48 protein-coding genes, 1 tRNA gene and 1 pseudogene are annotated in these 49,023 nt (G+C 35.8%); 19 read left to right on the top strand and 31 right to left on the bottom strand.

What is annotated here, in order from left to right:
- The 14 genes and pseudogenes from U9Q18_00745 to U9Q18_00680 all read right to left on the bottom strand — a co-directional run.
- Positions 1-627 (bottom strand): hypothetical protein (locus U9Q18_00745; protein ID MEA3312886.1); only part of this gene is annotated, 627 nt, incomplete at its 3' end.
- Complete coding sequence (gene metK, locus U9Q18_00740) at positions 620-1,810, bottom strand: methionine adenosyltransferase (GenBank protein ID MEA3312885.1); 1,191 nt, start codon at positions 1,808-1,810, stop codon at positions 620-622. The genes metK and U9Q18_00745, both read right to left, overlap by 8 nt.
- Positions 1,803-3,008: a bifunctional phosphopantothenoylcysteine decarboxylase/phosphopantothenate--cysteine ligase CoaBC gene (gene coaBC, locus U9Q18_00735; GenBank protein MEA3312884.1), complete on the bottom strand. Its 1,206-nt coding sequence runs from the start codon at positions 3,006-3,008 to the stop codon at positions 1,803-1,805. Before coaBC ends, metK begins: the two co-directional genes overlap by 8 nt.
- Positions 2,992-3,189 carry a hypothetical protein gene (locus U9Q18_00730; protein ID MEA3312883.1) on the bottom strand — a complete coding sequence of 66 codons (198 nt, stop codon included), beginning with the start codon at positions 3,187-3,189 and terminating at the stop codon, positions 2,992-2,994. Before U9Q18_00730 ends, coaBC begins: the two co-directional genes overlap by 17 nt.
- Positions 3,190-3,246: 57 nt before the next feature.
- Positions 3,247-4,380 (bottom strand): peptidoglycan DD-metalloendopeptidase family protein, encoded by a 1,134-nt coding sequence (locus tag U9Q18_00725; GenBank protein MEA3312882.1) that lies wholly within the window; start codon positions 4,378-4,380, stop codon positions 3,247-3,249.
- Entirely contained in the window at positions 4,377-5,123 is a 747-nt protein-coding gene (locus tag U9Q18_00720; GenBank protein MEA3312881.1) for a permease-like cell division protein FtsX, read from the bottom strand. The genes U9Q18_00725 and U9Q18_00720 overlap by 4 nt, the downstream gene beginning before the upstream one ends.
- A gap of 115 nt (positions 5,124-5,238) precedes the next feature.
- Complete coding sequence (locus U9Q18_00715; protein MEA3312880.1) at positions 5,239-5,898, bottom strand: ATP-binding cassette domain-containing protein; 660 nt, start codon at positions 5,896-5,898, stop codon at positions 5,239-5,241.
- Positions 5,895-6,806: a YitT family protein gene (locus U9Q18_00710; GenBank protein MEA3312879.1), complete on the bottom strand. Its 912-nt coding sequence runs from the start codon at positions 6,804-6,806 to the stop codon at positions 5,895-5,897. The genes U9Q18_00715 and U9Q18_00710 overlap by 4 nt, the downstream gene beginning before the upstream one ends.
- A pseudogene (gene prfB / locus U9Q18_00705) lies at positions 6,754-7,860 on the bottom strand (peptide chain release factor 2). The gene U9Q18_00710 and the pseudogene prfB overlap by 53 nt, the downstream one beginning before the upstream one ends.
- 2 nt (positions 7,861-7,862) lie before the next feature.
- Positions 7,863-10,346, bottom strand: a complete 2,484-nt coding sequence (gene secA / locus U9Q18_00700; protein MEA3312878.1) for a preprotein translocase subunit SecA — start codon at positions 10,344-10,346, stop codon at positions 7,863-7,865.
- A gap of 2 nt (positions 10,347-10,348) precedes the next feature.
- A complete protein-coding gene (gene raiA / locus U9Q18_00695; protein ID MEA3312877.1) occupies positions 10,349-10,864 on the bottom strand; it encodes a ribosome-associated translation inhibitor RaiA in 516 nt (171 codons plus the stop codon).
- Positions 10,865-10,980: 116 nt separating this feature from the next.
- The gene (locus U9Q18_00690) at positions 10,981-11,400 is read right to left on the bottom strand and encodes a DUF2784 family protein (GenBank protein MEA3312876.1); all 420 of its coding nucleotides are present in this window, start codon (positions 11,398-11,400) and stop codon (positions 10,981-10,983) included.
- A 117-nt stretch (positions 11,401-11,517) separates the two neighbouring features.
- A tRNA-Ser gene (locus U9Q18_00685) sits at positions 11,518-11,608 on the bottom strand.
- A 50-nt stretch (positions 11,609-11,658) separates the two neighbouring features.
- Positions 11,659-12,867 carry a DUF401 family protein gene (locus U9Q18_00680; protein ID MEA3312875.1) on the bottom strand — a complete coding sequence of 403 codons (1,209 nt, stop codon included), beginning with the start codon at positions 12,865-12,867 and terminating at the stop codon, positions 11,659-11,661.
- Between the two features lie 146 nt (positions 12,868-13,013).
- Here U9Q18_00680 and U9Q18_00675 point away from each other — a divergent pair, with 146 nt between their 5' ends.
- Together U9Q18_00675 and thiI are read left to right on the top strand one after the other, a co-directional pair.
- Entirely contained in the window at positions 13,014-14,153 is a 1,140-nt protein-coding gene (locus U9Q18_00675) for a DNA double-strand break repair nuclease NurA (GenBank protein MEA3312874.1), read from the top strand.
- Positions 14,153-15,256 (top strand): tRNA uracil 4-sulfurtransferase ThiI, encoded by a 1,104-nt coding sequence (gene thiI, locus U9Q18_00670; GenBank protein ID MEA3312873.1) that lies wholly within the window; start codon positions 14,153-14,155, stop codon positions 15,254-15,256. The genes U9Q18_00675 and thiI overlap by 1 nt, the downstream gene beginning before the upstream one ends.
- Before the next feature lie 305 nt (positions 15,257-15,561).
- Here thiI and U9Q18_00665 read toward each other — a convergent pair whose 3' ends face one another.
- From U9Q18_00665 to U9Q18_00630, 8 genes are all read right to left on the bottom strand, one after another.
- On the bottom strand, positions 15,562-16,551 hold the full coding sequence (locus tag U9Q18_00665) for an ABC transporter ATP-binding protein (GenBank protein MEA3312872.1): 990 nt from the start codon (positions 16,549-16,551) through the stop codon (positions 15,562-15,564).
- Positions 16,551-17,552, bottom strand: a complete 1,002-nt coding sequence (locus U9Q18_00660; protein MEA3312871.1) for an ABC transporter ATP-binding protein — start codon at positions 17,550-17,552, stop codon at positions 16,551-16,553. The genes U9Q18_00665 and U9Q18_00660 overlap by 1 nt, the downstream gene beginning before the upstream one ends.
- Before the next feature lie 11 nt (positions 17,553-17,563).
- On the bottom strand, positions 17,564-18,475 hold the full coding sequence (locus U9Q18_00655; protein ID MEA3312870.1) for an ABC transporter permease: 912 nt from the start codon (positions 18,473-18,475) through the stop codon (positions 17,564-17,566).
- Between the two features lie 7 nt (positions 18,476-18,482).
- Positions 18,483-19,409: an ABC transporter permease gene (locus U9Q18_00650; GenBank protein MEA3312869.1), complete on the bottom strand. Its 927-nt coding sequence runs from the start codon at positions 19,407-19,409 to the stop codon at positions 18,483-18,485.
- Between the two features lie 63 nt (positions 19,410-19,472).
- The gene (locus tag U9Q18_00645) at positions 19,473-21,083 is read right to left on the bottom strand and encodes a peptide ABC transporter substrate-binding protein (GenBank protein ID MEA3312868.1); all 1,611 of its coding nucleotides are present in this window, start codon (positions 21,081-21,083) and stop codon (positions 19,473-19,475) included.
- Between the two features lie 136 nt (positions 21,084-21,219).
- A complete protein-coding gene (locus U9Q18_00640; GenBank protein MEA3312867.1) occupies positions 21,220-21,411 on the bottom strand; it encodes a hypothetical protein in 192 nt (63 codons plus the stop codon).
- 51 nt (positions 21,412-21,462) lie between these two features.
- Positions 21,463-22,476 (bottom strand): reductive dehalogenase, encoded by a 1,014-nt coding sequence (locus tag U9Q18_00635; GenBank protein MEA3312866.1) that lies wholly within the window; start codon positions 22,474-22,476, stop codon positions 21,463-21,465.
- Positions 22,477-22,638: 162 nt separating this feature from the next.
- On the bottom strand, positions 22,639-23,649 hold the full coding sequence (locus U9Q18_00630; protein ID MEA3312865.1) for a phospholipase D-like domain-containing protein: 1,011 nt from the start codon (positions 23,647-23,649) through the stop codon (positions 22,639-22,641).
- Positions 23,650-23,754: 105 nt separating this feature from the next.
- Here U9Q18_00630 and U9Q18_00625 point away from each other — a divergent pair, with 105 nt between their 5' ends.
- The 10 genes from U9Q18_00625 (at position 23,755) to U9Q18_00580 (ending at position 34,675) form a co-directional block, all read left to right on the top strand.
- On the top strand, positions 23,755-24,066 hold the full coding sequence (locus U9Q18_00625) for a TIGR04076 family protein (protein MEA3312864.1): 312 nt from the start codon (positions 23,755-23,757) through the stop codon (positions 24,064-24,066).
- An 8-nt stretch (positions 24,067-24,074) separates the two neighbouring features.
- Positions 24,075-25,778, top strand: a complete 1,704-nt coding sequence (locus U9Q18_00620) for an ABC transporter permease subunit (protein MEA3312863.1) — start codon at positions 24,075-24,077, stop codon at positions 25,776-25,778.
- Positions 25,778-26,545: an ABC transporter ATP-binding protein gene (locus U9Q18_00615; GenBank protein MEA3312862.1), complete on the top strand. Its 768-nt coding sequence runs from the start codon at positions 25,778-25,780 to the stop codon at positions 26,543-26,545. Before U9Q18_00620 ends, U9Q18_00615 begins: the two co-directional genes overlap by 1 nt.
- 38 nt (positions 26,546-26,583) lie before the next feature.
- Positions 26,584-27,075: an AAA-associated domain-containing protein gene (locus U9Q18_00610; GenBank protein MEA3312861.1), complete on the top strand. Its 492-nt coding sequence runs from the start codon at positions 26,584-26,586 to the stop codon at positions 27,073-27,075.
- Positions 27,075-27,473, top strand: a complete 399-nt coding sequence (locus U9Q18_00605) for a nucleoside-diphosphate kinase (protein MEA3312860.1) — start codon at positions 27,075-27,077, stop codon at positions 27,471-27,473. The genes U9Q18_00610 and U9Q18_00605 overlap by 1 nt, the downstream gene beginning before the upstream one ends.
- 434 nt (positions 27,474-27,907) lie before the next feature.
- Positions 27,908-28,948 (top strand): hypothetical protein, encoded by a 1,041-nt coding sequence (locus U9Q18_00600; protein ID MEA3312859.1) that lies wholly within the window; start codon positions 27,908-27,910, stop codon positions 28,946-28,948.
- Positions 28,935-29,951, top strand: a complete 1,017-nt coding sequence (locus U9Q18_00595; protein ID MEA3312858.1) for a M42 family metallopeptidase — start codon at positions 28,935-28,937, stop codon at positions 29,949-29,951. The genes U9Q18_00600 and U9Q18_00595 overlap by 14 nt, the downstream gene beginning before the upstream one ends.
- 11 nt (positions 29,952-29,962) lie before the next feature.
- A complete protein-coding gene (locus U9Q18_00590) occupies positions 29,963-30,955 on the top strand; it encodes a M20/M25/M40 family metallo-hydrolase (protein MEA3312857.1) in 993 nt (330 codons plus the stop codon).
- Between the two features lie 9 nt (positions 30,956-30,964).
- The gene (locus U9Q18_00585; GenBank protein MEA3312856.1) at positions 30,965-32,848 is read left to right on the top strand and encodes an aldehyde ferredoxin oxidoreductase family protein; all 1,884 of its coding nucleotides are present in this window, start codon (positions 30,965-30,967) and stop codon (positions 32,846-32,848) included.
- An 84-nt stretch (positions 32,849-32,932) separates the two neighbouring features.
- On the top strand, positions 32,933-34,675 hold the full coding sequence (locus U9Q18_00580) for a chloride channel protein (protein MEA3312855.1): 1,743 nt from the start codon (positions 32,933-32,935) through the stop codon (positions 34,673-34,675).
- 47 nt (positions 34,676-34,722) lie between these two features.
- On the opposite strand, the gene U9Q18_00575 is transcribed toward U9Q18_00580, so the two are convergent.
- Genes U9Q18_00575 through U9Q18_00540 form a run of 8 tightly spaced genes read right to left on the bottom strand, consistent with a single transcriptional unit; the run spans position 34,723 to position 41,479 of the window.
- Positions 34,723-35,850, bottom strand: coding sequence for a trypsin-like peptidase domain-containing protein (locus U9Q18_00575; protein MEA3312854.1), 1,128 nt, complete (start codon positions 35,848-35,850; stop codon positions 34,723-34,725).
- A 13-nt stretch (positions 35,851-35,863) separates the two neighbouring features.
- Positions 35,864-37,327 carry an MBL fold metallo-hydrolase gene (locus U9Q18_00570; protein MEA3312853.1) on the bottom strand — a complete coding sequence of 488 codons (1,464 nt, stop codon included), beginning with the start codon at positions 37,325-37,327 and terminating at the stop codon, positions 35,864-35,866.
- A gap of 39 nt (positions 37,328-37,366) precedes the next feature.
- Positions 37,367-38,092, bottom strand: a complete 726-nt coding sequence (locus U9Q18_00565; protein MEA3312852.1) for a DUF364 domain-containing protein — start codon at positions 38,090-38,092, stop codon at positions 37,367-37,369.
- Positions 38,079-39,083, bottom strand: a complete 1,005-nt coding sequence (locus U9Q18_00560; protein ID MEA3312851.1) for an ABC transporter ATP-binding protein — start codon at positions 39,081-39,083, stop codon at positions 38,079-38,081. Before U9Q18_00560 ends, U9Q18_00565 begins: the two co-directional genes overlap by 14 nt.
- A complete protein-coding gene (locus U9Q18_00555; protein ID MEA3312850.1) occupies positions 39,071-39,808 on the bottom strand; it encodes an ABC transporter permease in 738 nt (245 codons plus the stop codon). Before U9Q18_00555 ends, U9Q18_00560 begins: the two co-directional genes overlap by 13 nt.
- Positions 39,793-40,695: an ABC transporter substrate-binding protein gene (locus U9Q18_00550; protein MEA3312849.1), complete on the bottom strand. Its 903-nt coding sequence runs from the start codon at positions 40,693-40,695 to the stop codon at positions 39,793-39,795. The genes U9Q18_00555 and U9Q18_00550 overlap by 16 nt, the downstream gene beginning before the upstream one ends.
- Positions 40,692-41,285: an NTP transferase domain-containing protein gene (locus U9Q18_00545; GenBank protein ID MEA3312848.1), complete on the bottom strand. Its 594-nt coding sequence runs from the start codon at positions 41,283-41,285 to the stop codon at positions 40,692-40,694. Before U9Q18_00545 ends, U9Q18_00550 begins: the two co-directional genes overlap by 4 nt.
- Positions 41,270-41,479, bottom strand: coding sequence for a type II toxin-antitoxin system Phd/YefM family antitoxin (locus tag U9Q18_00540; protein MEA3312847.1), 210 nt, complete (start codon positions 41,477-41,479; stop codon positions 41,270-41,272). Before U9Q18_00540 ends, U9Q18_00545 begins: the two co-directional genes overlap by 16 nt.
- Positions 41,480-41,588: 109 nt before the next feature.
- On the opposite strand from U9Q18_00540, the gene U9Q18_00535 reads away from it, so the two are divergent.
- Complete coding sequence (locus U9Q18_00535; GenBank protein ID MEA3312846.1) at positions 41,589-42,428, top strand: tyrosine-type recombinase/integrase; 840 nt, start codon at positions 41,589-41,591, stop codon at positions 42,426-42,428.
- Positions 42,429-42,640: 212 nt separating this feature from the next.
- Positions 42,641-43,594: an ROK family protein gene (locus U9Q18_00530; protein MEA3312845.1), complete on the top strand. Its 954-nt coding sequence runs from the start codon at positions 42,641-42,643 to the stop codon at positions 43,592-43,594.
- Positions 43,595-43,696: 102 nt separating this feature from the next.
- On the opposite strand, the gene U9Q18_00525 is transcribed toward U9Q18_00530, so the two are convergent.
- On the bottom strand, positions 43,697-44,191 hold the full coding sequence (locus U9Q18_00525) for a MogA/MoaB family molybdenum cofactor biosynthesis protein (GenBank protein MEA3312844.1): 495 nt from the start codon (positions 44,189-44,191) through the stop codon (positions 43,697-43,699).
- Between the two features lie 344 nt (positions 44,192-44,535).
- Between U9Q18_00525 and U9Q18_00520 the strand changes: the two genes are divergently transcribed.
- The 5 genes from U9Q18_00520 to U9Q18_00500 all read left to right on the top strand — a co-directional run bounded on the left by U9Q18_00520 (position 44,536) and on the right by U9Q18_00500 (position 48,766).
- Positions 44,536-45,240, top strand: a complete 705-nt coding sequence (locus U9Q18_00520; protein MEA3312843.1) for a biotin--[acetyl-CoA-carboxylase] ligase — start codon at positions 44,536-44,538, stop codon at positions 45,238-45,240.
- 64 nt (positions 45,241-45,304) lie between these two features.
- The gene (locus U9Q18_00515; GenBank protein MEA3312842.1) at positions 45,305-46,852 is read left to right on the top strand and encodes a carboxyl transferase domain-containing protein; all 1,548 of its coding nucleotides are present in this window, start codon (positions 45,305-45,307) and stop codon (positions 46,850-46,852) included.
- A gap of 17 nt (positions 46,853-46,869) precedes the next feature.
- Positions 46,870-47,190, top strand: coding sequence for an OadG family protein (locus U9Q18_00510; GenBank protein MEA3312841.1), 321 nt, complete (start codon positions 46,870-46,872; stop codon positions 47,188-47,190).
- Positions 47,183-47,635, top strand: a complete 453-nt coding sequence (locus tag U9Q18_00505) for a biotin/lipoyl-containing protein (GenBank protein ID MEA3312840.1) — start codon at positions 47,183-47,185, stop codon at positions 47,633-47,635. Before U9Q18_00510 ends, U9Q18_00505 begins: the two co-directional genes overlap by 8 nt.
- A gap of 9 nt (positions 47,636-47,644) precedes the next feature.
- A complete protein-coding gene (locus U9Q18_00500) occupies positions 47,645-48,766 on the top strand; it encodes a sodium ion-translocating decarboxylase subunit beta (protein MEA3312839.1) in 1,122 nt (373 codons plus the stop codon).
- Positions 48,767-49,023: the final 257 nt, after the last annotated feature.

The following is a 49,023-nucleotide window of genomic DNA, read 5'->3' as shown; positions in this document are numbered from 1 at the left end:
TATACTGTCCAGCATTTTTTCTGTTTCTTTTTCGCTATGTGCAAGAACCAGATATTTAGTAGTTTTTCCTGTCTCTAACGTAATACGTTTAATAAGATCAATCTGTTCTAAATCTTTTATGAGCTGCAAGGCTGTACAGCCGAAATTTTTCTTAATGGACGATAAAGAACAAAGTTTATTTTCAGCAAGGTAATCAATAAGCTCTCTTTTAATGCCATTTTCTTCTTGTAAAGATTTGTTAAATTTTTTAAGATCCGGTGTGTACTGTATATATTTTTCTAACCGTTTTACTCCTATGGTTTTTATGTATTGATTGACAAGAAAATGCAATGGCAAAAGATATTGTGTTGCAGTAAATATAAAGAGGTCTCTTATGTTTTTCCCAAATAGCGGCTCTTCAATTATATCTGAAATTGCTTTTACTTTTCGAGTATCGTGAGGAGGAGTTTTCCGTATATCGAATACGAATCCTGAATGAAGTTCGTTTTTTCCGGTAAATGGCACTGCAACTCTGCTACCTATTTGAACGGTATTAACCAAAGAACGGGGAATTTTATAATAGAATAGATCCTTGTTCAGAACAAGTCCATCAATTACGATACCCCCGTACAATATGTTGTTATCCAAGTTTTTTTTGTAATAATTCTATAAGATCAGTTTTCTCCCAGGTAAATTCAGGCTCATTTCTTCCAAAATGCCCGTATGAAGCAGTTTTTTGGTAGATTGGTCTGAGAAGGTTAAGTTTTTTGATAATTCCTCTTGGCGAAAGATCGACAAACTTCATAACAGTTTTTTCAAGCAATTTATCGTTGACTTTTCCCGTACCAAATGTATCTACAGTGAATGAAACAGGTTGAACTTCTCCAATAATATAAGCAGCCTGGATAAGGCATTCCTGCGCTAGTCCAGCTGCAACAATGTTCTTTGCAAGATAACGCATCATATAGGTTGCTGATCTATCTACTTTTGTTGGATCTTTCCCCGAAAATGCACCACCCCCATGAGGAGCCATGCCGCCATATGTATCAACTTCAAGTTTTCGGCCAGTCATTCCAGTATCAGATTGAGGGCCACCTACGATAAATTTCCCCGTGGGATTAACATGGAAGTGTGTGTTGTCAGTGATGAGATAACTTGGTATAACAGGCATTGCTATTGCGTCTATGATTCTTTGGCGTGCCTCGAGTGACATTTGTAATGGATCTTTTTCGTCAAGCAGTTCCTCGGTATGTTGAGTGGATATAACAATATTTGTTGCCTCTATTGCTCTACCTTCCTCGTATCTTAAAGTAATCTGAGCTTTACCGTCAGGGCCAAGGAACGGTCCAATATTATTTATTGGACTACCTGTTCTTCTTACCCTTGCAAGCTGCTCAGTGAGTTTATGTGCGATAACAATTGGAAGCGGCATAAGTACATCGGTTTCATTGATTGCATAACCATACATAACCCCTTGATCTCCTGCTCCACCTTTATTTACACCTTGTGCGATGTCTGGAGATTGCCGTCCTACTGCATTAAGAACACCACAGGTGTGATAATCGAAACCGTATTTGGGGTCAATGTATCCTACATCTTTGATTGTGCTTCTTGCAATTCCAGCAATATCAGCCCACGCAGAAGTTGTAATTTCGCCGCCAACAATGATTAAACCATGTGTTACATATGTTTCGCAGGCCACTCTTGCCTTGTGATCCTTTCGGATAATTTCATCAAGTACTTTATCGGAAATTTGATCCGCAAGTTTATCCGGATGACCTTCTGTCACAGATTCTGTGGTAACAAATCTTTGTCTTCCATTTCTAACCATTTCCCCTCTCCTTTCCCAAAAACTCTTTTAAAAATATTAAAATTTCTCTTGCGATTTTTTGCTTTGTTTCATTCCGGACAACTTTTTTTCTACCTGTTTTATCGATAATTAAAACACTTCCATAATCTTGTCCTATGTTTAAATTGCTGTTTGCAATAGCTATATCCATTTTTTTATCGCACATCTTTTCCACTGCATTTTTTTCTATATCTTTAGTCTGCAGTGCGAAACCTACGATAATTTTATTATTTTTATGTTTCCCAATTTCTTTTATGATATCAATCGTTTTGAGAAATTTAACATTAAGCTGTGATATTTTTTTGATCTTGCCTGGTTGCACAATTTCTGGCTTAAAATCTGCAGGGGCAGCAGACATTATTAAAATATCACTGTCTTCCATAGCTTTTTTTGTCTTTTTAAACAGCTCTTCTGTCGTCGTAATTTTATCTATTTTATCCAATCCAATCGCATCAACACAAGAGGGGCCGCAAATTAAATGTACATATCCTCCCATTCGTTTTGCTTCTTTTGCAATTTCAGTTCCCATCTTTCCTGAAGAATCATTTGTAACAAATCTTATTGGGTCAAGATATTCTCTTGTAGGACCGGCAGTAACGACAAACCTCTTTCCTTTGAATAATTCAGTATCTTTATTCATAAATGAAACAACAAACTGTGCTATTTTTTCTGGATCGGTAAGTCGGCCTAACCCCACAGAAAAATCAGCAAGTTTTCCTTCTTCTGGTCCGATAAATATCACTCCGTGCTCTTTTAACGCATTGATATTTCTTTGTGTAATTGAATTTTCAAACATGTTTGTGTTCATACAGGGGGCAATAAATATCTGTTTTTTGGAGGCTAAAATTGTGGACAATACAAGATTATCTGCAATACCAGCCAGTATCTTAGCAATTGTATTTGCAGTAGCGGGTGCTATAAGAATACAATCAGCCCATCTTGATAATGAAATATGTGCAGATACACCTTCGTCATCGACCGAGAATTGATCCTGCTCTGTAAAAACCTTTTCTGCACCAGAAGAAGAGAAGGTTAGCGCGGAAATAAACTTTTCTGCTCCCTCAGTCAAGATAACCCTGACGTCTATATTTAAATCTCTTAAAGTCCTTAGTATCTCAACAGCCTTGTAAGCTCCAACACTGCCAGTCACGATTAGAAGGACTTTATTTTTCTTCATCATCGGTTGTTTTGTTTAATAAAACCTGCGAAATTTTTTGCAAACAATCTGCAGGGTAAAACGGTGTAAAATCAGAATTTAGTCTTGCAATCGTTTTACCTTCCTTAATAATTCGGTGAACCAGTTTGTATTTATTTTCTTCCTTTTCTTTTAAAAACTCTACATAAATTTTGCTTTCGGTCATTTGTATTCTCACCTCTTTTTATTTGAGTTATTTATTTTACAGAAAATAGAGATTTCGTCAAGGACGATAAAGGTATTTTAAGGGGTCAACTGCCTTAACACCAAGGTAGACCCCAAAATGTAGGTGAGGTCCAGTAGACCAACCTGTACTATCAGCATAACCTATAACTTGCCCTTGCGCTACCAAATCACCATTTTTAACTGCAAAACGCTTAAGATGCGCATAAAGTGTAGATATATTTGAGCCATGATAAAGGATAACAACATTTCCGTATCCTGTCATCCATCCTGCGTATGTTACGCTTCCGCTTGCAGCTGCCAATACTTTAGTATTAGTTGGCACTGCTATATCAATGCCCTCATGAAATTCCCTCACTCCCCATATAGGATGTATCCGCCAGCCAAAATAAGAAGTAATAGAGCCTTTTACTGGCCAGATAAGTCCTGTTTCGAGTACTCTACTAGCTTCGGCTGCCTCCCGTATAAGTTTTTCAATCAACGCTTTTTCCTTTTCAATTTCTTTTTCAATTTCACTTTTCTTCTGTGTGTAAGCAATTTTTCTGGCTTCCAATGTTCCAATAAGCTGGTTTTGCATTACTATTTCTTCTTTTAAAACTTCTTGCTGCTTCCATTTTTCAGAAAGGAACTGGTCTAAATATTCTCTATTTTTTATGAGATCTTCCTTCCTTTGTGCTAATAATTCTCTTTCCTCCTTTGTTTTGTCAAGTATCGTTTTACTGGAAAGAGATATGTATGAGAGGTATGCAATGCGTTGATTAATTATGTCGGGATCTTGCCCTGTTAACAATAGTTTTATAGGAGAAATTGCGGTAAGTTTATATGCTAAATTAATAGAAGCTTTAATCTGGTCTTCATTTCGCAGAATATCCTGGGTCTTTTGTTGAATCATATTTTCGGCTTCAGTTATTTCTTCATTAATGACATTTATTTTATTTTGTATCACGATGATGTTTGAAGTAATTTTGTCGGTTTCATTATAAATACTGTTAAGTAAAGTTTGAGCAGTTTTTTCATTAATATCTGTATCGTTTATTGCTTTCTTTATTTTTTCCAGCTCGATTTTGTATCTTTCAAGTTTTTTTTGCTCTTCATCTAAATCTGAATACGCGGTGTGCGGAAACAAGGCAAGGAGTGCAAAAAAGATAAGAAATATTACCAAGATCTTTTTCATTTTACTCTCCTAAGGGAAATGACGCTACCTATCAAGCTCATTGCAACCGAAAAAACGAGGAGCACACTGTAAATTTGTACAGTATTTACATCAGAAATTTTACCAGAGAAAGGTAACAAATTTTGAACGATACCACTGCTCCAGCCATTTATTTTTTGTAGCACAAAAATTGAAATAGACCAGGCTACAAATGCTGAAAAAAGCGATAAAAGGATAAATGGTATTTCTATGAATACATTGTCAGCTCCAACGAGTTTCATGACTTTTATATCCATTTTTCTTAAGTCAATCGTAAGTGAAGTAATGCTCTGGACAGTAAAGATAAATTCTAATGCTACCACCAGTAAAATTGAAATAAATAAAAACCATACGAGATTAATTAATTTATCAATTTTTTTTGCTAAATCTTCTGAAAAAATTACCATGTCTACAACAGGAAATGTAGAAATGATATCCACGATTTTTTTACCCATTGAAAGATCGTCTATCTCTACTTTTGCAGTTGAAGGAAGCGGATTTTCAGGGAGAGCGGCAATAACGTCCTTGTATTGTGGGAACAATCTTTCAAAATCTTCCTTTGCTTGTTCTTTTTGGATATATGTTACATTTTTTATGCCATCAATTTCTTTTATCACATTAAGACATTTATTTGTTTCTTCCTCAGTATTATCTAATTTAAAAAATACCGTGATGGATATTGTGTCTTTTAATGTAAGAGAGGTTCTAAAGAGTTTTCTGCCCACAATATAACTACTCCCTAATGTGATAAGTCCTACTAAAAGAAAGATTATCGAAATAAATATCGCTTTTTTACTCTCTTTTAGAATTAAAAAAAATTGTCTTAATATGTGTACAAGTCTATACATATTCTTTCTGCGCAAGCCTTCCACGGCGGAGCTTTATCATCTTTAGCGGGCGGCTGTCTACTTGAACAGCATGATGAGTCGCCATAATGATAGTAGTACCTTCTTCATTCATAGCCGTAATGTATTTAAATACAATTGCAGCAGTATCTTTATCGAGGTTGCCCAGCGGTTCATCCAGGAGCAGTATGTCTGGTTTTCCAATAAGTGCCCTTGCCATTGAAACTCGTTGTTTTTCGCCGCCGGAAAGTTCATTAACACGTTTATTTGTCTTGTCTTGCAACTGCAATGCGTGCAATACAGTTTTTACGCGAGAACTCATTTTGGAAAAATTTTCTCCTTGTATCTGGATTGGAAGCGTTATATTTTCAAAAACTGTTCTATTTTCCATTAACATATAATCCTGATAGGCAAATCCTACCTTTCTCCTCCAAAGATGCAAAGAAAATTGTGCAAGGATTGGAGCTCCATTATATAAAATCTTACCTGACGTAAGGAATTCATCGCAATGAATGAGTTTCAAAAGAGTTGTTTTTCCTGCACCAGATTCTCCGGTCATATATAGAAAATCACCTTCTTCAATACGAAGATTAATCTTTGAGAGAGCAGTTACACCATTCTCAAAGGTTTTTACTGCTTCTTTAATTTCTATCATATTCGCTCCTTTATCGATTTAAATCCGCTGCCTATCACTTCAGAGAGTTCTGCTACAATTACAAAACTTTCAGGATCTGCCTCTCTCACAACTTTTTTAATCTTGGATACCTGAGTATGTGGCACTACAATAAGGAGCATTTTTTTAATCTCTCCCGTGTATCCACCCATTGCTGTTATTTCTGTTACCCCTCTTTTTATTTCATTTAAAATTACTTCTTTAATTTTAACAGGTTTCTGCGTAATAATATATACTGCTTTTGAAAATGTCAGGCCACTTTGCACGATGTCAATTGTCTTATTGCTTACAAGTTCAGCAATAATTGAGTAAAGTGAAACATTGATGTTACGAAACACAACACCGGCAAGGATAATAATAACCACATCAATGAGCATCATTGCTTGTCCAAAAGGCAATCCTGTAAAATCGTATATAATTTGCCCAAGTAAGTCACTTCCTCCTGTTGAACCAAACGATCTGAAGATAATACCGATTCCCGCACCCATAAGGAATCCTCCGTATATTGCGGCAAGAATTGCATCTGTCTGAAGTTGTGGAAGATATGGTGCAAATAGATCAATAAACACAGATGAAAGCAGTGTACCTGCAATAGTTCCGAATAAAAAATTCCATCCGAGTCTCTTTAATCCAATGATTAAGAGAGGAACATTCATAATAATTATCATTGTTCCAATTTGTAGAAATGGGAAATAATAATGGAGAATCACGGCAATTCCAATAAATCCACCGGGTGCTATATGATTTGGCAAGATAAATATATTAAATCCTGCAGCAAATATTGCCGAACCTATTGTTATACCTGCTATGCTTAGCAGTCCTGCGACTATTGACTTTTTAGTCGGTTTTATATGCTTTTGAATGTGTAAGATATGTCCATATAAACGCATCTAAATCTCCTTCCAATACTTTTTCCACTTGCCCTGTTTCCTGATCAGTTCGATGGTCTTTGACCATTCTATACGGTTGCAGCACGTAGGAGCGTATTTCATTGCCCCATTCTGCGGATTTATGTTTTCCTTTTATTTTTTTTAACTCTGTTTTTCTTTCTTCTTCTTGTTTCATTAGAAGTCGAGATTTAAGCACTTTCATTGCCATTGCCTTGTTTTGTAGTTGAGAACGTTCATTCTGGCATTCTGCAGTGATTCCCGTTGGAATGTGAATGATGCGTACCGCAGTTGCCACTTTTTGCACGTTTTGTCCGCCATGTCCACTTGCGCAATAAATATCGATTCTGAGATCTTTACGATCTATTTCTATATCTTCAATATCTGCTAACTCAGGAGTAATTTCCACAAGCGCAAAAGATGTGTGTCTTCTCTTGTTAGAATCGAACGGGGATATACGAACAAGGCGATGTACTCCGGCTTCACCTCTTAACAACCCATAAGCAAAATCTCCTTTAATGTGGAGGAGAGCGCTTTTTAAACCTGCCTCATCTCCGGGCATTTCTTCCAGGAGTTCTGCTTTGAATTTTTTTCTTTCTGACCATCTAATATACATTCGCACTAACATTTCAGTCCAATCCTGCGCATCAGTACCGCCTGCTCCTGAGGAAAAAGACACAAATGCATTCAAACTATCATATGGGTTAGAAAGAAACTGCTCGACCTCCCATTCCTTAAGCAATTCTTCACCTTTTTTAACAAGAGGCTCCATTTCGTCGTCCATTATTTCATTTGTCTCGTTTGTAAGTTCTTCCATTGCTTTAATATCACATTGCAATTGTTCTAACTCTTTGAACTTTTTAATTTTTTTCTGCACAATGGAATATAGTTGTGCCTTTTCTTTAGCATCATTTCTGGCCCAGAATCCAGGAAGGGAATGTATGTTCTTTAGTGAAGTTTCTTCCTCTTCCTTTTTTTTCAGTCAGGAATAATCAAGTCCTTTTTCTATACGCTGCAAAAATAAATTGATTCTACGTTTCATCATAACAGAAAGCATAATTAGCCCTTCCTTCTTTTTTTTAACTTTTTCCTTAGAGCTCTTCGTTTTTGCCGTTCTTCTTTGGAGATGCTTGACTCCGATGTTTTGTTATGAAAAGTTTTCACGCTATTAGCTTCCTGTGTTTTCTGCGTCTCGTTTTTGCCTTTCAACTGTATTTTATAAAGAGTTTCAACCGTATCTAATTTGATTCGCTCCATCATACTATCAAAAAGGTCGTGCCCTTCTTTTTGATAGGCAAGTAATGGGTCTTGCTGTCCATATGCCCGCAACCCAATCCCCTCTTTTAGATCATCCATTCCGTAGAGATGTTCTTTCCAGTTAGAATCAATTGTTCTAAGAAAAACATATTTTTCAATTTGATTAGACAATTCAGGCCCCATTGAAGCAACTTTTTCTTCATAAACTTCTATCGCCAATTCCGTAATAGAGCGCAATATTGATTCTGCATTCATCGTCTGAAGCGTTGCAAGGTCAAAGTGCACGGGCCTATTTATTAGGTGCGTGAGAGTATGTTCGAGTTTTTTTACTTCCTCTTCGCTTATTTCAATATCTTCATCAATATTATAATGTGTAGTAAATATTGTATTAACGACATTTTCTATTATTTCTATAATTTCAGTGTGAACCGATTCACTTTTTAGGATTCGATCCCTTTCTTCATATATTACTTCTCTCTGTTTTTCCATTACATTATCGTAATCTAATAGATTTTTTCTGGCGCTGAAGTTATATGCTTCTACCTTTTTTTGTGCCCGCTCGATAGCACCTGTCAAGAATTTATTTTCGATAGGTTCGTTTTCGTCAACTTTTAATGTATTAAAAATTTTCTTAATTGTGTCTCCTCCGAAAATGCGTACAAGCTCGTCTTCAAGCGAAAGATAAAATTGCGACACACCCGGATCTCCCTGCCTACCAGACCTTCCCCGCAATTGATTATCGATACGTCTTGCTTCATGTCTTTCCGTCCCGAGAATAAACAGACCTCCAAGATCTGTAATTCCTTTTCCAAGCTTTATATCAACGCCTCTACCTGCCATGTTTGTTGCAATGGTGACTGCCTTGAATTGTCCTGCATCTTTTATAATCATGGCTTCTTTCTCGTGATACTTCGCGTTTAATACGTTATGTGGGATTCCTTCTTTTTTTAGCATAGCGGATAATCTTTCAGAAGTTTCAATAGAACGCGTGCCTACAAGCACGGGCTGGCCTTTTTTGTGTAGCTCTGCAACTTTTTGGATTATTGCTCTAAATTTTGCTCGCTCTGTTTTATAGATCACATCCTCTTTGTCATCGCGGATAACCGGCATGTTCGTGGGTATTAAGTAAACTGCCAGATTATATATTTCGCGAAATTCATCTCTCTCAGTGAATGCAGTACCAGTCATTCCTGATAATTTTTCATACATTCTAAAATAGTTTTGAAAGGTAATAGTTGCAAGCGTTTGACTTTCGCTTTTAACAACAAGTCCTTCTTTTGCTTCTATTGCCTGGTGCAGCCCATCACTGTATCTTCTACCAAACATTAGTCTACCGGTAAATTCATCCACTATGACAACTTCGCCTTCCTTGACAATATAATCGGTATCTTTTTTGAAGTACATCTTTGCACGCAATGCCTGGTTAATGTGCTTTACTATATCCACATGCTTTTCCTCGTACAGATTGTCAATGTGGAGTTTTGATTCAATTTTTTTCACACCTTCCGGTGTAAGTGAAACTGTTTTTAATTTATCATCGCCTTCAAAATCCTCGCCTTCAATAAGATTTTTCGCAAGCTTAGCACCAGTGTAGTACATATCAGTGGATGTTTCAGAAGGCCCAGATATAATAAGCGGCGTTCGTGCCTCATCAATTAAAATACTGTCCACTTCATCTACTATCGCATATTGAAGCGTTCCTTGAACTATTTGCTCGGGATTGATTGCCATATGGTCTCTGAGATAATCAAAACCAAACTCATTATTCGTACCGTATGTCACATCAGAAGCATATGCTTTTTTTCGTTCTTCGTAAGTAGAATCATGCTGTATTATTCCTGTGGTAAGTCCTAAAAATTTATAAATCGGCCCCATCCATTCACTGTCCCTTTTTGCTAAATAGTCATTAACAGTGACAAGATGCCCAGTCTTTCCTTGTAAAGCGTTAAGGTACAAGGGAAGAGTAGCAACCAGTGTTTTCCCCTCACCTGTTTTCATTTCGGCAATGTTTCCATTGTATAATACAATTCCTCCGACCAATTGCACATCAAAATGCCTCATGTTAATAGTACGCTTAGCTACTTCTCTTACAACGGCAAATGCCTCAGGCAAAATGGTTTGATCTGATTCTCCATTTGTCAGTCTCTCCTTAAAATCCACTCTTTTGTGTGCCAAATCTTCATTAGAGAGTTTGCTAATTTCAGGTTCATAACTGTTTATTATTTTTACAATCGCCTCGTACTTTTTAAGATTCTTTTTGACGGGGTCAAATATATCTAATAGCATATTTACTCTTTTGGCTCGATGAGTCCGTAATTACCATCCCTTCGTTTATAAATGACTTTTATTTGCTCTGTGTCTGCTTCCTTGAATACGAAGAAATCATGGTCAAGTAATTCCAACTGAAGTATTGCTTCATTAAGACTCATTGGTTTCATGGCAAAGCTTTTGAACTTTACAACACGCGGTTGTTCCTCAATCGTCGAAGTCATTTCTGGCATTTGCTTTTCTTTTTTCGGATTTGTAAGCCGCTCCTTGTATCTGCGAACTTGTCTTTCTAATTTTTCCGAGGCTTCAGCTAATGCTTTGTCTATCAAAGTACCTCTACCTTCCGCACGCAATATTTTGCCTGCTGCATGTAATGTTACTTCCATAATAAATTGACCACGTTGCTTAACAATTAAAACCTTTGCATCTTGAATGTTGTTAAAATATTTTTCTACCTTACCTATTTTTGCATTAATTCGTGCTTCTGTTTCTGGCAATAACTCTTCAATACCTTTTAAGGTAATATTTAAGTTCATAAGAAAATCCTCCTTTCTTTTTATTAAAGTATAAGATTTGCAATGTTTTTGTCAAAGAGAGACAGCTTAAATAAACGTAAAAAATAAGGGCTAGCGAATGGTCGTCTAATAAAAAATTAGAAAACACTTTTAACGCATTTGAATATTAATTTTATTTTTGCCGGTGGTTTTATAATAAAAATAATAATAGAAAAGATAGCAATAAAAGCGGTCGGAATAAGAATTAACAGTAGATTAACATCCGGGTAAACAAGTTTTTCAACGTAATAAACCATAAACGAGCCAGGATAAATCAGGTTAGGGTTATATTTTGCCCTTAAAGCATTTTCTAACAGGGTCAAAGGACAATTTTTTCTCATAATAGCTAAAAAACTGACATATACTATGCCAAAGAGATGTATTGTTCGAAATAGCCACATGTCCCAAAAATCTTTTCTAAAAAAGCCATATAAAGTGAATAAAAAACCAATTAACATAAAAAGAATCCAGGCAAAATGCATTGTAACAATTATATCAGCAAGTATTTTATATATCATTAATAGATCCTTTCCCTTAAAAAGCTTTTATCTCTTTTATTTTAACTCAAAAAACGAAAATATAAAAAATAGCAACTTTTATTATTAGCGCATTGAGATTTATTATTGGTATTTTTCTGGCGGAGAGAGTGGGATTTGAACCCACGGTGGACTTGTGACCCACACACGCTTTCCAGGCGTGCACCTTAAACCACTCGGTCATCTCTCCATCCTGTTTTGCGAGCCAATAATACCAAAACTACTCAAAAAATCAATAGTTTAACGAAAAACTGCTAAAAACCAAAATGTAGCACCCAGCATAAGAAATATTATATTCTTCAAAAGCAGTAGGTACATTTTCGATGGTACTGCATTAAAATACTCCATGCTCAGCGAAAGACATAAATGTGTCGGAGTAAGCATGAGCGCACTCCAGCCTCCGAGAAAAGCAATAAAAAGATTAGCATTGTTTAATTGTGGAGTTAGTAGCAAAGGAAGAAGTAATGGATAAGAAACCCCTACCGTAGCAACTGCTGCTCCCGTCATAAGGCTTACCACAAACGGCAAAGAAAATAAAATAAAAAAATAAGGAAAGTTTCGTTCGTTAAGAAAAAGATATATTCCATCAATAATACCTGTTTTTATAAAAGCGTGCTTTAGATAGAAAATCGAAAACAGAAGAATTGCTAATTTTAAAAGAAGTCTCCAACGAAAAGCTTTTAAAAGGTTTTTAGGCGTGAGTTTCCTTACTATAATTACATAAATTATTCCAACAACTCCAGAGAGAATAATCGATATATGGAAGATAAGTATCAGGCTTAATACAATGAATATTGGCATAATACTTAATATCAGCTCGTACACAGCACTTTTGCTAACTTTTCTTTTTGCACAATTAATACAGTTGATCTTAGGCACAAGAAAAATTAACCCGGAAATGATCATTAAAACTGAAAACGGCCATTGTACAAAGATAATGCGTAATATTGAAACACCCAAAATTGATGAAGCAAGCAACATATCCGGGTAAAGCGGTGACGTTGGCTGCCAGATATGTCTAAACCAAAAATTTATTACTGTTTTTTCTCCCGCTGTTGCACTTGACTGCTTCATTCCTTCATTAACTAAGGGAGCAGAGATTAGTGCTCCTCCAGGAATAGGTAATGTACCTATGATAAGCGCAAAGATTGGCACAAAAAATTTAGCGGAAAATATCTCTGAAAAACTTTTTACCATTCTATCGAGAAATTTAGCCTCTTTTAATAATTCTACAAAATATGTGATAATTACCACAATTAATGTCAATCGTACGGTATCCCAGGCAGTAGCCACTACATAGAATGCTTTGGCAATTTCAATCAAAGGAATCTGCTTAAAAATTGAAAGCAAAATACCAGATAGCAAGATTGTTATTCCGATATTTGTTTTAAGTCTTACAAGCACTCCCAAAAAGATTAATATCGAAAAGAGTGTTATCACATCTTTCATATAGCGATTATACTGTTATGAGCCAAAAAATCAATGTTATATTCTACTGTAGTTATGCTACCGGTTGGTTGCAAATTAATGTAAAGCTACTAAATAACTGATTTACTTCTTTTTTAAATTTTTCTATAATAGATAAGGAGAGTGAAATGTTAAAAATTGAAAAAATACTGCCGGAAATGAAAAATGCAGTAAAAGAGAGCAAAGATTTGCAAGTGATTAAAAAAGACCTTATCGAAAGAGCATTAGAAATACTAAAAGATGTTTCAGCAAGCGAAATTGAAATAAAACGAAATTTTATGCATGTTAATTTTCCTGTAGCTACACCTTTGAGTAACCCTCTTGACAAAATCCACGCTGATGTAGATATGCAGGATTACATTGTTGTTGCTACAGACGGATCAGAGATTCCTATTGACTTTGATTTTCCTCTTTATTACTATGTTGTTAATATAGGAGAAATTAGTATCAAATACGGTGATACTCCTTATTTCTTTGCAAACTCAGTACCCAAAATGTTTTATACGGAGAAAGATCTTTTTGTAGATATGGGTGGACAAAAAATGATGATTAAAGGTGAAGTATTAGATTCCAAAATGCTCTTAGAAGAGAGTATTTCGCTTTCTTCTCTTCTTGAAAAAACAAAAAATGAAAATATTCCAGTAATATCTCTTCTCGACGGAACATTAATCCAGTGGGAAGTAAAAGACCGAAATGAGCAGTTCAAACAAGAATTTATCAATAGATTCCAGCTGCTTTTTCAAAAAAGTCAGGAGTTAAATATTCCTACTGCAGGATATATAAGCGGATCTCGTTCCAAAGATGTCACTGGTATAGTAAAATTACAAATTACTAGCAGTGAAAAAAAGACAAGCAATGAAGACGTAAAACAATTTGATATACTCCAGGACACTGATATCTTCGGCAGATTGCTTAAAAGTGGCGAACGTTCAGCACTATTTAGGAGTAATGCGCCGATTTTGCGTTATTATACTGCTCCAATATTTTTCTTCTATTTTAACGTGGGAAGCGAAATAGCAAGAGTAGAAATTCCAGCATTTATAGCACATGACAAACAAAAAATTGATCTTTTACACAAACTTTTATTGAGTCAAACAGAAAAAGGAATGGGCTATCCTGTAGCACTCAAAGAAGCGCATGAACAGGCAGTGATACATGCCTATGAAAAATCAGCGCTTCGGCAAATTTTTAGCGAATTGCTTCAAAAAGATGGCATAAGTATTCAAGAAAATAATAAATCGTTTTTCAAAAAAATGAGAGGCATTTAATGGAACATACAATTATATGCAGATTTGGAGAAATCGGAACTAAGGGTCGGAAAGCACAAAACAGTATGAAACGCAGGTTAAAGGAACAAATTGAGAAACTGTTTAATGGCAGTAAAGTAGAGATTGTTGGCGGAAGACTTGTCGTATATACAAACTGGAGCAATGCGAAAAAAATGAGCTATCTTCCGGGGATTGTTTCATTCAGTCCGGCTATAAAAATTGGCCATAACTTAAATGAAATTAAAAGCAGTGCTGTTCAATTAGCGAAAGACAAGCAAGCTGAACAAGAGATTAAAAGTTTTGTAGTGCGCGTCAAGCGACTCTACTTAGAATATCCCGTCAAAAGTCCTGACATTGAGCGTATTGTAGGTGGCGCCATCAAAGATGCAACCAATCTAAATGTGGACTTAAAACATCCTGATCTTTTTATAGGCATTGAAATTTTACGCAACGGAACCTATCTTTATACTGATAAGTTGAGAGGAGTTGGTGGACTTCCTGTTGGTGAGCAAGGAAGTATTGTTGCTCTTCTTTCTGGTGGCATTGATTCGCCTGTCGCCGCTTTTCTTATGTTAAAAAGAGGTGCGCGAATTACATTTGTACATTTCACTATAGACAAAGGCGAAGAAGAGAAAGCACGAAAATTATATGAGTATTTTCTACTTTTTGATCGCAAAACAAAATTCATACTCGTTCCGCATAATGAATACCTGAATGATTTAAGAAAAATTCTCAAAAAATACGATAAAGAACGCTACATTTGTATTTTCTGTAAACGCAGAATTCTTAGCGTTGCAGCACACATTGCCGAAAAGATAAAGGCCGAAGGTGTTGTTACAGGTGATTCGTTAGGGCAGGTAGCAAGCCAGACGCTTAGGAATATCCATATCATTCAAAAAAATATAGATTTTCCCATTTATAGGCCTCTCATTGGATTGGATAAGCTCGAAATTGAAAAAATTGCCAGTTACATTGGCACATATGATATCTCTATTTCTACAAGTTATCAATGTCAGTTTCTACCTAAATATCCAATCATAAAAGGAAATAAAGAAGAAGTTGAAAAGATAAGTGCAATTATCGACGAAGAAATCGAAGCATAATATCTTATGTATATGTAATGTTTACGCGTTCCGCTTTAATCGACAATAACTCAACACTTTATCGATTCAAATATTTAAGCTCAAGATTATCTTCATCAGATTATTAAGCTTAAAACAGAAAAGCCCCGGGGGAGGGGCTTTATTTATTGTTTAATATTCCTTAAAAAGGAGGAAGAAAATGAAAGTTTTTACAAACTTTCAGCTTATTCTCATAAGCCAAACTATTATATGAATTTTATCATCCATGTCAATACTTTATACCTATTTTTTTTAAAAAATTTTTACATTATTAAAAATGCCGCTAATCAATAAAGATGACAGGCTACAAAATGATTTGTTTCTTTTTCTTCTAACTTAGGTTCTACCTCTTCGCATATTTTCTTTGCGTACTTACAGCGTGGCCTGAATCTACAGCCCTTAGGAAGATTTATGTTGCTTGAAATATCACCTTCCAGTATGATTCTAGCCCGCTTTTTTTCTGCTTGAGGATCCGGAATTGGTACTGCTGTCATCAAAGCCTGAGTATATGGATGAAGTGGGTGTTTATAAATTTCATTACTTAACGCAGTTTCCATAACTCGACCAAGGTACATCACAGCAATATCATCGCTGATATGTTTTACCATTGCAATATCATGTGAAATAAATAGATAAGTGAGTCCAAATTGTTCTTGTAGATCTTCAAAAGTATTAATTATTTGGGCCTGAATAGATACATCAAGAGCAGATACGGGCTCATCACAAATAATAAATTGTGGCTCAACTGCCAATGCTCTTGCAAGACCTATTCTTTGTCGTTGACCACCACTAAATTCATGGGGAAATCTATTCAAGTGCTCAGGATTAAGTCCAATAATATTCAGTAATTCTTTTGCTTTCTCTCTTCTCTTCTCAGGAGTGTAGAGGCTATGGATTTCCATTGGTTCTGTGACAATTTCTTCGACAGTAAGCCGCGGATCAAGAGAAGCGTATGGATCCTGAAAAATCATTTGAATTTTTTTTCGAATCTTTTGCATTTTATTTTCATTAACATTAGTTATATCCATTCCATTAAAAATAATTTGTCCGCTGGTAGGTTTATATAAGCGGATTATTGTTCTCCCTACAGTTGTCTTACCACTTCCAGTTTCTCCTACAAGGCCAAGAGTTTCCCCCTTTCTGACATTAAAACTTACATCATCAATCGCTTTTACAAAAACAGTTTCTTTCTTTAAGAAACCGCCTCTTTTTATCGGGAAGTATTTTTTTAAACGTTTAACTTGAAGGATTGGTTCGTCAATTGTTTTGACATTCATTACATGCTCCTTTTCACACGAGGTGCTCTTGAATCCATCAACCAGCATGCCACCTTATGTCCCTTTTTGGGTTCAAAAAAAGGTGGTTTTTTCTGGAAACATATCTGCATTGCGTAATCACACCTTAGTGCAAAAGGACATCCTTCAGGAGGAGATAGAAGATCTGGCGGTAAACCAGGTATTGTCATAAGTCTCTCTTTTTCTTCTTCATTAATTTTAGGCACAGCCTTCATTAACCCCCAGGTATACGGATGCATCGGGTCGTTATATATCTGCATGTCAGTTCCTTCTTCCATTATTAATCCTGCATACATCACAAGTACTCTACTACATAAGCCTGCTACCACAGCAAGATTATGTGTAATCAAGACTATCGACGAATTCAATTTGGTCTTTAAGTCGGTGAGGAGATTCAATATTTGAGCCTGAATTGTAACGTCAAGAGATGTAGTTGGTTCATCTGCAATGATTATTTTTGGATCACAGGAAATTGCAATTGCCGCCATCACTCTTTGTCTCATTCCTCCGCTTAATTGATGAGGGTATCGATTGATAACCTCTTCGGGAGATTTTATATGCACCATATCAAGCAGTTTAATTGCTTTTTCCCTTGCCTGTTTTTTTGTTATTTTCTGATGAAGCAATAGCGTCTCCATTATTTGATACCCAATGGAAAAAACAGGGTTCAAAGAGGTCATTGGATCTTGAAAAATCATCGAGATTTCATTGCCACGAACGCTTCTCATTTCTTTTTCACTAAATTCCAAAAGGTTTTTCCTGTCAAGGTAGACAGACCCAGAAACAATTTTGCCTGGTGGGTTTGGAATTAATCGCATAATAGATAATCCTGTTACAGATTTTCCGCATCCAGATTCTCCTACAAGCCCAACGGCTTCGCCAGGATAAATTTCAAAAGAAACTCCTCTAACTGCCTGGACAACTCCTGCATATGTAAAAAACTGAGTTGTAAGATTCTCAACTTTCAGTGTTGGTTGTGTCATTCATTCTCCTCCTATTTTCTGAGTCGTGGATCCAAAGCATCTCTTAAGCCGTCACCGAGGAAATTAAACGATAACATTGTTAATGAAATAAAAATTGCCGGGATAAAGAGAAGATTAGGGTAAGATCGAAAACCCTGAATACCATCAGATGCTAACACACCCCAGCTGGCCATTGGAGCAGAAACACCAAGCCCAATAAAACTCAAGAATGCCTCAAAGAAAATTGCATTTGGAATAAGAAGAGTTGCAGTAATAATAATTGGACCCATTGTGTTTGGAATAAGATGCTTTGTTAGAATCCTTCGTTTACTTGCTCCTAAAGCACGAGCAGCCAGTGTAAATTCCTGCTCTTTTAAACTTAGGACTTGCCCCCTGACTATCCTCGCCATTCCAACCCAATAAGCAATTCCAAGCGCAATAAATACATTTGTAAGACCAGGCCGGAGTATTACCATGAGAAGTATGACAATAAGAAGCACGGGAACACTGTAAAAAATATCAACAATTCTCATCATAATGTTATCGGTTTTCCCACCAATAAACCCTGAAATTCCACCATAAAAAACTCCTATAAAAAAACTAATAAATGCTGCTACAAAACCAACGGCAAGAGATATACGTGCTCCAAATGCAATTCGCGTAAAAACATCTCTTCCAATTGCATCGGTGCCAAATAGATGCGTTTTTGACATAGACGCATAGCAATTTATTAGTTCAGTTTGGTCATACTTATAAGGGGAAAGTTGGGGACCCAAAACAGCAAATAAAAGCAATAAGATTATCATCACAAGCCCGACCATTGCCAATTTATTTTTCTTTAATCTTCTCCATGCATCTTTCCAATAACCTACTGGTGGTCTCACAAATTCCTTTATTCCTAATTCTTCTTTTTTTATAGGTGTAAAAAGTTTTTTCCCATCCATATCTTCCCTACTTTTTTTCTGCATATGTAATCCTTGGGTCAAGAAATGCGTAAAGAATATCAACAATAAAGTTTGCAGTTACCAAAAAAAATGCATAGAATATTGTTGTCCCAAGAATTACTGTATAATCTCTATCATAGATAGCTGTAACATAATATTTTCCAAGACCGGGAATAAAAAATAATCTTTCAATGATAAAGCTACCAGTGAAAATTGCAGCAATCATTGGTCCCATATAAGTAACGACCGGAAGGATTGCATTTTTCAGCGCATGCATTGTGATAACCTTAAATTCTGAAAGGCCTTTAGATCTTGCTGTTTTAATATAATCTTGGCTCAACACATCTAACATGCTAGATCTGGTTAACCTTGCTATATATGCGGTTGGATATGCAGCAAGTGTAATTGCAGGAAGAATCATATAACGGAATCCACCCCATCCTGCAATTGGCAATATTTTAAACTTTAACCCAAAAAAATACATAAATGCAGTTGCTAAAATAAAACTAGGAACAGAGATTCCAATTAAAGAAGCAAACATTACAGTATTGTCCTGCCAGAAGTTTTGTCTATAAGCAGATATTATTCCAGCCGGTAGGCCAAGTATAATCGAAAGCAACACCGCAAGAAAACCAATTGTAGCCGAAACGGGAAAACCCTTCGCTATGATATCATTGACAGTTAGAGCATCATATCTAAATGAAGGGCCTAGATCACCCTTCAGGAGATTGCCCATATAAGATACATATTGTTTCCATAGTGGATCATCAAAATGATATTTTTCCTCAAGTCTTTGTAAAATTACATCGGGAACCTTTTTTTCTTTTGTAAAAGGACCGCCAGGAATTGCCTTTGCCAAAAAAAAGGTTAGTGACGAAACAACCACAAGCACAAGTATCATCGAAAATATTCTATTTATAATATATTTTTTCATGTTTTTCTCTGCTTCGCTTCTTTAAGAGTTTATGGCCCCTCTCACAGAGAGGGGCCATAAACGTTAATGTTCTTCGATATATGCTAATTTAAAATCTGTATACCCAAGAGCGGATATATAGTAATCTTTTAGATATGGTTTAATAAGATTAAGATTTGTGTAGAAATATATAGGAATTATGGGCATTTCATCCATCAAAATATCTTCTGCATCATGCATTGCTTTCATTCTAACAGCCTGGTCTCCTGTGCCTTTTGCAATAGCAACAAAATTATCATAATCAAGATTACTCCAGCCGGTATCATTATTTCCGCCATCTGTGACCCACATATCAATAAATGTCATAGGATCGGTATAATCGCCAATCCAGCCTGCTCTTGCAATCTGATAGTTCAATTTGCTCCGATTGTCAAGGTAAACCTTCCATTCCTGGTTGGTCAGAGTACAAGTGACACCTAAAGTATCTTTCCACATTCCCTGAATTGCCTCTGCAATAATTTTATGGCCTTCACTTGTATTGTAAAGAAGAACAAATTCCGGAAATCCTTCGCCGTTTGGATAACCGGCTTCAGCTAAATATTGCTTTGCTTTTTCAGGCTCATACGGTTCAAAATAGGTACCACCAACATCTCTAAACTCTGCTCCTGGTGCAGCATCGGGTATTCCTCCCGGAACAAATGCTGTTGCAGGTAGCTGGCCACCTTTTGTCACATTTGTTACAATTGATTCTCTATCAATTGCAGCAGCAAAAGCTTTCCTTACAAGTACATTGTCAAATGGAGGCTCCGTTACGTTACACATATAATAATATGTTCCAAGATACGGGCTGATTGTCAAAATTCCTTCGCTCTTTAGTCTGTCCATTTCAGGTAAAGGTGGATTGTTTCCAAAATCTATTTCTCCGTTCTCAAACATCATTAATTCCGTGGAGCTTTCTTCGACCATAAGGAAAACAATCTTATCTAATTTAACCTTATCAGCATCCCAATAATTTGAATTCTTTACCATTTCAATTTGATGGTTATGTTCCCATTTTGTAATCGTAAATGGCCCATTGCTAATAAAATTATCTGCAGATTTTGCCCAATCAGGATTCTCCATATCAAGCTTCTTATTTATTGGAAGATAAGTAGTAAAGGTAAGAAGTGAAGTGAAGTAAACAGTTGGTGCCTCTAAAGTCGCTACAAGTGTTTTGTCATCCAAAGCTTTTACGCCTACTAGGTCAGGATCTGTAATATCCCCGCTGTTATATGCTGCTCCATTTTTGAGATAGTACATCTGGTAAGCATACTCAGATTCAGTTTTAGGTGCCAGAGCAGTTTTCCAGGAATATTCAAAATCATAAGCAGTAACAGGTTCGCCATTTGACCATTTTGCATCTCTTAGATGAAATGTCCAGACTAGACCATCATCAGAAACGTCGTAGCTTTCTGCCATGGATAGGACTAACTGTCCTTGAATGTCATACCTCATTAACCCATCAAAAAGATTAAGCAACATTGTAAATTCTGGTATTCCTGTTGCTTTTCTTGGATCAAAAAACTGTGGTTCAGCTCCCACATTGTACGTTAATACCTGTTCTACTTTTGGAGTTTCTTCGGCTGCCGGTGCGCATCCGGCAAAACCTACTATTAACGCTAGTGCTACCACTACAATTACTGCTTTTTTAAACATTCTTTCCTCCTTGTTTAATTTTTTTTATTCTCCACACAAGTATTTCTCTATGAAATACTTGTTCCCTCTTACTTACTTCAACTGTCTCTGAACTAAAACCACACTCCACAAAAAAACTTGTACTTTTCCCGATAACTTATCCATCTGTAAATACACCTTTTTCTGCTCTGCTAAATACTAGTTCCTTTATTCTTTTTTCCGTCATGTCTTCATAGCTAAAAGCAGCATGCAAAATTATACAATTTCGATTCAAACTTTCAAAATCTCTCGTAATATTACTACCTTTTTTAAAAAAATGCAATACTTCTAATAAAATATATTTTGACATATTCATCGCTTCCTTTTTAAATTAATCCTTTCCATTGTAAGATCCTATTGTTTAAACGGATGAAGGAGTAAAAGGACATACAACAATACAATTTGAACAATCACCTCCGTTTTTAATCCAAAACGTATAGCACTTGTCATGATCTACAGCCCAACGTAATATCCCAGGGTTATTCGATAGGGATACTGTTTTAAAAGAGGGTTCTGTTTCAAATTGTATGGCATCAGCAGAACATGCCTCTGCACATTTTTTGCATTTCTTACAAAAGTTTGCAACTCCAAACTCGATAGGTTCATCTGGTTCCAGCGGTAAATCTGTAAATACTTTACATATTTTTACATTTGGCCCATACTGGGGCGTAATTAATAAACCATTCCGCCCTAATTCTCCAAGACCAGCATCAATTGCAAGCGGGATGCTTAAAGCAGTGTCATTACCCATTGGAATAGCATTATATCCCAAATTTCTAATAAATTCTGCAAGACATGCTATACAAAAAGCCATTTTTGAGTACCCAATTGCGCTGGCGGCACAAGCCGGAAAGGTTGGAGAACTTTTAAGTAACTTGTCATCCACGTGCATTGCCATAACAATTGCATATTTATAGTTATCTGGGATATCAATTGGCTGCTCAAACAAATTAGTTGAGTATATCCAGAGCGGGTTGATTTCGCATATACCCAAAAGAGATGCACCATACAACTTTGCTGCGTCTTTAACTTCTTTGCTCATTGTTCTTCTATTTTTGACAGGATATTTCCTAAGGTCAGGCTTATCCATAATGTTGTTCTGCTCGGTTGGCCTTTCCCAAGAAAATGCTTTGTAAAAATAATCATAAACAGCCCATGCTCCTAAAACTTTGGCAAATTCAATCCGGGAATACCCCTTGTTCTTTTGAGTAAGAATTTTTTTAACATTCTTGTACATGCTTTTTTTATAAAAAGGCGCTTTTGTATCATTGAGTATTCGCCCAAATATGTTTTTCCTTTGATCAAACCGTGTAATAATTTTATTGTTAACGGTGTAGGGAGATGATTCAAACCATTTGCCAACCTTATTACTCATCTATTTCTCCTTATTGCTGGCTAAGTAAACATTTTAACAAAAAATATTTATGCATTCCATTTCTTTCCATTGTCTTTTATTATATACCTCGTTTAATTTTTTACAAAAACAAGTAAATAATGTTCAAAAAAAATATTAAAAAGTCATAGTTTCAAAATTCAGTTATGGTCGAAAATCAGAGAAAAAGGTTGTTTTTAGTTTGCTAATAACATCAGGCGAAGAAACAATAATGCCTACTTCTCTATTTTTGTCAAAGGAAGTAGTAGAAAAATTAATTGAACCAATATATGCAGTAGAATCATCAACAAGAATAGCTTTGGCATGCGTAAATGGAGTTGAGCAAATTGATACCTGAATCTTAGAAACTGAGAACCGCTCATATGCATCAGCATTAGAGTCGATATCTGAAGGATCTGCCAGAATAACACGCACCGACACGTCATTATGTGCTTTGGCAACCAGTAGCTTTTCAAAAGCTGCATCATTCATCACCTCTGCATAAACAAGAATTTCTTTTTCTGCCCCTTCTATGAGATTTTCCAATTTTATTCTTGCGTTTTCAGGACTTACAACAAGAGGCGATTCTGTAACCCTATATGGTTTTCTATCCCAATCTGCCTGGAAAATTTTTTCAAGCTCACCGACAGATATGGAATCCTGGGTTATTATTCCAAACTCTCTATTTTTAGTAAACGCACTTTTTGAAAGATTAAGTGTCAGTATGTAACCATTTGCCATATCTGTTACAAAAAACTTTGAATGCGTAAATCTGTATACTCTGTTAGACCATTTAACATCAACCCCGTAGTGAGCAAGTTTATTCTTTGCTACTTTATTCGCTCCATATCCAAGGTAAGGATTTTCTTCTAAAATCACCCGAACTATTGCTCCTCTGTTCTTTGCATTAATCAATGCGCTTATAATTTTACTATCGGATAGTATATATACTTCTAGGTCCACGCTTTCTTTTGCATTATCTATTGCATCTATTATATACGACCTTCCATCATTTGGCTCAACGAATAATTGAGCACTTTTCAGAGTAGGTAGGGCTGTTTGTGGAGAAAAAATTGGGGAAATGTCCTGAAAAAGATAGCCATAAACAAGAATTAGTATTAGAACAATAACTGTTAAAAATATGTTGAAAGATTTATTGTTTTTTCGTCGACCCATCCTTACTCCTCTCAGTAATTTTTCTATTATAGTAAAAATTCACTAAAATACCTACTTGGAAACAAATTGGCTTTATGCTAAAATTCATTAAGGTGAAATAACATAATGGCAAAAATATATAAGATAAAAATAAAAATTATTGAAATCAGAGGCTCTGGAAAATGTCCTGCAGGCCTCAAAGTAGGAGATACTTTTGATATCGACACAAATGGACAACCTGTGCCTATTAATTTTTGTGGCTGGGCGTTTATGACTTTATGGCCATTTATCACCCCGCTTCGATATGGTGGAACTTTACCTTGGGAAAAAAACCCTGATAAAGCTTATATTTCTTGCCCTGATCCAGATAATACAGTAATTTTTGAACTCACAAGAGAAAATGACGAAAAAAAGTATGAAGAACCTCCTGTTTTTTAACATTTACTATGAGCACAGAAAAAGCAAAAACTGAAAACATCTTTTTAGAACTATTCCTTCTCATCGCTCTTATTGCCCTTGCATATATATTTTATAGAAAAGAAATTTCTGTCACTGATTTTATTTCTACTCTCTCTGTTAAGCACCTTCCTTCGTATGCTTTGCGTTCGTTATTTCGAATGACCTGTGCATACTTACTTGCGCTCCTGTTTTCGGTATTGTACGGTTTTGCCGCTGCGACAAGTGAAAGACGAGCCAGGATTATGCTACCAATCCTGGATATCTTTCAGTCTGTACCAATACTTGCTTTCTTCCCCGCAGCTATTTTCTTTTTTATTGCTGTAATTCCAAGCAAATTCATTGGAATAGAAATTGCCGCAATTTTTTTAATTTTCACTTCTCAAGTATGGAACATTGCGTTTGGCATTTATGAAAGTCTCTCAACTATACCAAGAAACATTGCAGAATCTTACAATTTTTTTGATCCACAAGGACGGTTGCGAACACGAAGACTTCTCTTCCCCGCAATTATTCCAAAGCTTGTTTATAACAGTATGATGAGCTGGACAAATGGCTGGTACTTTCTCGTTGCATGTGAAATATTTGCAGTAGGGAGAGCCTCGTATCGGCTCCCAGGACTTGGGAGTTTCATTATGGAAACTGCAACTCAGTCAAAAATTTCGTTAACACTGCTTGGCATCCTTGTTCTTGTGTTAATAATTATTTTTGTTGACCTTTTTATCTGGAAACCGCTTTCGCAGTGGTCACGCCGATTCCGATATGATTTATCGCCCGGAGAAGAAGAAGAAAAAAGTGAAGTACTGGAAATTGTCAAAGCCTTTTGGAAAATTATAGGCAATATCCTTTGCAAACTAAAACCACTTACTGGAAAAATAGAAAATAATTTTTCACATATTTTAAGAATCACACAAAACAGAATTGTTCATAAATGCAATGTCGTGTTTTCTAAAATAATGCTAATCGGAATTATTGCAGCAGTAAGTTACTTGGTTTATCTTCTTGCTAAGGGCATTCCCAGCATCATAAACGAAATTACCTTTCTTGATCTTGTTGCAACTTTTAAGGGGCTTTTATTCTCTTTTACTCGCCTTCTAATCGCATATCTCATATCACTTATCTGGACTCTTCCAGTGGCAATTACTATGTTCTATCACCCTCGTGGTGCTAAAATTATCTCTCCTTTCATCCAAATATTTGCCTCAATTCCCGCAGTAGCAATATTTCCACTGTTTCTTTATTATTTTATTCGAATTCCTAACGGCTTGAATATTACAGCGATCATCCTTATTCTCACTGGCATGCAATGGTATCTATTGTTTAATATATTCGGTGGGTTGAAAGCAATTCCGAGTGATGTCAAAGAAGTTGTAGATTCATTTAAACCAACAAGATTTCTGAAATTTAAAAGGTTACTCTTTCCTGCATCACTGCCTTCTCTTATGACCGGAACGATTACAGCATGGGGTGGGGGATGGAATGCTTTAATTATTGCCGAGTACATTAGTCTTCAAGGAAAAATATATTCCGTCCCTGGTATTGGCAGTATTCTCAATACTTCATTAAACGAAGACAAAAAAGGAATATTTATTGTTGCCCTCCTAATTATGGTTTTCGCAATCTTTTCAATTAATCATTTTGTTTATCGACCACTTTATGCTAAAATTTCTGAGAGATTCACCATGGAGGCATAATGGCACTGTTAGAGCTAAAAAAAATCAAACAGATCTTTCCACTCAAAAATAAAGAATTAGTAGTTCTTGATGATATTAATTTTGTTGTCAACAATGGAGAATTTGTTGCACTTGTAGGTCCTTCCGGTTGTGGAAAAAGTACGCTCCTTAGAATTATTGCCGGGTTGGTAGCCCCAAGCTCCGGGAAGGTACTTTTTAAGGAGAAATCGGTAAAAGAGATTAATGCCAATGTAAGCATTATTTTTCAGACTTTTGGATTGCTTCCCTGGTTAGATGTTACGGAAAACATAACGCTTGGATTAGAAGCAAGGGAATTTCCTCTGAAGGAGCGGTTACGAAAAGCTTTTAAATACATCGACCTTGTGGGACTGGAAGGTTTTGAAGAAGCATACCCAAGAGAACTTTCTGGCGGAATGAAACAAAGAGTAGGTATTGCAAGAGCATTGGTAATGGAACCGGAACTTCTTCTTATGGATGAACCATTTTCTGCACTGGATGCATTTACTGCCCAAAACTTGAGAGAGGAGATATTGAGGCTATGGGGTTCCGGGGAGCTTTCTTTAAAATCCATCCTTATGGTGACACATAATATCGAAGAAGCTATCTATCTGACTGACAGAGTCATTGTACTCTCTACCCACCCCGGTAAAATCATCAGTGATGTGCCGGTTACACTACCACGGCCAAGAGACCGCGATAGTGTTGAATTCATAAAACTTTATGATAAACTATATTCAACTGTTGTCACTAAAGGTTATAATATATAAAATATAAAAAGGAGGTGAAACCCGACAGGGAAACACTTATGGATGATGTATCACCGTTACCTGCTGTAGATGTAGGAGAAATATTTGGAATGCTTGATTATTTAGCCGAAGAGGGTGGAAGGACAGATGTATATGCAATGGCATCTGATTTAAATCTTGAAATTGATGACCTTCTCCCAATTATAAAGGCTTCAGAACTTTTGAAATTTGTTAAAATTGAAGAAGGAGATTTAATTCTAACTAATTTGGGTAAATCACTTTTAAAGGGAGATGAGAATGAAAGAAAGCTTATGTTCAAAAAAAGCTTAAAAAGGCTTCCTATATTTAAAAAACTTATTAAGTTGCTTCTGAGTATCCCCGATAAAACCATCGATAAAAATGATTTTCTTGTTGTACTACAGCAAGAAATGAGAGAGGCAGAAGCAAAAAATATGCTAAAAACGGCTATAAATTTAGGCCGGTACGCTGAACTTATCGGATATAATCCCGAAGAAAAAGAAATCTACTTGGATGAACTTGGAGAGGAATAATGATAGAAGAAACATTTGTGATGGTTAAACCAGATGGAGTTAGGCGAAAATTAATAGGTGAAGTCATTAAGCGATTAGAAGAGAAATTGATGACAATTGTCGACATTAAAATAGAACACCTTGACCAAGATAAAGCAGAAAAGCTATATGAAATGCATAAAGGAAAAGATTTTTTTGACATACTTATTGAGTATACAATTTCTGAGCCGGTAGTATTAATGAAAATGCAAGGAGAAGAAGCAGTAATGAACTGCAGGATTGTTGTAGGAGAGACTTATCCTGAAAAAAGAAAAGCAGGTTCAATACGAGGTGACTTCTCTCCTTACCTTACTGAAAATATAGTACATGCGGCTTCCTCGAAGCAAGATGCCAAAAGAGAATTAGAACTTTTTTTCTGAAAATTCAAATACGCAATAATTGCTGCTTTGCACAAAATTACAAAAATAAAATGTTTGATTAAGTTAAGCAACACTCTTTGCAGATTTGTTTATTCTCGTAATTATTCTATTTTACAAAAGCTGACCCTGTAAGAGCTTTATAAATTTGAATTTTTTGCTCTCTTTTGTTAAAATAAGAAAATGACAAAAAAGGATACGAAATGGATAAAATAAACGACAGCAAGTTAACAATAAAATTCTTGCTTCATAAAATATGATAACAAATATCTCTGTTTCTTCTATACTTAACAAGGACACGATATTTAAAATTATATTAAGGATAAATCGCAAAAATTATATAATATTAAGCCAAAAATATACTTCTTGCTATAAGCATCAACCGTCTCGTCAATTTCAAGCACAGGATGATTTTCAATCAAATTATGGGAGGTGCTATGAATCGAAAATTAATTGAAGAATTAACTAATGCACATGCCGCAACATCAGAGGAATCAGCATTGCATTCCTTAGTAACTAAAGAATTATCGAATTATGTCGATGAAATTAAAACCCTCAAAAATGGATCGATTTATGCATTAAAAAGGGGCAACCCGGGCAAGTACAGCCTTATGCTTGATGCACATTTAGACGAAGTAGCCCTATTTGTAACAGGAATAACTAAAGAAGGATTCCTTCGTGTTCATACAAAGAGTATTGATTTAAAAGTATTGCCAGGATCCATCGTATGCGTTCATGGAGAGCAAGAATTCAAAGGAGTTATTGGTCTAAAACCATATCATCTTGAATCAGAAGAAAAGACTAAAAAAGCTGTTCCAATCGACAAGATTTTTGTCGATTGCGGTATAGACAGGGAAAGCGCTGAAAAATTGATACCAATCGGGAGTAGTATTACATTTATACCTGGATTTAGTTCTCTTAACAAGCTCATTTCAAATAAATCTCTTGATGACAGAGTTGGTGTTTATACTATTATAGAAGTTCTAAAGAGTTTAAAGAGAAAATTGCCTTTGATTGACATTATAGGGCACTTTTCATCGCAAGAGGAGATTACAGGACTGGGCGCAATTACTTCTACTTATGCGTTGAAACCAAATTTTGCTATTGCAATTGATGCAACTTTTGGATCCTCCCCCAATGAATCCGAGAGAAAAACGTGCAAAATGGGTAAAGGACCGGTTATTTTCATAGGTCCTTCTGCTAATCAAATAATTAACAAAAAACTTTTTGCTGTTGCAGATAAATTTAACATTTCCTTGCAACAAGAGATAGGCATCCTTAGCGGTACTGATGCTACAGAAATTCAACTTGTTGGAAGAGGCATACCTGTAGGAATCATAGGTATTCCTTTACGTTATATGCATACTCCAATTGAAGTAATTGATCCGACAGATGTAGACAAAACAGTGAATCTACTTTCATTATTTATCGAGGAAATTGACGAGCTATTTTTGGAGGCACTTTATGGAGAGCATTAAACTTGTCGAAAAACTAAGCAATACCCCTGGTATTTCAGGAGATGAAATAAAAGTCAGAGAAATACTGAGAGGCGAAATAAAGGAATATGTTGAAAAGGTAGCGACTGATCCATTAGGGAATCTTATTGCCCTGAAAGGAATGAAAAAAAAAGGACCAAAAATAATGTTGAATGCCCATATAGACGAGGTAGGATTAATCATTGATCACATTAGTAAAAATGGATTTCTTCAATTTAAAAAAGTAGGTGGAATAGATGATCGAGTGCTGCTAGGAAAAAGAGTACTTATCGGAGAAAAAGAAATTAGAGGCGTTATTGGGGCAAAGGCTATTCATTTACAAGAAGTAGATGAACGGGAAAAGAGCATAAAATCTACCGAACTCTATATAGATATAGGCGCAAAAGATATGGAAGAAGCAGAAAGTATAGCACCAAGAGGTAGTTTTGTAGCGTTTGATACCAAATTTGAAGAAATTACCGATAGTAAATTCATTGGAAAGGCCTTTGATGACAGGCTTGGGTGTGCCATTATTGTCGATCTTCTTAAACAAAACTACAATGTTCCTATCATTGCACTTTTTTCGACACAGGAAGAAATAGGTCTAAGAGGAGCAGCTGTAGGAGCCCACCAATATACTCCCGATATTTCAATAACTATTGAAGGAACCATTTCTGCTGATTTACCAGAAGTACCGGATCATTTGAAATGCAGTAAATTGGGCCACGGCCCTGTTATCACGGTAAAAGACAGAGGTGTAATTACCGATAATGAATTGCGTAATAAACTTATCTCAACTGCAAAACAAAATAAAATTCCATATCAATTCAAACAAGTTATTGCAGGGGGTACTGATTCGTACAGAATACAAACCACAAGAAAAGGCGTCAAAGTTTTAACTGTGGCAGTACCAGTACGCTATCTTCATTCTCCCGTCTCTCTGTTCTTTAAAAAAGACTATATAAGCACAGTAAAGCTGTTGAATAAATTTCTCAAAAAGTTTTAAAGGAGGCATTTATGGAAAATTTAATTAAAAAACTAGTCTATGCTTTTGGCCCGTCCTCAAAAGAAAACAGCGTAAAAGAAATTATTAAAGAAGAAATTTCAAAAGAAGTCGATGAAGTATATGAAGACAACTTTGGCAACCTGGTTGGCCATATTAAAGGGCCTAACGAATCACTTATGCTTGCAGCGCATATGGATCAGATTGGTGTTATGGTCACAAATATCGATAAAAACGGATTCCTCAGAGTTGGCTCCATAGGGGGGCTACATAAATCTCTTCTTGTTGGCCAAAAAATTCTTTTTGAAGAAGGAGTAGAAGGTTTTGTTTATTATGAAGATAAAGAATCTCCATGGGAATCGAAGGACCATAAATTAGAGAAATTCTATGTTGACATCGGAGCAACTGATCGAACATCCGCAAAAAAACTTGTGCAAATAGGAACAGAGGGCATATACAAACCTTCTTTTTATAAAAACGGCACAAGACTAACTGCACCTGCACTGGATGATAGAATCGGGTGTGCTGTGGCAATACAACTTTTAAAAAATTTGCGGCGTAAAAAGATTAAATATGACCTCTATGCGGTATTCACAGTGCAGGAAGAAATTGGAATAAAAGGAGCAAAAGTATCTTCTTACGGTATCACTCCGGATATAGGAATTGCTTTGGATGTAACAGACGCGGGGGATACACCTGAAAGTCCAGCAATTTCACTTGCTCTTGGAAAAGGCCCTACTATAAAAATTATGGACGCAGGAATGATTGCTTCAAAAAGAATAAGGACGCTGTTAATTGACACAGCAAAGAAAAATAAGATACCTTATCAATTAGAAGTTATTACTGACGGCTCGACAGATGCCGCTGCGATACAAATTACAAAAACCGGAGTAGAATCCGCCGCAGTATCCATCTCCACTCGGTATATTCATACTCCCGGTGAAACACTTGATATGGCCGATGTCGAAAATACTGTAAAACTTTTGAAAAAATTTATAGAAAAATAGGAGGTACCAATGAAAGGAATCACAGGAAAAATACTCTTCGTTGACTTAACCAATGGAAAAAGTACAACTATACTGCTTTCAGAAGAAATTTACACAAAGTATTTGGGTGGTTTAGGAATTGCATCAAGATTACTCTATGATTATCTTGCGCCTGGAACAGATCCGCTATCTCCAGAAAATCCACTCATTATTGTTCCAGGGTTGCTAGTAGGCACCGGACTTTCAACTGCATCAAAAACTACAATTACATTTAAGTCACCGGCAACCAATGCATTCGGAAGAAGTGTTGCCGGAGCCTATCTTGGCATTGCACTTAAAAAAGCCGGATTTGACGGAATGATGATTAAAGGAAAAAGCAACAGACCTGTATATCTTTGTATAGAAGATGGAAATGTAGAAATAAGGGATGCAGCTGATTTATGGGGCAAAGATGCGATAGAAACACAAATTTTTCTAAGAGAAAAACTTGGCAAAGATTTTAGAACCGGGGCAATAGGGCCTGCCGGAGAAAAACTTTCACTCCTTGCAGGTATTGATTTTGAGGAAAGGCAATCAGCGCGAGCCGGTGGCGGTGCAGTGATGGGAAGTAAATTACTCAAAGCAATTGCAGTAAAAGGAACTGGTAATGTGGGCTGTGCAGATAAAGATTTACTTAAAACAGCAATTGCAAACTGGAATAAAAAAATCAACGGCTCGGAAACACAAAAACTGGATATGGCATATGGCTCGGGAGAGTTCTACGAATGGGTTAATAAAGAACGAGGTGTCTTTCCTGTAAAAAACTGGCAAGAAAGCATCTTTGAAGAAAGCTTCGAAAAACATAAAAATGAGAAATCGCCTCTCGACCCTTACTACTGGTCCCCAAAATATACCGAAAAACTTCATCCATGTCCAAATTGCACGAAGCCATGTGGCAGATTCTTTGTGATTAAAGAAGGTAAATATGCAGGCACACGCGTCGAAGGAATAGAATATGAGTTACTCTATGCTCTAGGCAGTGAATTAGGAATAGATAGAATAGAAGTTACCGCAAAACTCAATGAAATATGTGATAGGGCCGGAATAGACGGTATATCTGCAGGCGTTACATTAGGTTGGGCAATGGAAGCATTCGAAAAAGGCATTCTCACAAAAAACGATACGGACGGCATTGATTTATATTTTGGCAATGAAGACGCAGCTATTCAGGCAATGGAAAAGCTGGTCTCAAAAGAGGGGAAACTCGGAGAATTACTCGGAGATGGAGTAAAAAGGGCAACAAAAAAATTGGGGAAAGGTTCTGAAAAGTTCGCTCTTGAAATCAAAGGGTTGGAACCTCCTGGATACGATGTTAGAGGACTGAAAGGAATGGCGCTTGCAATAGCTGTATCTGTGAGAGGTGCCTGTCACCTTACCGGTGGTATTTATGTCCCTGAGCTAACGGGAAGTTTCTGGAAATTAACTAATGTTGATAGACTCTCGACAGAATGGAAGGGATATGAAGTAAAAACAGGAGAAGATTTTATGTCTGTTTATGATACGCTTGGCATGTGTAAATTTTCTCGCGGTCTTTTCTGGCTTGAAGGCACGCTGGATGGATTAAAGGCTGTAACTGGAATTGATTATGATGTAAACCAATTAATGACGATCGGCGAAAGGATTTATAATCTCGAAAAACTTATTAACGTTAGAGAAGGGCTAACTCGAAATGACGATTCTCTTCCTTACCGTGTCACGCACGAACCAATTAAAAACGGAATATCTAAAGGAAACTATGTGACAGAAAAGGAACTTCAAGACATGCTTGATGAATATTACCTCGTAAGAGGATGGTCAAAGAATGGAATACCCACTAAGATGTGTTTATTTAAGTTGGGATTAGACAGTGAAGTAGATTCCGGGGCTTCAATATAATCTTAACCAAAAAGCTAAAGGAGCCCAAATTGAACTCCTTTAGCTTTTCAATATTTTTTGTACCCTTCAATAGGAATAAATAAAATGGAAAAAATTTTTATGCGAGCAAAGGAAAAGAAAACAAAACATTTTATTAAGATATCTTTTTATTCTGCACTTGTAGGGATAATATCTGGTCTGGGTGCAGTTGTATTTAGAACTCTTATTGCGTTCTTTCATAATTTGTTCTTTAATGGAACTTTGTCACTAGCTTATGATTCTAATTTGCATTTTGTTTCCCGGTTTGGAAATTACGTAATAATAATACCGGTAATTGGTGGGATAATTGTCGGGTATCTTATACAGCGGTTTTCGCCAGAAGTAAAAGGACATGGTGTTCCTGAAGTTATGGAAGCAGTAATTATGAGAGAAGGTAAAATAAGACCTATTGTTTCTTTGATAAAAATCCTAGCAACCGCAATAGGCATAGGTTCCGGAGGTTCTGCTGGTAGAGAAGGCCCTATTGTTCAAATTGGAGCAAGCTTTGGCTCTACACTGGGCCAATTATTCCATCTTAAACCAAGAGATATAATTATTCTTGTAGGAGCCGGTGCAGGCGGAGGTATAGCTGCTACCTTTAATGCCCCTATTGCAGGCATACTATTTACAATTGAATTAATACTGCCAGAGTTTAGTACTGAAACCTTTATTCCCCTTGCAATTTCGTCAATAGTGGCAACAAACATTGCAAGAGTCTTTTTAGGGACTGAGCCAGCATTTATTGTGCCAGGCTATACCTTAGCTTCCTCATGGGAATTTCCTCTGTATATAATTTTAGGAATACTCTGCGGCTTTATAGCCATTATCTTCACTAACACTCTCTCAAAACTTGAAATATGGTTCGAACGATTAAGAATTAACAAGTATTTTAAGCCTGCCATCGGAGGACTAATCGTAGGTATCTTAAGTCTGTTTTTTATGAAATGGACGGGACACTACTATCTTTTCGGCGTTGGTTATTCATTTATTACAAGTGTTCTTACGCAGGAAAATATTCCACTCATTATTTTGCTTGCACTTATTTTTGCAAAAATTATTGCGACATCATTTACGCTTGGATCCGGAGGATCCGGAGGAATTTTTGCTTCGTCCCTTTTCATTGGAACGGCAGGAGGCGCTGCATTTGGAATTATTGTTAATAATATTTTCCCTTCCATTACTGCCCCACCCGCTGCTTATGCACTGATAGGCATGGCAGCAGTTGTTGCAGGAACTACCGGTGCAGTAATTACGGCTATTGTGATGGCGTACGAACTAACAAGATCCTATGAAATTATCCTTCCATTAATGCTGTGCGTTATCACTAGCAGATTTATCGTTGCTTTTCTTTATAAAAAAACAATGTACTCAGAACCACTAATGCGACGTGGAATACATGTACATAGCGGCCATGAGATTAATGTTCTTTCGACAGTTAAAGTAAAAAACGCAATGATAAAAGACGCAGAATATCTATATTTGAGCGACAATATAAAGCAGGCAAAGAAAATAATCTCAGAGAAAGGAATTGCAAAAATTCCTATTCTAAATGGCGAAGAACATCCAGTTGGAATCTTGCATACTATTGATATATTAAGTGTCGATGATAACAAAAAAATTGATGAATTTGTTACAGTAAAAGATTTTTCTATCCCAGAATCGGACTCACTTTTAACTGCTCTTCACCAAATGGAGAAACTTAAAACAGATGTTTTAGCTGTTGTAGACAAAAAGGGTCAATTTGCAGGAGTGCTTCCTGCAAATCTTTTACGAAAACTGTATATTAAAAAGCGAGAAGGGCTCTTTTAAAAATTTTTTGGAAGTGCTTACCTTTTTACAAACAATTAACTACTACTTCATTCTGCAAATGGTGGTTGTACAGAAAGAGTGAGCTCTAATTTTATCACTTCGCTGATATTTTTTCTCTTTACCTCCAGCATGATGCTATCTCCTGCATTGCGTGAACGTACAATTTTTAGAAACTCATCAGTTGTATCAACAGAGACACCATCAATTGATACAATAATATCTCCTTGCTTAATTCCTGCATTTTCTGCTGGACTACCTGGCATTACTCTAATCACGACAATCCCCGGAGCATATTTAAGATTAGCGTTGTTAGCAAGTTCTTCAGTCATTGTAGTAAGCTCTATCCCAATGTATGGCCACTCCATTTTGCCGGTTTTTTTAATGTTATCAATAACTTTCTTGCAAGTATCAGTTGATACTGCAAATCCAAGACCTTGTGCCTGGCTATATATCAGCGTATTAATGCCGACAACTTCACCTTCAAGATTTACTAGTGGCCCACCACTGTTTCCGGGATTAATTGCAGCATCAGTTTGAATGATGCCATACATTGTTTGCCTGCCAATATTAATATTTCTTTCAAGAGCACTTATCACTCCTGTAGTTACGGTATGATCTAACCCATATGGATTACCAATTGCTACAACGAACTGTCCTACTTTAAGCTTTGCTGAATCGCTAAGTTTTGCTGTAGGTAAATTTTTCTCATCAATCTGTACTAATGCAACATCGCTAATAGGATCTGCTCCAATCACTGTCCCTTTATATATTTTTCCACTGCTTAATGTTACCTCAATCTTATCAGCATCCTCTATAACATGGTAGTTGGTTAATATAAGACCATCTGACTCTATAATAACACCAGATCCAAGTCCCTGTTGTGGGGTAGTCTGCAAAAAGAAAAAATCAATTACTTCCTTCGTAGACACAATTCTCACCACTGACGGAGAAACTACAGTAACCACGTTTACAATAGCATTCTCAATTGATGGGGCTTCATTACTGCTTAAAATATATTCTTTTTGTTGGTCATTTGTTGTACTAACCTGTGCCCATGGAAAGATTGTCGGATTCTGAAACACAAGGTAGGTTCCAAAAATGCCGCCAACAATGCTTCCGATAATAATACCTATAATGAGCGCTATAACCCAGTTTCTTCTCCTCATTTCTTCCATATTTTCTACCTCCCTAAAACTTTATTGTATCTCCGTTTTTAACGATTTTTACTTTATTCCCAAACTGTTCTTCGTATTCTTCTGCATGTTCAGTGTGAACGGGAATAATCGTCTTTGGATTAATTTCTGATACTATATTAAATAAATCATCCTTTTTCGCGTGACCTGATGCGTGAATATGAATTCGTGGGTAAAGATTAAAATACTTAAGCCAGTTGTCCATCCTCTGTTCATCAATTTCCTGTTCTTCCGAGTGCGCCTCAGATGCCGAATGAATATAAATACTGCCGTTTGTCGGACGTATATCAACAAGTTGTTGAAAATTAAAATAACGCAATATAAGCATAAAATTATTTTCATTTGCCCTAATTTCTTTTGCTGTTATAATCCGGCTTGCATCTACTTTTCCTAATATATTTTTCATCCAACTGCTTGAATAATCTTTTTTGTCGTAAGTCCCACTTCTTTTTTTTTCAAGGTAAAGATAAATATTCGGATCAGAAAGAGAAGGAACAGGCATACCAACATTTTTCATTGCATCCATAAAATAAGCATCTTTTAAAGAAATAACAAACTTCCGCCCACTTGATTTGGCAAGTTCATAAAAAGTGAGGAACCGATAAATATTCTTGAAAGGAAAATCCACAATAACAAGTTTTTTTCTATTATGAATCTCTTTTTGTGCTTCTTCAAAAACGCGTTGTTCAGTCCAGAATTCTCGCGTTTCATCATCATTATAAGCGCGTAAATTTGTGCCCTCGATAATTAATATATCGGGATGTGCTTCTCTTGCTTGTCTAACAAATTGTTCCGTGTCAGCTCGTGTTTTGCCATGAAGCCTCAAATCACCTGTATAAACAATGGTTTTCTCCTCACTCTTAATAATGAAACCCATTGCACCAGGAACAGAATGATCAACGGGACACGCTGTAACATTAACTCCATTAATTTTTTCCTCTCCGTAAATAGCATTGGCTTTATGTGTGCCATAATAAAGTGGGTCTTTATGGCTTCCGGTTGCAGGACGCCGTATAAACTTAAAAATGGATGTTTCAAACTGTGTATTAGATGTATCTTCAATTGCCTTTAATAAAGAAATGGTAATTTTTGATGTGTAAATTGGAATATCTTCACGAAGAAATGTAATGTACCCAGAATGGTCAAAATGAACATGGCTAAGAAATACACCGTCCACAAATGGAGGCTCACTGCCATCGCCTAACTCTTTAATACCTTCTCGTTGAATGAATTGTAGAAGATCCTTTCTATATATTCCCTTTATGGAAGGAAGAAGTCCTAAAAAGTAAAGATCCCCCATTCCATTTGCAGGACGGGGATTCAGATACTCCTCAAAAAACATCCCTCGCCTATTATAATTCAAACCAAAATCGAGGAAAAACCTCTTCTTAGAAATCTCTAACAGTATTTTTGTGCCGCCAATTGTGTCGGTACCATCAAAAAATTTAATTTTTCCCATATTATTCATTATATACCAAATTGTGAAAAAATTATGAATTTATTTTGCTAATGAACAAAATCTTTTGAGGTTAAGGATATAAGCAGCGCCTGCTATTGTTGTCCCGTAAAATACTTTATCCTTTTTTACATTTAAAAATTGCTCAATTGTATTATTTACAACAGTTGTCCCGGTTATCCAGAGGAGATCAGCCCATTCAATATTTCTACTGGTGCTCTCTTCAACTTCGATCAGCACTCCGTTTACCTTCTTTCCAACCATTTCGTTATCTAAATCAACAATTCTCAAGTGGAAATGTTTTGAAAAAGTTTCTGCAAAACGAGGTTGATAGCCAATAAGAAAAATTTTTGGATTGCCAAATTTTCTTTTTATAAAATCCACAGCATTTTCGGCACACTCTCGTGGTTCGTCATTTTTACAATGTATTGTTTTATCTGTCAGTTTCAGGTAATCCAATATTGCATTAAGTGTAGAAACGAATATCGCTCTTTGATAATTTGTACGTAGATCAAGATCTAATACATCTTGAATCGTTCCTGTAAAATTGCCATAAAAGTCTGTAAATGCTTGCCCTCTTGCGCCTCTAAAATGGGCTTCCATTAATTTTTCTTGACCTTTTATTATAGGATAATCCTTATCTGTAGGATCCCCTATTGCCTCTTCAGCAGTAAGGGGAGCAGCTTTTATTACGACACTCTCGTTCAGCAAATTATTTTCTTTAGCTATTCTTTCAAATTCCATTGTTAATATATCATAAACCGCCATTATTCACTCCTTTCAATTTTGTGCCTCTATATTTAATAATTACATAGACATCATCTTTATCTATCTCATGCCACATATACCATGGTATATTTCCTTTAATTATTGTCTCATTTATGTCTATTTTCACATGCACCCTTTCTGCGCTTTCCTTATGAGAAATAATTTTTCCTCGCAGAGTATTGAGCGTTGGAATTGGTGGTTTCAATGAAGAAATGTAAAGATCCTCTTCCAAAAATTCTACGTAATAATCATCGCTCTTCTCTGAACTGAACGGCACAATGAGAGAAAAATTATCAAATTCAGCAAGAGCAATATCCTTTGTTACTTTTTTAAGCGACCTCACTTTAATCCTGTTTACGTCATTACCAGTGTGAACAAGTTTGCCCTGTCTTATTTTTATTATATTGTTTCCCAGTTCTTCTGCTTCATACGGATCATGTGTTACAATAAGAGTTGTCAGTGAAAATTCCTTGATTACTTTTAAAAATTCAGCTCTTATAAATTTTCTCATTTCAAAATCAAGACTTGCAAATGGTTCATCTAATAAAAGTAATTCAGGATTTGTTACAAGGGCCCTAGCAATTGCCACCTTTTGTTTTTCACCCCCGCTGAGTCTTAATGGATATCTATCTTTGAGCGCAAGAATATCTACTTTTTTTAAAATCTTTAACACCTTCTTGTCGATATTTTCTTCCTTCTTAATGTGTAGAGGAAACGCAATATTTTCGTAGACTGTAAGATGTGGAAACAATGCCAGATTTTGAAATATATAGCTTATATCTCTTTCTTCGATTGGTACAGGTGTAATTTCCTTGCCGTTGAGGTAGATATGTCCATTTTTCACGGGTATTATACCACTTATTGCATTGAGAAGCGTAGTTTTGCCAGCACCATTGGACCCAAGTAAAACGCCGACTTTGCCCTTTTCAAGAATAAATGAAATATTTTTAAGAATACCTACTGAAACTGACTTTATCTTTAAGCCTTCCATGTGAGAAGTTTTACCTCTACCTTTCGTATTATATAATCGGTAACAAAAGAGATAATACCCATTGCAATAAGAACAACAAATATAAGTTGTGTATCAATTAAAGATTCTCCTTTCATCAGGAGATATCCTAAACCAGACGGTATTGCTAGCATTTCCGCAACAACTCCCGTTCTTATAGCCATTCCACTTTCAAGCTTTAATCCTGTAAAAATATTCGGCAGAGCAAGCGGTAGAATAATTTTTCTTATAAGACAAGTTTTTGAAGTTCCCATTGTTTTTGCCGCATAAATTATACTTTGATCAATATCCTTTACGCCTCTTACTGTGTTAAGAAAGATAGGAAAAAAGGAACAAATAAAAATAGCAATAATTGGCACACTGTTTGATATGCCAAACCATATCATAAGCACGGGTATCCAACCAATAGATGGGATAGGGTATATAATCGAAACAATCGGAGTCATAAATTGATTTACCTTTTCGTTAATGCCGGCAAATAAGCCAATTGTAATACCACTTACTGTGCCAATAACAAACCCTAGTGCAACCCGGAATAGAGTAAAAAAGATATTTTCAAGCAATAAACCTTTGACCGTGAAGAGTTTAACAATAACACTACTAAACGGCGGAAAAAGGTATGTAGGAACAGCCGGAAGCCTTCCTACAAGCTCCCATATAAGCAAAAAAAGAGCAATGGGCAGTAAACTATTTAATTTCCTGCCCATATAGCATCCTCTGCGTTAAATCGTTTGTCAATATAACCCCAGTCAGCAAGTTTGTCTATCACAAACTGAATATTTGCTACATTTAAACTATTTGTATAAGCAATATTCTTCATAGAGTTTTCAATAATAATCTCATCAGTATTGAGGTATCCAGAAAGAATCTTTGCTGCTTCGTTCTGATTTTTATTGATAAAGTTTGTTTCTGCGATATTCAATTTTACAAGTTCTTTTACAACTACAGGTTTTGTTTCGATGATATCATTTTTTACAACAATACAACTTCCGGGCATCTCAGGAAAAACATCTTGAGCGCGAAGAAGTATTTTGAATCCTTGTGAAACAAGTATTGAAGCATAATGCTCGGGAATAAACACAGCATCTACAGAACCATTACTCAAAGCAGACATTGCAACAAGAGGCTTTGTCCCCAGTACATTAAATTTTATATCATATTGTTCTTCCACAAGTTTCATAACAAAGTTTGCACTGCTTCCTTCTTTAGGGCATGCAACTTTTTTTCCATCGAGCTCTTGTACGCTCTTTATTCCTTGCTTTGATACAAGTTCATAGCCGTATTGGTGTGTAAGAGAAACAATTTTTATTGGAACTCCACGCGAGTATGAAATAATAGCGGGAATAACGCAAATATATCCGACATTGATATCTCCTCTAGCAAGAGCCGCAGCAAGAGCCATCCCTGTATCATACTGTTCAAATAAATCTACCTCAATACCATACTTGTTAAAATCGTCCCTATCCTTTGCAATATATGCAGATGCAGCATGGTCGTTTAATTCCACCGCAATATTAAGTGTTTCGACCGAAGTTTTACATCCTGCTGTAAAGATAAATAATATTGCCATCATAATCATTGCCAATTTTTTCATAACGCTACCTCCCTAGAAAATTTTTTTATGAAATATCGTATACCCTGTTCTTTTCGTACTTTCCTTATCTTTTGAAGTGCCTTTGTACTAAAGATAATAGGATGCGTTCTTTTTCCTTTTTCAACTAGTACTGCAACACCTATATTTTGTGAATGCACTATGTGCATAAATTTATTCATTTTTTTTTCAGATAGAATTTTTCTATTTGCAAAGACAATAACGTTAAATTCAGAATGATTACTTAAGAGGCAAATTCCTTTTTTTACTGACACAGAAATAGGGTCATTTGGTTTTTCATTTTTTGTAAATTTTACATTTGACAGCTCTGCAATTACATCAGTTGACTGACTTTTATTTCCAACAATAATTACCTCTCTAATCACGGAAAGTGCAGAATAGGTTGTGATAATTTTTTTTACTCTCTTTAAATTTCTCTCTCTCCCTGCGAGGATAATTAGTGAAAAATATGGCGTTTGGATATCCGCATATTTAAAATAAGATAGCTCCTTTCCGTAGGAAGAAAGTATAATTCCGTCATTTTTAAAGGTAATTATTGAGTTCTCGGTTAGAAGATTTATCTTTTCTTCCATTCTTTAATTTCTTTAGCAATTTCAGGATATGCATAAAATTTAATCGTTTCCATAATTGATTCGTACAGCCCGCTATCCATCAAGACTGCAGTTGGTTTCCCTTTTCGTATAATGAGAAAGGGTTGTTCTTTACAACTATCCAGAAGCTCGAGAAATTTCTTTTTTCCCTCTGTTGCATTGATCGCTTTTAACATTTCGCCTCCTATGCATAAATATAGTAACAATTATAACCATAATTTTGCATAAGTCAATTCTTTTTTAAAATTTACTCAAATTGCGTATTATAAATAATAGGTATCTGATATGGATAAAAAAGAAATGAAATTAGATTCAAAAAAATTCATAAAAAATAAAGAGAGCTTTATTAGGGGTTACCTTTCTCATATTTCCAAGAAAGGTTATTCATACCACACGATACAAAATAGAGAATGGATACTTCGAGAATTCTTGAAAGATTTTAATATTCCTAACAAAGATTCTGTTTATAAGTTTATAGAGAAAGAGCGGTGGAACAAAAATTCAAAAGCACAAATTGTATATGTTTTAAAAGCCTTTGGTAAATGGATTACAAAAGAACACAACATAAATTTTGACATTCCTTCTTCCCTACAACAACCAAAAAAAGTTCCTGTCTACCTTTCTAACAATGAGGTTATGAAACTAAGAAATGCTTGCAAAAAAATTAGAGATAAAGCTATTATCGACATGCTTCTTTTTACAGGAATAAAACCATCTGAGCTTTATAATCTGGATATAAACGATGTAAACCTCAAATCTGGCAGAATGAACATAGCAGAAAAAGGTAAAAACAAGCGAGAGATTCCAATAGACAAAGCGCTGAAAAACACGCTACAGTCATATATGCAGTGGAGAGAAGTGCATACACATAGTAATGCACTGTTTATATCAAACAGAGGCACACGATTAAGCAAGATAGAGATATATGCCATTATCAAGAGAAGAGCCAAAAATGCAGGAATAGATAAAAAAACTTCACCACATACGCTTAGACATACATTTGCGGTCCTTCTCATGCAAAACAAAGCGGATATTTTAACGATGCAAAAGTTATTGGGCCATAAGAATCCAAAAACTACCTCTATATATGCACACCTCTCTGAACAGGCAAAGAAGAGCAATTGAAAATATGACACAGTAATGCAAAAGCAAAATTGCCTGATCATGCTTTAAACGCCAAATAGAGTAATCTCAAAGGTACCGCTACTTATAAGACATTTTACTAAAAAACGTTTTTCGCAATCTAAATAAATTTGAATTAAAGTTTTATCAAATAAAGTATCATATTGGTAACTATAAATTATTGACTATTCACTAATACTCAATACACTAACAGTATGAAAACAAAATCTTTTCTTGGTATTGATTTTGGCGGGACTAAAATCAATTTTGTCCTACTAAAGAATAATGAAATATTTTATAAAAGGAGAATCTTAACAGGAAAAATAGCTTCAGGAGATGACATTGTTCGAAAAATCCTTACAGGTGTAACAAAAATAGAGCAAAAGACTTCAATTCTTCCTTCTGCAATAGGTATTGGGCTGGCAGGAATGGTTAATCACACATCGGGGCAAATTACCTTCCTTCCAAATATTGGAAAAATAAAAGATTTTCCTATTATCGAGCACCTTTCAAAAAAAATAAGTGTCCCCGCCTTTCTTGAAAACGACGTCAACACTGCACTTTTAGGAGAAGCTTGTATAGGAGCAGCACAAAATAAGCAAAATGTAGTCTTTGTTTCTGTGGGCACTGGTATCGGAGGTGCAATTCTAATTGCCGGTAGAATTTATACCGGGAAAAAAGGACTTGCAGGCGAAATAGGCCACTTAACTGTTCAAGAAAATGGTCTTCTATGTAACTGCGGGAAAAGAGGCTGCCTGGAAACAGTTGCTTCAGGAAAAGGAATTGAGCGGTACGTAACTAGCGAGATAACAAAAGGAAAAAAAACAGAAATGATAGACTGCAAAATTACAGCAAAAAAGATAGCGCAATTTGCAAAACGTGGGGATAAGCTGGCTCTTCAAGCTTATGACCAAGCTTCACATTATCTAGGAAAAATATGCGGAAATATCATAAACATATTAAACCCGGAAATAATCATATTTGGAGGCGGAGTAGTTGAGTCCGGACTCATTTTGAGAAACACAATAAGGGAGACAAAAAATTATGCCATGCCATCATCTCTTAAAGACATTAAAATCGTGCGCTCTGTGCTAAAAAATGATGCAGGCGCAATTGGCGCAGCATTTCTTGCAAAGATTCTTAAATCTAAAAGAGATATCTATATCTAATCAAATTTTTTACGCTACATTCATACTCTTTATGACATCCTTTTGAATTAAAACAAATGGGACTATAGCTCATATTGTTGCCTCTTTTTGCTATCAACATACTTATTCGTGTTTAGTATGTGGTTCGCCTTTTCCTTTGATAATATCTATACCATGGGGGATAGCTTCTTTAATGATATTTAATGAATCTATTGCACCCTGTGGATTCCCCGGAAGATTTATTATGAGGGTAGTGCCCCGAATTCCTGCTATAGCTCTTGATAAAATAGCTTTTTTTGTTGGTTTGAAAGATTCCAATCTAATTATTTCTGAAAATCCTGGAGTCTCTTTTTCGATAACAGCTCTAGTCGCCTCTGGAGTAACATCTCTTTTTGAAAAACCAGTTCCTCCACTCGTTAAAATTAAATCTACCCCCAGCTGATCTGCATAATAAACTATCTTATCCTTGATTTTTTCATATTCGTCAGGAATTACACAAGCATCTACAAGCTCCCAACCCTGACTTGCAAAAAACTTGCTTAATATAGGAACCGTTTCTTCCCTTTTTATTCCCGTGCTTCTTGTATCACTTGTTATAATAATTGCCACTGTAATCATATTGATATAATACAGAATTTGACAATTTAGTCAAAGCAGTACAATTCAAGCGACTATCGAAAATATAATACATTGACATTCCATTACGACCGCGCTAGACCTCAAAAAGTTTGTTCAATTATAGCGTCTTAAGACAAGAAACACATTTGAATTTAGCTGTTTCTATTTGACAAAATCTTTAAGGTTGCTATTATTTTTTGTATTAAAGAGACTATATTCTATAAAAAATGAAGGAATAACCTCCAAAAAAGAAGGTAATAATATGATAGTAATGAATTTAAAAATCAGAGTCAAACAAATAAAGTTTAGAGCAAAATCATATTTGTATTTATTGTAACGCTCTGATGTTTAAAACTGTTATTTATTTAAAAAAAGTCGGCAGCACGATGACTGCTGCAAAACAATTGCTCTCAATACTGGAACCACCATTTATCGTTTTAGCTGAATCACAAACATCCGGGCATGGACAGAGAAGTAGGAAATGGCTTTCTCCAGAGGGAGGATTATGGTTCACGGAAGTGTTTTACACTGAAAGAATTTTAGGTTTATCCCTTTTTATGTCGATACCTATTCTGCGAGTTCTTAAAAAATATGACCCGGAAATTAAAGTAAAATGGCCAAATGATCTATATCTAAATAACAAGAAAATTGCAGGAATACTTACAAAAACATCACGCAATATTGCATTTGTAGGTATAGGAATAAATGCTGAGAATGATATTCCTGCTGAAGCCAAGAAGTATGCAATTAGTTTAAAAGAATTGGAAAATATAAACAAGACAAAAATATTTGAAGGAATAAAAGAAGAAGAAGAAAAACTTCTTCCAGTATTCAACAAAAATGGATTTGCCACGTTTAGAAATGAATATGAAGACCATCTAATTTTTATGAACAAAAACATTACTGTAAAAAGCGAAAGCGTTACTTACGGGAAAGTATTGGGAGTTACTGACTTAGGGGAACTCATTCTAGAAACGGCGAGTGGAACAAAAAAAAATTGTTCAAGGGACTGTGTTAAATTTCTGAGTTTTCGCATAATTTTTACTTGACTCAAATTATATTAATAGTATATTATAAAATCTTTTATAACTCTTAACAATAAAGGAGACTAAAATGAAGAAAAACGGATTAATTATTAACTTGGAAGAAAAAAAAGCCGCTCTAAAAAAGGGTGGGGGAGAAAAGGCGACAGAAAAACAACACGCAAGAGGAAAACTTACAGCAAGAGAAAGAATTGAGTTATTAGTTGATTCAGGTACTTTCCAAGAATTTGATCTTTTTGTCAAAACGCGTTCTACCTACTTTGGTTTAGACAAAAAAAGTATACCCGCAGATGGTATTGTGACTGGCACAGGGTATGTAAATGGACGAAGAATTGCACTATTTGCTCAGGATTTTACTGTAGTCGGAGGATCGCTTGGAGAAATGTATGCTCTTAAAACCACAAAAATGCAGGATCTTGCCATGAAATTAGGTATACCAATCATAGGTATGAATGATTCAGGCGGTGCAAGAATACAAGAAGGCATAGATTCTTTGTACGGATACGGAGAAATATTCAGAAGAAATACAAAAACATCTGGTGTAATTCCACAAATTACAATTATGATGGGCCCAACAGCTGGTGGTGCAGTATATTCACCAGCAATCATGGATTTTATCATAATGACAGAAAAGGCTACTACCTATATTACAGGCCCGGAAGTCGTAAAATCAGTAACAGGAGAACAAGTAGGCCATGAAGAACTTGGTGGCGGATTAGTGCACAATACAAAAAGTGGAGTAGCACACTTCCTTGCAAAAGATGATAAAGATGCAATAGAAACACTCAAGAAACTTTTGTCATTCCTGCCTGATAATTATTTGCAAGAGCCTAAGATTATAGATACCGGTGACCCTGTTGAAAGAGAAGAATTAGAACTCAGAAATATAGTCCCAATTGATCCATCAAAAAGCTATGATGTTAGAGATGTAATCAAAAAAGTTGTAGATAATGGAGATTTTTTGGAAGTTCAATCATTATTTGCAAAAAACGTAGTAATAGGCTTTGCACGTATTGGTGGCAGAGCAATAGGAATAGTGGCCAACCAAGCCGAATATATGGCAGGCGTCCTTGATATTAATGCTTCAGATAAAATTGCACGATTTGTAAGATTCTGCGATGCTTTCAACATTCCGTTTGTAACATTTGTGGATACCCCAGGGTTTTTACCGGGAACAGATCAAGAACATCGAGGTGTAATACGACACGGTGCAAAAGTTTTGTATGCATTCTCTGAAGCCACCGTCCCAAAGGTTACAGTCATAATGCGTAAAGCATTTGGAGGTGCATACATAGCCATGTGTGCAAGGCATCTCGGAGCAGATATGGTTTTTGCCTATCCACAGGCAGAAATAGCAGTAATGGGAGCTGAAGGTGCCGCTAATATAATATTTAGAAAAGAAATTAAAAATGCTGAAAACCCGGAAGCGGTAAGAGAGGAGAAAATTAAAGAATATAGAGACCAATTTGCAAATCCATTTAAAGCAGCTGAAAGAGGATATGTTGACGATATAATAGATCCGAAAGACACAAGAGCTGTAATTGGCAAGGCACTTGAATTCCTGAGAACAAAAAGCGAAGAGCCTGTCCAGAAAAAACATGGGAATATTCCTCTTTAATAAGAGACAAGTTAGACATGAAAATTGATCTAATTAGTGAAATAGTTTTATTTAGTATCATGGGACAAATAGGGGTGTTTGTTGTGCTTGGAGTACTATATGGTTTACTCATTTTATTTACATTCATATTTTACAGAAAAGAAAAAGAACCGGCACAGTTTGTATCTGTCCCACTGAAGGGGATAAAGAGTGAAATAGATAAGAGAAAAATTGCAGCAATAAGTGCAGCACTATATCAATATTTAAATCAAACCTACAAAGTAAGGTTGACTAAAAGAAAATTCTCCAAAAATAAATCATATGAAAAATTAAAGATAAAGAGGTGGAAAAATGGGTAAAAAATTTAAAGTTACAGTAGATGGAGAAACATTTGAAGTCGAAATTAGTGAAATTGGACCACAACGAGTTGTTACTCAAATAAATAAAGAAGATAGCAAAATTGAAAAACCTAAAGTTGCCGAAACTCAAGCAAAAAAACCCTATGAAAAAGAAATTACTGATACTCCTGCTAATACAATTAAAACAGAACCAATATCGATAAAAACAAAAGATGTTTCCAAAAGTGGAGCAAGTATCGTAGCAGCGCCACTTCCAGGAAAAGTACTCTCCGTGAATGTTAAAAAAGGAGACGCAGTAAAACAAGGAGGCTTACTACTTGTAATAGAGGCAATGAAAATGGAAAATGAAATTTTTGCACCAGAAAATGGAAAGATTAAAGAAATTTTTATGAATTCAGGTGATTATGTTATAACGGGCCAAAAATTGATTGAATTAGAAAGATAGGGGAAAAATATGCAAAGTCTTGTCATAAACTTATTTAGACAAAATGGATTTTACAGTATTACCTGGGGAGAATTACTAATGATTGGGATAGGATTATTCCTAATCTACCTTGCAATTTTTAAAAAGGCAGAGCCACTTCTTCTCCTTCCAATTGGGTTTGGCTGCATATTATCAAACCTTCCCTTAGGTGCTGCTTTACTTGAAAAAGGAGGATTCTTTGAATTAATATACACTTATTTAATACAAACGGAAATTATACCAGTTTTAATATTTTTAGGTGTCGGCGCTCTTACAGATTTTGGTCCTTTGATTGCAAATCCAATAACTTTATTGATAGGGGCTTCGGCACAAATTGGAATTTTTATCACATTTTTTATCGCAAGCATGTCAAATTTTAGCCTCATGGAAGCAGGAGCAATAGGAATCATTGGAGGAGCTACTGGGCCAGCAACAATATATACCGCAATTAAACTTGCTCCTCACCTGCTAGGCCCAATTGCTGTCGCAGCATATATGTATATGGCGCTTATTCCAATCATTCAACCCCCGATTATGCGATTGCTCACTACAAAAAAAGAAAGAAGCGTTGTAATGGAACAGTTACGCCCTGTTTCCAAAGTTGAAAAAATTCTTTTTCCTATTTTTATATCGCTCATAGTTTCCATAATTATCCCGGAAGCTTCTTTGTTAATTGGAATGTTTATGTTGGGTAATCTTCTCAGAGAAAGTGGAGTTACTGATAGGCTTGCAAAAACAGTTAGCAATCAATTTATGGATGTTCTCGTAATTCTTATTGCAACTACTATCGGGTCCACAATGCAGGCAGATAAATTTTTAACAAAGGGAACTCTTATTATTATTGGTCTTGGAATCATTGCTTTTGTTACAAGTACGATAGGAGGCTTACTCTTTGCTAAACTTTTGTATTATTTCACGAAGGGCAAGGTCAATCCCCTCATTGGATCCGCTGGAGTATCTGCCGTACCAATGGCAGCAAGGATTTCTCAAAGAGTAGGGCAGGAAGAAAATCCTGGTAATTTTTTGCTTATGCATGCAATGGGTCCAAATATCGCTGGGGCAATCGGAGCAATAGTCGCAGCAGGAATAATGATTACTTTACTTGCAAGATAAAAAACCATTCATATTGTTAAATATAGTGAACCCTATTTTTTATCTCAACGGCTTATTGCAAGAATAAAAATTATTAAAATTAAATTAACAATACAATATTTAACCTCCGACACAGTGTTATCACTACAATATAACTCAGGTAAGCAAATGATATAAAATAAAAAAGGGCGCAAATATTTGCGCCCTTAGGATTGAATCACTAATTCAAGTAGCTATTTTTATTATGATACTTCCCATCCAACAACTCTGCACCAGGC

This window comes from Caldisericota bacterium (assembly GCA_034717215.1).
In the GTDB taxonomy this organism is placed as follows: domain Bacteria; phylum Caldisericota; class Caldisericia; order Caldisericales; family Caldisericaceae; genus UBA646.
The sequence above is the reverse complement of the archived record's forward strand: the minus strand, read 5'-3'. Positions and strand labels throughout refer to the sequence as shown.

Coding starts and splice junctions, on each gene's coding strand:
- metK (MEA3312885.1), bottom strand. CDS start 1,810: ATGGTTAGAAATGGAAGACAAAGATTTGTTACCACAGAATCTGTGACA.
- coaBC (MEA3312884.1), bottom strand. CDS start 3,008: ATGATGAAGAAAAATAAAGTCCTTCTAATCGTGACTGGCAGTGTTGGA.
- U9Q18_00730 (MEA3312883.1), bottom strand. CDS start 3,189: ATGACCGAAAGCAAAATTTATGTAGAGTTTTTAAAAGAAAAGGAAGAA.
- U9Q18_00725 (MEA3312882.1), bottom strand. CDS start 4,380: ATGAAAAAGATCTTGGTAATATTTCTTATCTTTTTTGCACTCCTTGCC.
- U9Q18_00715 (MEA3312880.1), bottom strand. CDS start 5,898: ATGATAGAAATTAAAGAAGCAGTAAAAACCTTTGAGAATGGTGTAACT.
- U9Q18_00710 (MEA3312879.1), bottom strand. CDS start 6,806: ATGCGTTTATATGGACATATCTTACACATTCAAAAGCATATAAAACCG.
- secA (MEA3312878.1), bottom strand. CDS start 10,346: ATGCTATTAGATATATTTGACCCCGTCAAAAAGAATCTTAAAAAGTAC.
- raiA (MEA3312877.1), bottom strand. CDS start 10,864: ATGAACTTAAATATTACCTTAAAAGGTATTGAAGAGTTATTGCCAGAA.
- U9Q18_00690 (MEA3312876.1), bottom strand. CDS start 11,400: ATGATATATAAAATACTTGCTGATATAATTGTTACAATGCATTTTGCC.
- U9Q18_00680 (MEA3312875.1), bottom strand. CDS start 12,867: ATGAAAGATGTGATAACACTCTTTTCGATATTAATCTTTTTGGGAGTG.
- U9Q18_00675 (MEA3312874.1), top strand. CDS start 13,014: ATGTTAAAAATTGAAAAAATACTGCCGGAAATGAAAAATGCAGTAAAA.
- thiI (MEA3312873.1), top strand. CDS start 14,153: ATGGAACATACAATTATATGCAGATTTGGAGAAATCGGAACTAAGGGT.
- U9Q18_00665 (MEA3312872.1), bottom strand. CDS start 16,551: ATGAATGTCAAAACAATTGACGAACCAATCCTTCAAGTTAAACGTTTA.
- U9Q18_00660 (MEA3312871.1), bottom strand. CDS start 17,552: ATGACACAACCAACACTGAAAGTTGAGAATCTTACAACTCAGTTTTTT.
- U9Q18_00655 (MEA3312870.1), bottom strand. CDS start 18,475: ATGGATGGGAAAAAACTTTTTACACCTATAAAAAAAGAAGAATTAGGA.
- U9Q18_00650 (MEA3312869.1), bottom strand. CDS start 19,409: ATGAAAAAATATATTATAAATAGAATATTTTCGATGATACTTGTGCTT.
- U9Q18_00645 (MEA3312868.1), bottom strand. CDS start 21,083: ATGTTTAAAAAAGCAGTAATTGTAGTGGTAGCACTAGCGTTAATAGTA.
- U9Q18_00640 (MEA3312867.1), bottom strand. CDS start 21,411: ATGTCAAAATATATTTTATTAGAAGTATTGCATTTTTTTAAAAAAGGT.
- U9Q18_00635 (MEA3312866.1), bottom strand. CDS start 22,476: ATGAGTAATAAGGTTGGCAAATGGTTTGAATCATCTCCCTACACCGTT.
- U9Q18_00630 (MEA3312865.1), bottom strand. CDS start 23,649: ATGGGTCGACGAAAAAACAATAAATCTTTCAACATATTTTTAACAGTT.
- U9Q18_00625 (MEA3312864.1), top strand. CDS start 23,755: ATGGCAAAAATATATAAGATAAAAATAAAAATTATTGAAATCAGAGGC.
- U9Q18_00620 (MEA3312863.1), top strand. CDS start 24,075: ATGAGCACAGAAAAAGCAAAAACTGAAAACATCTTTTTAGAACTATTC.
- U9Q18_00615 (MEA3312862.1), top strand. CDS start 25,778: ATGGCACTGTTAGAGCTAAAAAAAATCAAACAGATCTTTCCACTCAAA.
- U9Q18_00610 (MEA3312861.1), top strand. CDS start 26,584: ATGGATGATGTATCACCGTTACCTGCTGTAGATGTAGGAGAAATATTT.
- U9Q18_00605 (MEA3312860.1), top strand. CDS start 27,075: ATGATAGAAGAAACATTTGTGATGGTTAAACCAGATGGAGTTAGGCGA.
- U9Q18_00600 (MEA3312859.1), top strand. CDS start 27,908: ATGAATCGAAAATTAATTGAAGAATTAACTAATGCACATGCCGCAACA.
- U9Q18_00595 (MEA3312858.1), top strand. CDS start 28,935: ATGGAGAGCATTAAACTTGTCGAAAAACTAAGCAATACCCCTGGTATT.
- U9Q18_00590 (MEA3312857.1), top strand. CDS start 29,963: ATGGAAAATTTAATTAAAAAACTAGTCTATGCTTTTGGCCCGTCCTCA.
- U9Q18_00585 (MEA3312856.1), top strand. CDS start 30,965: ATGAAAGGAATCACAGGAAAAATACTCTTCGTTGACTTAACCAATGGA.
- U9Q18_00580 (MEA3312855.1), top strand. CDS start 32,933: ATGGAAAAAATTTTTATGCGAGCAAAGGAAAAGAAAACAAAACATTTT.
- U9Q18_00575 (MEA3312854.1), bottom strand. CDS start 35,850: ATGGAAGAAATGAGGAGAAGAAACTGGGTTATAGCGCTCATTATAGGT.
- U9Q18_00570 (MEA3312853.1), bottom strand. CDS start 37,327: ATGGGAAAAATTAAATTTTTTGATGGTACCGACACAATTGGCGGCACA.
- U9Q18_00565 (MEA3312852.1), bottom strand. CDS start 38,092: ATGGCGGTTTATGATATATTAACAATGGAATTTGAAAGAATAGCTAAA.
- U9Q18_00560 (MEA3312851.1), bottom strand. CDS start 39,083: ATGGAAGGCTTAAAGATAAAGTCAGTTTCAGTAGGTATTCTTAAAAAT.
- U9Q18_00555 (MEA3312850.1), bottom strand. CDS start 39,808: ATGGGCAGGAAATTAAATAGTTTACTGCCCATTGCTCTTTTTTTGCTT.
- U9Q18_00550 (MEA3312849.1), bottom strand. CDS start 40,695: ATGAAAAAATTGGCAATGATTATGATGGCAATATTATTTATCTTTACA.
- U9Q18_00545 (MEA3312848.1), bottom strand. CDS start 41,285: ATGGAAGAAAAGATAAATCTTCTAACCGAGAACTCAATAATTACCTTT.
- U9Q18_00540 (MEA3312847.1), bottom strand. CDS start 41,479: ATGTTAAAAGCGATCAATGCAACAGAGGGAAAAAAGAAATTTCTCGAG.
- U9Q18_00535 (MEA3312846.1), top strand. CDS start 41,589: ATGGATAAAAAAGAAATGAAATTAGATTCAAAAAAATTCATAAAAAAT.
- U9Q18_00530 (MEA3312845.1), top strand. CDS start 42,641: ATGAAAACAAAATCTTTTCTTGGTATTGATTTTGGCGGGACTAAAATC.
- U9Q18_00525 (MEA3312844.1), bottom strand. CDS start 44,191: ATGATTACAGTGGCAATTATTATAACAAGTGATACAAGAAGCACGGGA.
- U9Q18_00520 (MEA3312843.1), top strand. CDS start 44,536: ATGTTTAAAACTGTTATTTATTTAAAAAAAGTCGGCAGCACGATGACT.
- U9Q18_00515 (MEA3312842.1), top strand. CDS start 45,305: ATGAAGAAAAACGGATTAATTATTAACTTGGAAGAAAAAAAAGCCGCT.
- U9Q18_00510 (MEA3312841.1), top strand. CDS start 46,870: ATGAAAATTGATCTAATTAGTGAAATAGTTTTATTTAGTATCATGGGA.
- U9Q18_00505 (MEA3312840.1), top strand. CDS start 47,183: ATGGGTAAAAAATTTAAAGTTACAGTAGATGGAGAAACATTTGAAGTC.
- U9Q18_00500 (MEA3312839.1), top strand. CDS start 47,645: ATGCAAAGTCTTGTCATAAACTTATTTAGACAAAATGGATTTTACAGT.